The 57671-nt window shown below is 55.4% G+C and carries 49 protein-coding genes (1 of these 49 cut by a window edge); 22 read left to right on the top strand and 27 right to left on the bottom strand.

The genetic code is table 11. The features are described 5' to 3' along the window. Positions 1 to 1043 carry the 3' portion of an EAL domain-containing response regulator gene (locus BUA49_RS07815; protein WP_072796611.1) on the top strand. 1042 nt of this gene lie to the left of the window's left edge, so only the last 1043 of its 2085 coding nucleotides appear in the window; its start codon lies beyond the left edge, outside the window; it ends in the stop codon at positions 1041 to 1043. A gap of 17 nt (positions 1044 to 1060) precedes the next feature. Here the strand turns inward: BUA49_RS07815 and serB are convergent, their stop codons facing one another. Together serB and parC are read right to left on the bottom strand one after the other, a co-directional pair. After that, the gene (gene serB / locus BUA49_RS07810) at positions 1061 to 2293 is read right to left on the bottom strand and encodes a phosphoserine phosphatase SerB (RefSeq protein WP_072796610.1); all 1233 of its coding nucleotides are present in this window, start codon (positions 2291 to 2293) and stop codon (positions 1061 to 1063) included. Next, positions 2286 to 4580, bottom strand: a complete 2295-nt coding sequence (gene parC, locus BUA49_RS07805) for a DNA topoisomerase IV subunit A (protein ID WP_072796609.1) — start codon at positions 4578 to 4580, stop codon at positions 2286 to 2288. The genes serB and parC overlap by 8 nt, the downstream gene beginning before the upstream one ends. 277 nt (positions 4581 to 4857) lie before the next feature. Here parC and BUA49_RS07800 point away from each other — a divergent pair, with 277 nt between their 5' ends. After that, on the top strand, positions 4858 to 5106 hold the full coding sequence (locus BUA49_RS07800) for a hypothetical protein (RefSeq protein WP_072796608.1): 249 nt from the start codon (positions 4858 to 4860) through the stop codon (positions 5104 to 5106). 230 nt (positions 5107 to 5336) lie between these two features. On the opposite strand, the gene BUA49_RS07795 is transcribed toward BUA49_RS07800, so the two are convergent. Then, positions 5337 to 5918 (bottom strand): YceI family protein, encoded by a 582-nt coding sequence (locus BUA49_RS07795; RefSeq protein ID WP_072796607.1) that lies wholly within the window; start codon positions 5916 to 5918, stop codon positions 5337 to 5339. 56 nt (positions 5919 to 5974) lie between these two features. Beyond that, complete coding sequence (locus tag BUA49_RS07790) at positions 5975 to 6535, bottom strand: cytochrome b (protein WP_072796606.1); 561 nt, start codon at positions 6533 to 6535, stop codon at positions 5975 to 5977. A 540-nt stretch (positions 6536 to 7075) separates the two neighbouring features. Here BUA49_RS07790 and BUA49_RS07785 point away from each other — a divergent pair. After that, positions 7076 to 8371, top strand: a complete 1296-nt coding sequence (locus BUA49_RS07785; protein WP_072797759.1) for an EAL domain-containing protein — start codon at positions 7076 to 7078, stop codon at positions 8369 to 8371. Here BUA49_RS07785 and BUA49_RS07780 read toward each other — a convergent pair. The 5 genes from BUA49_RS07780 to BUA49_RS07760 form a co-directional block, all read right to left on the bottom strand. Then, positions 8358 to 10133: an SLC13 family permease gene (locus BUA49_RS07780; RefSeq protein WP_072796605.1), complete on the bottom strand. Its 1776-nt coding sequence runs from the start codon at positions 10131 to 10133 to the stop codon at positions 8358 to 8360. The two genes, BUA49_RS07785 and BUA49_RS07780, sit on opposite strands and share 14 nt — an antisense overlap. Positions 10134 to 10255: 122 nt before the next feature. Beyond that, entirely contained in the window at positions 10256 to 12151 is a 1896-nt protein-coding gene (gene parE / locus BUA49_RS07775) for a DNA topoisomerase IV subunit B (RefSeq protein WP_072796604.1), read from the bottom strand. Positions 12152 to 12265: 114 nt separating this feature from the next. Continuing rightward, on the bottom strand, positions 12266 to 12784 hold the full coding sequence (locus tag BUA49_RS07770; protein WP_072796603.1) for a protease complex subunit PrcB family protein: 519 nt from the start codon (positions 12782 to 12784) through the stop codon (positions 12266 to 12268). After that, a complete protein-coding gene (locus BUA49_RS07765; RefSeq protein WP_072797757.1) occupies positions 12781 to 15441 on the bottom strand; it encodes a S8 family serine peptidase in 2661 nt (886 codons plus the stop codon). Before BUA49_RS07765 ends, BUA49_RS07770 begins: the two co-directional genes overlap by 4 nt. A gap of 252 nt (positions 15442 to 15693) precedes the next feature. Further along, a complete protein-coding gene (locus tag BUA49_RS07760) occupies positions 15694 to 16359 on the bottom strand; it encodes a TetR/AcrR family transcriptional regulator (protein WP_072796602.1) in 666 nt (221 codons plus the stop codon). A 110-nt stretch (positions 16360 to 16469) separates the two neighbouring features. On the opposite strand from BUA49_RS07760, the gene BUA49_RS18310 reads away from it, so the two are divergent. The 7 genes from BUA49_RS18310 (at position 16470) to BUA49_RS07725 (ending at position 26794) form a co-directional block, all read left to right on the top strand. Next, positions 16470 to 18266: an acyclic terpene utilization AtuA family protein gene (locus BUA49_RS18310; protein ID WP_072796601.1), complete on the top strand. Its 1797-nt coding sequence runs from the start codon at positions 16470 to 16472 to the stop codon at positions 18264 to 18266. A gap of 23 nt (positions 18267 to 18289) precedes the next feature. Next, entirely contained in the window at positions 18290 to 19156 is an 867-nt protein-coding gene (locus BUA49_RS07750) for an SDR family oxidoreductase (RefSeq protein WP_072796600.1), read from the top strand. Between the two features lie 9 nt (positions 19157 to 19165). Then, positions 19166 to 20782, top strand: a complete 1617-nt coding sequence (locus BUA49_RS07745) for an acyl-CoA carboxylase subunit beta (RefSeq protein ID WP_072796599.1) — start codon at positions 19166 to 19168, stop codon at positions 20780 to 20782. A 96-nt stretch (positions 20783 to 20878) separates the two neighbouring features. Beyond that, complete coding sequence (locus BUA49_RS07740; RefSeq protein WP_072796598.1) at positions 20879 to 22039, top strand: acyl-CoA dehydrogenase family protein; 1161 nt, start codon at positions 20879 to 20881, stop codon at positions 22037 to 22039. 61 nt (positions 22040 to 22100) lie between these two features. Continuing rightward, a complete protein-coding gene (locus BUA49_RS07735) occupies positions 22101 to 22919 on the top strand; it encodes an enoyl-CoA hydratase/isomerase family protein (protein WP_072796597.1) in 819 nt (272 codons plus the stop codon). 41 nt (positions 22920 to 22960) lie between these two features. Beyond that, positions 22961 to 24910 carry an acetyl/propionyl/methylcrotonyl-CoA carboxylase subunit alpha gene (locus BUA49_RS07730; protein ID WP_072797755.1) on the top strand — a complete coding sequence of 650 codons (1950 nt, stop codon included), beginning with the start codon at positions 22961 to 22963 and terminating at the stop codon, positions 24908 to 24910. A gap of 60 nt (positions 24911 to 24970) precedes the next feature. Next, entirely contained in the window at positions 24971 to 26794 is a 1824-nt protein-coding gene (locus BUA49_RS07725; protein ID WP_072796596.1) for a long-chain-acyl-CoA synthetase, read from the top strand. A gap of 64 nt (positions 26795 to 26858) precedes the next feature. Here the strand turns inward: BUA49_RS07725 and BUA49_RS07720 are convergent, their stop codons facing one another. Continuing rightward, positions 26859 to 27839, bottom strand: coding sequence for an NADPH:quinone oxidoreductase family protein (locus tag BUA49_RS07720; RefSeq protein ID WP_072796595.1), 981 nt, complete (start codon positions 27837 to 27839; stop codon positions 26859 to 26861). Positions 27840 to 27992: 153 nt separating this feature from the next. Beyond that, the gene (locus BUA49_RS07715) at positions 27993 to 28559 is read right to left on the bottom strand and encodes a BLUF domain-containing protein (protein WP_072796594.1); all 567 of its coding nucleotides are present in this window, start codon (positions 28557 to 28559) and stop codon (positions 27993 to 27995) included. A gap of 198 nt (positions 28560 to 28757) precedes the next feature. On the opposite strand from BUA49_RS07715, the gene BUA49_RS07710 reads away from it, so the two are divergent. From BUA49_RS07710 to BUA49_RS07690, 5 genes are all read left to right on the top strand, one after another. After that, a complete protein-coding gene (locus BUA49_RS07710) occupies positions 28758 to 29369 on the top strand; it encodes a trimeric intracellular cation channel family protein (protein WP_072796593.1) in 612 nt (203 codons plus the stop codon). Between the two features lie 182 nt (positions 29370 to 29551). After that, positions 29552 to 30850 (top strand): NCS2 family permease, encoded by a 1299-nt coding sequence (locus tag BUA49_RS07705; RefSeq protein WP_072796592.1) that lies wholly within the window; start codon positions 29552 to 29554, stop codon positions 30848 to 30850. Positions 30851 to 30879: 29 nt separating this feature from the next. After that, a complete protein-coding gene (locus BUA49_RS07700) occupies positions 30880 to 31422 on the top strand; it encodes an adenine phosphoribosyltransferase (RefSeq protein WP_072796591.1) in 543 nt (180 codons plus the stop codon). A 42-nt stretch (positions 31423 to 31464) separates the two neighbouring features. Beyond that, positions 31465 to 32127: a fumarylacetoacetate hydrolase family protein gene (locus BUA49_RS07695; protein WP_072796590.1), complete on the top strand. Its 663-nt coding sequence runs from the start codon at positions 31465 to 31467 to the stop codon at positions 32125 to 32127. A gap of 47 nt (positions 32128 to 32174) precedes the next feature. Beyond that, complete coding sequence (locus BUA49_RS07690) at positions 32175 to 33485, top strand: ABC1 kinase family protein (protein WP_072796589.1); 1311 nt, start codon at positions 32175 to 32177, stop codon at positions 33483 to 33485. Between the two features lie 24 nt (positions 33486 to 33509). Here the strand turns inward: BUA49_RS07690 and BUA49_RS07685 are convergent, their stop codons facing one another. Together BUA49_RS07685 and BUA49_RS07680 are read right to left on the bottom strand one after the other, a co-directional pair. Continuing rightward, on the bottom strand, positions 33510 to 34193 hold the full coding sequence (locus BUA49_RS07685; RefSeq protein WP_072796588.1) for an SIR2 family NAD-dependent protein deacylase: 684 nt from the start codon (positions 34191 to 34193) through the stop codon (positions 33510 to 33512). After that, complete coding sequence (locus tag BUA49_RS07680; RefSeq protein WP_072796587.1) at positions 34193 to 35596, bottom strand: FAD-binding oxidoreductase; 1404 nt, start codon at positions 35594 to 35596, stop codon at positions 34193 to 34195. The genes BUA49_RS07685 and BUA49_RS07680 overlap by 1 nt, the downstream gene beginning before the upstream one ends. A gap of 192 nt (positions 35597 to 35788) precedes the next feature. On the opposite strand from BUA49_RS07680, the gene serA reads away from it, so the two are divergent. Further along, positions 35789 to 37018: a phosphoglycerate dehydrogenase gene (gene serA / locus BUA49_RS07675; protein WP_072796586.1), complete on the top strand. Its 1230-nt coding sequence runs from the start codon at positions 35789 to 35791 to the stop codon at positions 37016 to 37018. A gap of 83 nt (positions 37019 to 37101) precedes the next feature. Here the strand turns inward: serA and BUA49_RS07670 are convergent, their stop codons facing one another. Together BUA49_RS07670 and BUA49_RS07665 are read right to left on the bottom strand one after the other, a co-directional pair. Next, positions 37102 to 37758 carry an OmpA family protein gene (locus BUA49_RS07670; protein ID WP_072797753.1) on the bottom strand — a complete coding sequence of 219 codons (657 nt, stop codon included), beginning with the start codon at positions 37756 to 37758 and terminating at the stop codon, positions 37102 to 37104. Between the two features lie 78 nt (positions 37759 to 37836). Then, entirely contained in the window at positions 37837 to 38853 is a 1017-nt protein-coding gene (locus tag BUA49_RS07665) for an alpha/beta hydrolase (RefSeq protein ID WP_072796585.1), read from the bottom strand. 79 nt (positions 38854 to 38932) lie between these two features. Here BUA49_RS07665 and BUA49_RS07660 point away from each other — a divergent pair, with 79 nt between their 5' ends. Next, positions 38933 to 39826 (top strand): alpha/beta hydrolase, encoded by an 894-nt coding sequence (locus BUA49_RS07660; RefSeq protein WP_072796584.1) that lies wholly within the window; start codon positions 38933 to 38935, stop codon positions 39824 to 39826. Here BUA49_RS07660 and BUA49_RS07655 read toward each other — a convergent pair. From BUA49_RS07655 to BUA49_RS07635, 5 genes are all read right to left on the bottom strand, one after another. Then, the gene (locus tag BUA49_RS07655; RefSeq protein ID WP_072796583.1) at positions 39804 to 40082 is read right to left on the bottom strand and encodes a GIY-YIG nuclease family protein; all 279 of its coding nucleotides are present in this window, start codon (positions 40080 to 40082) and stop codon (positions 39804 to 39806) included. The genes BUA49_RS07660 and BUA49_RS07655 overlap by 23 nt on opposite strands. After that, positions 40075 to 40980, bottom strand: coding sequence for a DMT family transporter (locus tag BUA49_RS07650; protein WP_072796582.1), 906 nt, complete (start codon positions 40978 to 40980; stop codon positions 40075 to 40077). The genes BUA49_RS07655 and BUA49_RS07650 overlap by 8 nt, the downstream gene beginning before the upstream one ends. 79 nt (positions 40981 to 41059) lie before the next feature. Then, the gene (locus BUA49_RS07645; protein ID WP_228704427.1) at positions 41060 to 41863 is read right to left on the bottom strand and encodes a mechanosensitive ion channel family protein; all 804 of its coding nucleotides are present in this window, start codon (positions 41861 to 41863) and stop codon (positions 41060 to 41062) included. A gap of 8 nt (positions 41864 to 41871) precedes the next feature. Further along, positions 41872 to 43164, bottom strand: coding sequence for a hypothetical protein (locus tag BUA49_RS07640; RefSeq protein WP_072797749.1), 1293 nt, complete (start codon positions 43162 to 43164; stop codon positions 41872 to 41874). 76 nt (positions 43165 to 43240) lie between these two features. Continuing rightward, the gene (locus tag BUA49_RS07635; protein ID WP_072796581.1) at positions 43241 to 44080 is read right to left on the bottom strand and encodes a 23S rRNA (adenine(2030)-N(6))-methyltransferase RlmJ; all 840 of its coding nucleotides are present in this window, start codon (positions 44078 to 44080) and stop codon (positions 43241 to 43243) included. Positions 44081 to 44277: 197 nt separating this feature from the next. Between BUA49_RS07635 and BUA49_RS18145 the strand changes: the two genes are divergently transcribed. Both BUA49_RS18145 and BUA49_RS07625 read left to right on the top strand, forming a co-directional pair. Next, complete coding sequence (locus tag BUA49_RS18145; RefSeq protein WP_267283708.1) at positions 44278 to 44400, top strand: hypothetical protein; 123 nt, start codon at positions 44278 to 44280, stop codon at positions 44398 to 44400. A 174-nt stretch (positions 44401 to 44574) separates the two neighbouring features. After that, on the top strand, positions 44575 to 45846 hold the full coding sequence (locus BUA49_RS07625; RefSeq protein WP_072797747.1) for an MFS transporter: 1272 nt from the start codon (positions 44575 to 44577) through the stop codon (positions 45844 to 45846). 17 nt (positions 45847 to 45863) lie between these two features. On the opposite strand, the gene BUA49_RS07620 is transcribed toward BUA49_RS07625, so the two are convergent. From BUA49_RS07620 to BUA49_RS07595, 6 genes are all read right to left on the bottom strand, one after another. Beyond that, positions 45864 to 46235: a DUF4870 family protein gene (locus BUA49_RS07620; protein WP_072796579.1), complete on the bottom strand. Its 372-nt coding sequence runs from the start codon at positions 46233 to 46235 to the stop codon at positions 45864 to 45866. Positions 46236 to 46306: 71 nt separating this feature from the next. Then, positions 46307 to 47947, bottom strand: coding sequence for a methyl-accepting chemotaxis protein (locus BUA49_RS07615; protein ID WP_072796578.1), 1641 nt, complete (start codon positions 47945 to 47947; stop codon positions 46307 to 46309). A 224-nt stretch (positions 47948 to 48171) separates the two neighbouring features. Beyond that, a complete protein-coding gene (locus BUA49_RS07610) occupies positions 48172 to 49806 on the bottom strand; it encodes a hypothetical protein (protein ID WP_072796577.1) in 1635 nt (544 codons plus the stop codon). Positions 49807 to 49881: 75 nt separating this feature from the next. Further along, positions 49882 to 51624, bottom strand: coding sequence for an alkaline phosphatase PhoX (locus tag BUA49_RS07605; protein ID WP_072796576.1), 1743 nt, complete (start codon positions 51622 to 51624; stop codon positions 49882 to 49884). 234 nt (positions 51625 to 51858) lie between these two features. Then, entirely contained in the window at positions 51859 to 52152 is a 294-nt protein-coding gene (locus BUA49_RS07600; protein ID WP_072796575.1) for a hypothetical protein, read from the bottom strand. A 90-nt stretch (positions 52153 to 52242) separates the two neighbouring features. Then, complete coding sequence (locus BUA49_RS07595) at positions 52243 to 52500, bottom strand: hypothetical protein (RefSeq protein ID WP_072796574.1); 258 nt, start codon at positions 52498 to 52500, stop codon at positions 52243 to 52245. A 181-nt stretch (positions 52501 to 52681) separates the two neighbouring features. On the opposite strand from BUA49_RS07595, the gene BUA49_RS07590 reads away from it, so the two are divergent. Then, on the top strand, positions 52682 to 53977 hold the full coding sequence (locus tag BUA49_RS07590; protein WP_072796573.1) for an alkane 1-monooxygenase: 1296 nt from the start codon (positions 52682 to 52684) through the stop codon (positions 53975 to 53977). 342 nt (positions 53978 to 54319) lie between these two features. Here BUA49_RS07590 and BUA49_RS07585 read toward each other — a convergent pair whose 3' ends face one another. Beyond that, positions 54320 to 56122 (bottom strand): acyl-CoA dehydrogenase, encoded by a 1803-nt coding sequence (locus tag BUA49_RS07585; RefSeq protein ID WP_072796572.1) that lies wholly within the window; start codon positions 56120 to 56122, stop codon positions 54320 to 54322. Between the two features lie 134 nt (positions 56123 to 56256). On the opposite strand from BUA49_RS07585, the gene BUA49_RS07580 reads away from it, so the two are divergent. Continuing rightward, positions 56257 to 57255: a GlxA family transcriptional regulator gene (locus tag BUA49_RS07580; protein WP_072797745.1), complete on the top strand. Its 999-nt coding sequence runs from the start codon at positions 56257 to 56259 to the stop codon at positions 57253 to 57255. Between the two features lie 109 nt (positions 57256 to 57364). Beyond that, positions 57365 to 57529: a hypothetical protein gene (locus BUA49_RS17775; RefSeq protein WP_175547557.1), complete on the top strand. Its 165-nt coding sequence runs from the start codon at positions 57365 to 57367 to the stop codon at positions 57527 to 57529. Positions 57530 to 57671 lie beyond the last annotated feature (142 nt).

Here is a 57671-nt window from a genome sequence, read left to right as displayed (position 1 = left end):
GTGATGACGCATTCGGCTTACTGTGCCTCCCCTGCGATGAGAAATCCTTGACCAACCGGTGTGAACAAGTTCGCAAAGCAGTGGATGAACACCTGTTCGATATCAACGGTCGTTCGGTTCCATTGACCGTCAGTATCGGCATTGCCTCTATCACCGAAAACTCGCCAAAAGCCGAAGAGCTTATGGCCCGGGCCCATACTGCATCATCAGAAGTACGCAAGCAGGAAGGCCAGGATCAGGGCAATGGTATTCGCGCCTACAACCCGGCAGATTACGAAACGCTGGATGACAGCAACTCCATAGATGCCATACTGAAAGCACTGGATGAGAACCGTTTCCGGCTCCTGTTTCAGCCCATTATCAACCTTCGCGGTGAAGGGGAAGAGCACTACGAAGCCTTCGTGAGAATGCTCGATAAGGATGACAAAGAAGTATCACCTTACGATTTTCTCCCTCCCATGGGACCAAGCGACACCGCCATCAAGATCGACCGCTGGGTTATCCTGCAAACTATCAAACAGTTATCGAGCCACCGTTCCAGAGGCAGCGATACCCGCATGTTCCTCAACGTGACGGCGGAGACCCTGCAGGACAAAACCTTCACACCGTGGCTGAGCGTGGCCCTGAAAGCAGCGCGCCTGCCCGGGGACTCACTGATTTTCCAGATTCGCGAAGGCGATGCGAACAATTACATGAAGCAGGCCAAGGACTTCACCAAAGCGCTGCACCAGCTTCATTGCAAGGTGTCCATTGCCCAGTTTGGCTGCGCACTGAACCCCTTCAACACCCTGAAACACATTGATACGGATTATGTGAAAATTGACGGTTCCTTCACGGAAGAAATCCAGAAAAATGAGGAAGCCAGGGAGCAGGTAAAGGAAATGGTGAAGAGCCTGCAAAGCGCCGGCAAATTGACCATTATCCCACTGGTGGAAAACGCCGCTATTCTTGCAACACTCTGGCAGGCCGGCGTGAACTACATTCAGGGTTACTACCTGCAGGCACCGGTACCGGAGATGAATTACGACTTTGGCGATAACTGAGACTGAGAGGCGCCGGTTCAGAAACCGGCGTTCTTCAGCCCCTGATTCGCTTCACTTTCGCGAAAGCCGATGAGGTAGAGGATAGCGTCCAGGCCAAGTGTCGAGATAGCGTGGCGAGCAGACTCCTTCACCAGAGGCTTGGCCCGGAATGCAACGCCGAGGCCTGCCTGACTCAGCATCGGCAGATCGTTGGCTCCATCCCCCACAGCGATTACCTGTTCCCGGGAAATATGCTCTTTTTCGGCAATTTCCAGTAACAGCTCTGCCTTGCGCTTGCCATCCACGATCTGGCCGGAAACCTCACCGGTCACCTTGCCATTGCGGATCTCCAGCTCGTTAGCGTAAACGTAATCGATACCCAGCTTGTTCTGAAGGTGCTGGGCAAAGTAGGTGAAGCCACCGGAAAGAATCGCTGTGCGGTAACCCAACCCTTTCAGGCTTCGAATCAGGTGTTCCGCGCCCTCCGTCATCTTCAGGCGGCCGGCAACACGCTCCAATACGGATTCATCCAGGCCTTTGAGCAGCGACAGACGCTCGGCAAAGCTCTGGCTGAAGTCTAGCTCCCCCTGCATCGCACGCTCGGTAATCTCCGCGACCTGCTCGCCAACGCCAGCCTCCCGGGCAAGCTCATCAATTACTTCGGCTTCAATGAGCGTGGAGTCCATATCAAACACCACCAGACGACGGTTCCGCCGGAAGATGGAATCTTCCTGGAACGCGATATCCACATTCATCTCGCCGGCAATGTGCAGGAAGTCGGCTCTGAGCTGCTCAAGATCCGAGGGCGTGCCGCGTACTGAAAATTCTACGCAGGCAATCCCGTTGCCAGCCGTGTTGAGCGAAGGCCTTGCCGACAGTCTGGAAATATTGTCGATGTTCAGACCGTGGCGCGCCGTGATCGCAGAGACCCTCGCAATCTGCTCCGCCTTGATATCACGGGAAAGCAAAGTAACGATATAACAGGCCCGGTTACGACCTTCTGCCCAGGACAGGTATTCATCTACGGTAATCGGCGCAAACCTGACCTGAAGATCCAGCGCGTGCAGACGGAACAGCAGGTCACGGATCACCGGGGAGGATTTCGACTCATCCGGTATTTCAATGAGAATCCCCCAGGTCAGGTGATCGTGAATAACCGCCTGACCGATATCGAGAATCCGCACGTCGTACCGGCCCATGATGCCGGTAATCTCCGAGGTGAGCCCGGGCTTGTCGCGCCCGGATACGTTAATCAGAACCAGCTCACTCACTTTCAGAACTCTCCTCTTCCTTTGCCCGGGCGGCGGAGGGGATAACGTCAATAGCATCCACACGCTGCAGCCCTCTGGGCAGCTTGTGCCCGCGCCGGCCACGCTCGCCCAGATAGTGCTCAAGATCGCTGAATTGCAGGCCCATCTTGCGCTTACCCGCACGAATTTCCAGCTGGTCATCCTTGGCGAACACAGCTATTGCCACCACATACTCCTCACGGCTCTGCACCCGAGCTGAGGGAATACTGATGATCTTGTTGCCCTTACCCCTACTCAGTTCCGGCAATTCGCTGAGAGGGAAAATAAGCATTCTGCCTTCGTTGGATATCGCCCCCAGATACAAGGCCTTCTCAGTAATGGGAATAACCACCGGCGGCATGATCTTAGCTCCTTTCGGCACACTGACCACGGCCTTGCCGTTACGGTTTTTGCTGATCATGTCATTCAGCGAGGTCACAAACCCATAACCTCCATCAGTCACCAACAGCGTCTTGCGAGCAGGGTCGCCCATCAGCAAGCCCGAGAAGCTCGCTCCCGATGGAGGATTGATTCTTCCCGTCAGGGGGTCGCCCTGCCCTCTGGCTGAAGGCAGACTATGAGCCATCAGTGAATACGCCCTGCCAGTGGAGTCGAGAAAGATTGTCTGCTGGTTATTACGGCCTCGAGCTGCGAAAGCAAAACGATCGCCAGACTTGTAGCTCAGCCCGTCCGGATCGATATCATGGCCCTTGGCGGCGCGCACCCAACCTTTGTCAGACAAAACCACGGTAACAGGATCATTGGAAACCAGATCATTTTCACTGAACGCCCTGGCCTCTTCACGCTCAACAATCGGAGAGCGACGGTCGTCGCCGTAGGTTTCAGCATCTGCCTGCAGCTCGCTCTTGATCAACTCGCGCAAACGATCTTCAGAACCGAGAATAGTCTGAAGTTCGTCCCGCTCTGCGGCCAGCTCGTCCTGCTCACCGCGAATCTTCATTTCTTCAAGCTTGGCCAAATGCCGCAATTTCAGCTCAAGAATGGATTCGGCCTGATCCGCAGACAGCCCGAAACGCTCCATAAAGACCGCCTTGGGTTTATCTTCCGTGCGGATAATATGGATAACTTCATCAATATTCAGGTAGGCAATCAACAGACCTTCAAGAATGTGCAAGCGCGCCAGTACTTTATCGAGCCTGTGCTGCAAACGCCGGGTGACCGTGGTGCGTCGAAACGCCAGCCACTCTGTCAGCATCTGGCGCAGACCTTTCACGCCCGGACGGCCATCGTTACCAATTACGTTGATATTCACCCGGTAGGTTTTCTCAAGGTCCGTGCTGGCAAACAGGTGGGCCATCAGCCCGTCGAGTTCTACGCGATTGGAGCGCGGCACAATAACAAGCCGGGTAGGATTCTCATGATCGGACTCGTCACGGAGGTCCGCCACCATAGGCAGCTTTTTGGTTTGCATCTGGTGCGCAATCTGCTCAAGCACACGGTTACCGGAAACCTGGTGCGGCAGATCCGTCACCACAATCTCACCATTTTCCCGCACCCAGCGAGCCCGCATACGCAGCGAGCCCCGGCCAGTCTCATACATCTGGCGCAGATCCTTACGGGGCGTAATAATTTCCGCGTACGTTGGGAAATCCGGCCCTTTTACGTGTTCACACAGCTGGTCAACAGTTGCATCCGGATCGTCCAGCAACCGGATACAGGCTGCGGTTACTTCCCTTACGTTGTGGGGCGGGATGTCGGTCGCCATGCCCACGGCGATGCCGGTTGTGCCATTGAGCAGCACGTGAGGCAGCCTCGCCGGCAGCACCGAGGGCTCGTCCATGGTGCCGTCAAAGTTGGGCGTCCAGTCCACGGTGCCCTGACCGAGTTCCGTGAGCAGCACGTCAGCAAAGCGCGCAAGCCGTGATTCGGTATACCGCATGGCCGCAAATGATTTGGGGTCGTCGGGCGCACCCCAGTTACCCTGGCCGTCAACAAGCGGATAACGATAGGAAAATGGCTGAGCCATCAGCACCATGGCTTCATAACAGGCACTGTCCCCGTGCGGGTGAAACTTACCCAGCACGTCACCCACGGTACGGGCAGATTTTTTGTATTTCGACGTGGACTTCAGACCCAGCTCTGACATGGCGTAAATTATGCGTCGCTGGACCGGCTTCAGCCCGTCCCCGACATTGGGAAGTGCCCGATCAAGAATGACGTACATGGAGTAGTCGAGATAGGCTTTTTCCGTGTAGTCCCTGAGTGAAACCCGCTCAAAGCCCTCATCCGTCGTCTGAAACTCTGGCATGGATGCCTCTTTTGCCTGTATTGCCTGATTTTGAAGGAGTCCGTGATGCTACCTTGTGCGCCCGGAATAATCACGGGACCAGTGCAGTGGGACATTATATGGAGCACCGGGCTGATACACCAACAACCTGCGGACTTATTGGCCAAAATGGCTCATCGACGCCAAACATATCGATTCCAATAGCGGAATTCCCGCATGGAGAGTCTGTAAGGTGCACCGTATGCTCGCTGTCAGTGATTAATAGAAGACCGTTTTCCCTCCAAACAAGCGGAACACTATGAAACCTAATCTCAAAGCCTGCGGGCAAGCCATGGCTACGGCAATGGTGAATGCGGCACTGGCAGTCGTTCTGATGCTTCTTGTGGAGTTTGCAATCAGCGGCAGCTTCCAGGTTCCTGCAACCTATCTCTGGGCAGGCCTGCTGATATGGCTGGTTATTTTTGGCGCTCAGTTCTGGCGCCAACGGCATCTTTGCCGTGCTTGTGATGAACGCGCAACACATCGAAGCCTACACACTGACGCCTGAATATCATGGCCGGGTAACCGCCCCTCAATAAATTCCTCACAGCCCACTATGCGTCGCAAATATCGTTTCTGTAATGGAAACCGGGAGTCAGGACGCGGCGGAAAGCGCGACCAGATCAGAAGAAATTGACGGTACCAGCCAGTCTCTTGACGGGCATACACGAGAGCTGGAAAAACAGACAGGCAGATTCCGGGTTTAACCCCGGGATCTGTCATAGCGGGCGGCCAGATTTACTGACGAATACCTTCAACGGAGATCGTAATCTCTACGGTTTCGGACGCCTTCCCAAGGCTCATAGGAATGCCGAAGTCTTCAAGACGCAGCTCAGTCTCGGCCTCAAACCCCATACGATAGCCTCCCCAAGGGTCTTTACCGTGGCCCAACATTTCCACGTCCAGGGTAACTTCACGGGTCACACCGCGCAGCGTGAGGTCGCCGACAATGTCTGCCTCGCCGTCGCCATCAACCTCTACACGCTTACTCTTGAAGCTCGCTTCCGGATACTCACCCACATGCAGAAAATCTTCGCTGCGCAGGTGCTTGTCCCGCTCAGCGTGGTTCGAATCCACACTGGACGCATCAATGGTTACGTTTACCGAGCTGTTTTGCGGGTTCTCAGCATCGTAAACAAACTGACCATCAAAATCGTTGAATCGACCATAAAGCCAGCTATAGCCCAAGTGCGAAATTTTGAAGGTGATGAACTGGTGAGCACCTTCATTATCAAAATCATAGGTGCCGCTGTGTTCACTGGCATGAACGCTCCCTATAAGCGTCATGGAAACGGCCGATGCAAGCAGTAACTTTTCCATAATTTCTCCTTTTAAAAAAAACAGAAACACTCTTATCCAGAGTAGCTTTACGGGAATCAATCATCCCGACGCTCGGGAACAAGCATCCGGCGCAGGGTCTTATCCCGGTCAACAAAATGATGTTTCAGTGCTCCCGCTGCGTGAATCAGCGCAAGAGCAACCAAAGCCCAAGTGCTCCAGTAATGTACCAACCCTGCAGTATCTTCAAGCCGTTTAATCTGGCCTGTTACGGATGGCACTTCGAACCAGCCAAACACGCTCACGGATGAGCCATCAGCAGTTGAAATCAGAAACCCGCTCGCCATCGCGACAAAGACAAGAACGTACAGAAAACCGTGAGCTATTCGGGCACTGAGAACCTCCCAAAGCTTATGCCCGTCCAACGGATCAGGGGATGCTGTAAACAAGCGCCAAAGTAGCCGAAACACCATCAAGCAAAACAATAAAACGCCGACACTGCGATGGATGTCCGGAGCACGTTGATACCATTCGCTGTAGTACGTCAGGTCAACCATCCAGAATCCCAAAGCAAACATTCCAAACACGACCACAGCAGCAACCCAGTGAACAACAATTGCCACAAAGCCATAGCTGAACGATGTATTACTTAATTGCATGGTAACTGCGGCCTTTTATTCCTTGTCTGTAACTCACGATTTAAAGTATAGGTAGCCACACTCGCAAAGGAAATCGGAATGTTTTGCCCCCTATCATCAAAAATTCTGATCATGCGCCTGGGCCCTCGCGGGTGTTTGCCTTTGGTCTCATACGGGTTTTACGGATTGTTAAAAACCATAGACCCGATAGACTTTATCCATGCTGAATTGCCCCGTCGGGGGCCTCATTGAACGAGAGGACAGGACATGGAACTTGAATTTGACGAATCCGTTGTAATTCCAAGCAACAACTGATTTTGCGTGGCCCCTGTACGGGGCCGCCCTATTCTCTGCAACTCACACTTAAACTGCGAAATAATTGCAAACCACTTCCAGTTTCTTCATGAAACAGTGGTAATACTCTCCGCTTTTTGGCAATCTCTCTCCCAACTATCAGTTTACTCAGGCTTTTTCCGGTTTCAGCTGTGACTGATCAGTGATCATTCAGGCGCTTATCTTCAATAGCACCTGATGCATTCGTTCAATGACTCAGAACTCACTATGGTGCATTCCCTCCCGGCAAAGCTGACAGACCCAGAACTGGACGTGTTGTCGCCGCTGCTACACAGAAACGGCGATGTCTGGACGGCGGACTTTCGCGGATTGATTCTGAGCACGGCTCTGCAACCCATTTACAGCATTTCCCACAAACGAACCGTTGGCTATGAAGCCTTGATTCGGGCGCTGGACCCGGATAACGCCAGCGTCCTGCCGATACATCTTTTTGAGCTACCAACCTCAGATGCTGAGGCTCTCCTCCTGGACCGGCTGTGTCGGTATCTGCACATCCAGAATTACAGTGGCCTAAAGGATCAGCTCAACTGGCTGTTTCTGAACGTTTCCCCCCGGGTTGTAACCAGTGGCAGCCAGGCAGATTCATTTTTCGGCGAATTACTTGCACAAACCAAGCTGCCGCCACACCGGGTCGTTATCGAGATTGTCGAACAGCCAACCGATGATGCTGAACGCCTGCGTGACACCGTTGCCTACTATCGACAACTGGGATGCCTGACTGCCATCGATGACTTTGGTGCCGGGCACTCCAACTTTGAGCGAATCTGGAATCTGTCGCCGGACATCGTAAAGCTGGATCGAAAACTGCTGACGCGGGCGACGGAAGACCACAAGGCACGACAGATACTGAACGGTATCGTTTCACTGTTGCATCAGTCGGGGTGCCTGGTTTTACTGGAGGGTGTGGAAACCAGCGATCAGGCCATGATTGCCATTGATGCTGGTGTGGATTTTGTTCAGGGGTTTTACTTCTGCCGTCCCAGTACTGATCTGGCAAAGCTCTGCAATGCACAGCCAGACTTTGACCAGCTACTGCGAGAGTACAAAGCGTGTCACCAGATAACCCGGGACCCGACCCGCCAGCTGGTGGATTTTTTTCAGCGGGATTTTCATAAAGCTACCGAGCAACTGCAAACCGGCGCTGCCATGGCCCGGGCTTGTAGCACACTACTGAGTCACCACACGGTTTCACGCTGTTATCTGGCGGATGACAAAGGCGTTCAGATTGAGGACACACTGATATCGGACACCGGAACCCGAAACCTGGACCCGCGCTTCAAGCCGCTTGAGAGCACCAGCAAGGCGGACTGGTACCGGCAACAGTACCTTCGGCAGGCATTGGCTCAGCCCGGCAACCTCCACGTCACAGCGCCCTATCTCTGCGTAACCGGCGCCTACATGTGTGTCACTCTTTCACTGTGCTTTACTCATGAAAGCGAGCTGCGCGTGCTGTGCTGCGACATTCTCGCCAATCCGCCCCAACCTTCTGTCAACCCGGTCTGATTCCGTACACCACGGAAATGGCTACAACAGAGACCAGGCCAATAAAAAGATTCATTGGCAGGCCAACCCGCATGAAATCCCGGAACCGGTAACCACCTGGGCCAAATACCATCATATTGGTCTGGTAGCCCAAAGGCGTTGCAAAACTGGCCGATGCGGCCATCATCACCGCGATCACAAACGGTTCAGCCGCAACCCCCATGGTAGTGGTCATCGACAACACCACCGGGAGAACCAGAACAGCCGCCGCATTGTTCGTAATGACTTCCGTAAGCACAGACACCGAAAAATAGACCAGAAAAAGAGCCAGCAATACGTGCCCCTTACTGAGGCCAAGAATGGCGTCTGCGACATAGCTTGCTGCCCCGGTCTGCTGCAGGGCTGCACCCAGGGCAAAAGAGGCAGCAATGGTAAGAACCACGGGCGCATCAACGGATTTCTGTGCCTGCCCTACTGAGCAGCAGCCGCTCAGTATCATCAGGGCTGCACCCAGTAAAGCGGCATTCAGCATGCTGAGAACACCACAGGCAGCAAGCCCTACCAAAACAACCAGCACTGCCCAGGACAACCAGGCACGATCATGCCTTGGAGTCTCGGTTCCCAGGTCATTTATAAGCAGAAAATCCTTGTTGTAGCGCTGACGGCTCACAAACGCTGGCCGGGCTTCGAGCAAAAGCACATCGCCGGGCTTGAGACGAATGTTGCCGAGGTTTCCCGATACCCTCGCACCCCCCCGGGCGACCGCCAAAACGACCGCCCCATAACGCTCACGGAACCGCGCATCGCGAATGGTCTGGCCAAGCACGTCTGATTGAGGGGACAAAGCCGCTTCCATCAGGCAGCGCTCTGCACGGTCCTTGCTCAGGCTGGGCTCGTCCGCGTGTACAGAGGGCACAATGCCATTAATGCGCAGCAAGTCGGAAATCGCCTGGGTGTCACCGGCAAATACAAGTCTGTCTCCGCCGCGCAGGCGCTCCTCGGAAGAAACTGCTGTTACCACGCTGCCGTCGCGCTCAATCTCTACCAGGTAAAGCCGCTCCAGTTCCCGCAAACCGGCCTCACCTACAGCCTTGCCAACCAGCGGCCCATCAAACGCAACCGCAACCTCCAGAGTAAACTCCCTCATGGAACCGAATTTGTGCCGGTCCTCCCGGTTTGGCAGTGCTCTGGGCATAAACAGTAAAATTGCGGCAATGCCGAGAATCGCTACCGGCAGCCCAACGGCGGTGATGGAGAATATGGAAAGCCCGGCATCACCGGTCAGTTGCTGGTACTGACCATTAACGACCAGGTTGGTACTGGTGCCAATCATGGTCAGCGTGCCACCAAGAATGGCGGAGTAGCTGAGAGGAATCATCAGTTTGGAAGGCGCAATTCCGATCTTCCGGGACCAGGCATGAACCGCCGGAATCATTGTGGCCACTACCGGCGTATTATTGAGAAAGCCGCTCAACAGGGCAACCGGAAGCGTAATCCTCGCCTGGGCAGAGCGAACCGTCTTCGGGTTTCGAAGCAGGTGCCTCACCAGCAGGTCAACTCCGCCGGAATGATGAATACCCGCAGCCACCACAAACAGAGCAACAACAGTGATCAACCCGGTGTTACTGAAACCCGCCAACGCCTGATCGGCCGAAATAATGCCACTGGCACTCAGCACCACAAGCACACCCATCATGACTAAATGAGGCGCATAGCGTCCTGAACTCATAAGTAACAGCGCGGCGCCAGCGAGGCCCAGCGCAAACCAGCCTTGCCAGCCCATCTACGGTTCTTCCCGATCAGAAAACGGGCAGAATAACGAGCTTTATGGATAATTAAAAAGAATAACGAATTCTTTTTATAGACCTAAACGAAATAAATCGCGAGCAGAACGCCTCTGGACCATCAGCCAGCTACATCCGCCATATTGCCATAGGCCTCGAGCCAGGCTCTCCGGTCAGACGCGCGCTTCTTGCCAAGGAGCATATCCATCCGGCTGTCGGTATCATCACCTTCTTCGATGGTCAGCATGACCAGGCGGCGGGTATCCGGCGCCATAGTGGTCTCCCGGAGCTGAAGCGGGTTCATTTCACCCAACCCCTTAAAGCGGGTTACGGAAATCTTGCCCTTACGCTTTTCCGCCTCTATGCGATCGAGAATACCCTGCTTTTCATGCTCGTCGAGGGCATAGAAAGTTTCCTTGCCGAGATCCACCCGATACAACGGTGGCATGGCGACAAACACATGGCCGGCAGCAACAACCGGGCGGAAGTGTTTAAGAAACAAAGCACAGAGAAGCGTCGCAATGTGCAGGCCATCAGAGTCTGCGTCAGCGAGAATACAGACTTTGTTATAGCGCAAGCCATCGAGCCGATCCGAGTTGGGGTCGACACCTATAGCCACAGCGATATCGTGAATCTCCTGTGAAGCCAGAATCTCACTGGAATCTATCTCCCAGGTGTTCAGGATCTTTCCCCGCAATGGCATGACCGCCTGGAACTCACGATCACGCGCCTGCTTGGCTGAGCCGCCAGCGGAGTCACCTTCAACCAGAAACAGCTCAGAGCGGGCGGTATCGCCACCGGAGCAATCGGCAAGCTTGCCGGGCAGGGCCGGGCCGGATGTGACCCTTTTGCGAGCCACCTTCTTGTTTGCCTTTAACCGACGCTGGGCATTGCTGATGAATAGCTCCGCCAGCACCTCGGCCACGTCGGTATGGTGATTCAGCCATAAACTGAAGGCATCCTTGACCACACCGGAAATAAACCCTGCCGCTTCCCGTGAGGACAAGCGCTCTTTGGTCTGACCGGAAAACTGCGGTTCCTGCATCTTGAACGAAAGTACATAAGCCGCCCTATCCCAGATATCATCGGGAGAAAGCTTCACACCTCGTGGCAGCAAGTTACGAAACTCACAGAACTCACGCATGGCTTCCAGAAGGCCTGTCCGTAAACCGTTTACATGGGTGCCGCCCTGAACGGTGGGGATCAGGTTAACGTAGCTTTCCATCAGCGCCTCACCGCCTTCCGGGAGCCACTGAATCGCCCAGTCAACAGCGTCCTTGTTACCGGAAAAACTGCCGGTAAAGGGTTCCAGGGGAACGACTTCAATATCTATCAGCGCAGTGCGCAGATAGTCCCGGAGGCCTTCCTCATAGAACCACTCGTCTTTCTCGCCGGTTTTTTCCTGAACAAAGGTCACGGTCAGCCCGGGGCAAAGCACTGCTTTTGCGCGAAGGTTATGGCGCAGGCGGCTGACGGAAAAATTAGGACTGTCGAAGTATTTCGTATCCGGTGTGAACTTGATGCGGGTACCGGTGTTGCGCTTACCAACGGTATCGATCACTTCCAGTTCAGAGGCCTTTTCACCATTTGCAAACGTCATGCGGTGGAGCTCACCGTCGCGCTTGATGATGACCTCCAGGTGGGTCGAAAGCGCGTTCACGACAGAAACGCCGACGCCGTGCAGACCGCCTGAAAAGTTATAATTGGCCTGAGAGAACTTGCCGCCGGCGTGCAGCCGCGTCAGGATCAACTCAACACCGGGCAGCCCTTCTTCTTTATGGAGATCAACCGGCATACCCCGGCCATCGTCTTCAACGCTCAGCGATCCATCGGCATACAGCACCACATCAATACGGCGGGCGTGGCCGGCGAGAGCCTCATCCACACTGTTGTCGATCACTTCCTGGGCCAGATGGTTCGGGCGACTGGTGTCCGTGTACATACCGGGGCGCTTGCGTACCGGGTCCAGGCCACTCAGTACTTCAATCGCGTCGGCGTTATATTGTTGCTGGCTCATAGACAGGAAGAGACTCCGCAGGAAGAAAAATTCGTTCCCATAGCTTAGGGATTCGCGGCCAAAGATCAACGGCTGATTGCTGTTTGTATGAACAGCCTATGGACGGCGGGATAATTAAAACTTCACAACAAGATCCCTGTCACGGACACCGGATACCCGAATCTCTCGCCGGTCCCTTGCCAGAACGGCAATCACCACACAGGGTGAGGTGATTGCCTGTGTAACCATTGTCCCGGGCGCAGGCGCACGCACAGTCATGGAAAGTCGCAGAGTATTGTCGGTATTCTCTAACGAAGCCGAAGTCAGGCTGACACTGTAGCCACCCGTTGGCTTCTCTCCCAGCGTCACAAACAGCAGATGCTCCTTTCCAAGATCCACCTGCCGCAGTTGCTGAACGGCCATATTCTGGGCAGGTAATTCCAGCAGCTGTTGCAATCGCTCCGGGGTTTGGACGTAAGCCAGTCCCGGGCCGGTCAGCCCACAATGTGCAGACTGGATCACCTGGCGCGCCAAAGGCTCACTGGGCTTATCTTCCACCGTGTCGGAAGATGCACAGCCAGCGAGCAAAGCACTCCCAGCCAACAAAGAAACCGCAGGCAAGCCTGCCAACATTTTTCTGATTACTGCAATCAACGCTCTGCTCCGATTGTTTTGGGTGCAATCTCACTGGCCGGTTGTGGCGTTTTCAGTTTATAACCTGTGAATCCGGGGCGGGGCAGCACATCAGGCGTTGCTGCCGATATGGTGGGGCGAGAGTAGCTTGTGCTCATACTGATACCCGTCAGATCAGTGTTCTCGTCTATGGTAATCACCTCCCGCATGCCTGTCACCGGGTACTCCGCACAGGCCTCACCCGCCTGACAAATAATACCGTCGTTGTCCAGATCTGTGCCCGCTACAAGATAATAATCGCCTGGAGGTGCGTCAGAAAAACTTGAGATACGCCCGTCATCCAGGCGAAAACTGAACTGATAAGTTCCGTTAACGGCAACCATGGAGACCTGAGCGGCTGATTCAAGCTGGCCTTGGGCATTTGGTTCAGTATTAACCAGCAGCACAAAATGCCGGCCCGCATCCCGTACATTCTCATCCGTTACAAGCTCAGCCACCACCGGAATCTCAAGCTCTCTGGGAATGTCGCTGGTGTATTTCACCTGAAGTGTAGTGCGCACAGGACCGCCCGGCGGCAACTGATCGTTAAGATTAACGGTTAGTGAAAACGGCGGCGCTGCGGAAAGCGACACATCAAGCCAGTCCGGGCTCGCGATGAGCGGATCAACAGTCACAGTCTGGCTCTGGTCACCCAGAACCTGCAACTCGATATCCTGTGATTTTCTGGTCTCCGACGACAGACTGACGACAGCGGGCGATGCCGTCAGAATAGTGACTGAAGGAGAATCGATAGCAGTCAGAACCGCCTTGGCCGCATCAATCACCCCGAAACCCAGCGCATCTGAGCGGCCACCCGGGACAGGTGTAGTGAGTCGACCGTCCGCGAGCCAAGTCGCCAGCCTCACGGTATTCAGATCCGGCTTTATGCTTTTCATGAGTGCAAACACTCCAGCCACATGAGGCGCCGCCATCGACGTACCTTGCAGCCCGGCATAATCCGGCTCAAACCCCTCGACGCCAAGGCTTGCACTGGCGCTGATAACCAGATCCGCCAAGCCGTCAAGGTTTGCGTCCCTGCGAATGTCGCCGCCCGGGGCCGCAAGGTCAATCCAGGGGCCAAAGTTGGAATAGCTGGAAATATTGCCACCACCATCCACCGCACTGACAGCAAACACGCCTTGCGCTGCGGCCGGGTATGCGGACAGGGAGCTGGCCTGATTGCCTGCAGCAGCCACAACAATCACGCCGTTGGAAACGGCCTCGGTAATAGCATCCTGCAAAGCTGTTATCTCGGGCAGACCACCGAGGCTGAGGTTGATTATGTCAGCCTTAACCGGAATGCTGCCACCGACCCAGCGGATAGCATCAATCAGATCGGTGGACGACCCGGTACCACCCTCGCCCAGCACCCGGACAGGCAGCAGTTCGCTGCCAAATGCCACGCCCGTTCCACCAAGCAGAGTTGTCGCACTGGCCGCGACGGTGCCAGCAACATGGGTGCCGTGAAACACATTATCACCTGCTGCGTTTCCAGGATCTCGCGGATCGTTGTCCCGGCCTCCGGTGCCATCATTGTCGAATTCTGCTGAGACAAAGTCTGCTCCGTCAGGAATCGGACTTACAACATTGGGGGCCAGGTCCGGATGCCAGCCCGATGCGTCTCTGAACAGCCCGGTATCCATAACCGCTACTTTGACATCAGAACCTCCCCCAGCGGCCAGTTGCCAGGCAGCAGGTAAATTGATCAGATCGTAATGCCACTGCTTCGGATACAGCGGCTGATCGAGCGGTCCCTGGGCCGACATAATATAGTCAGGCACCGCACTCGTAACTCCGGGTTGCTGCCTCAGGTTATCGATCCAATCCAGAGTATCCTGTCCGCTGGCTGACGGCGTTGACATGCGGCTGGCCGGCATAGCCATTAACCAGTGCTGATGGCCCAGCGCGCGGATTGCCTGCCCCGCGAGCTGACTGGATGCAGCCATCTGTTGGCCGGCAGAGTCCGACATGGTAACGATGGCCCGCCCCGGAACAAAGGCGTGCTCCGGCCAGTCCAGATTCAGCGCTGCAGACTGCGCCCCCGCTGTTTTTTCCAGCACATAGCGGGCCGGCCGAGGATCCAACGGACCAGGGAAAACCGCCACAAGATAGTCACCCGGATTCTCAGTCGCAGGCAGGCTCACACTGGCCGAAAATAAATTATTGACCGGATCAGTGGTTTGCGAGCTCACCGCTGCCCCATCCAGGCGCTGCAACTCCAGCGTTACTGCCGGTCCGTCAGCATCATCGAGAAAGGTGCGGAGAGACACGAGCTCCCCCGGCACAAGCGGAACTCGAAAACTGTCTTCCGGATCTTTGGGAAAGTCATCAAAAGGGTCGCTGGTGCCGCGGGAATCTTCGTCAAGACTGACATATCCCGCAAGAATGAATGAGACTGGCAGTGGCTGGGGCTCGGTCAGCGGACTTCTGGTCAGGATGAGTCGGTCAGCCGTATCACCGTCAACCCGAGTATTGGCCTCAATACCGATAGAACCGGCAACAACAACCGGAGCCAGAGGCAGCGGGACATCGATTACCCCGTCCTCGTCATCACCAGAAGATGATGATCCGCCGCCGCAGCCGCCGACCACCAGCGAAAGTGCCAGCACACCAGCAATCTGGTTATTTGTATAATCCATGATACCTGCTCCGAGCCCGCCATCCATTGAACTACCTATACTTATATTATAGTTCGGATCCGGAACAAGTTCTCCTGGCTCTGTTTTTTTAACGGCGCGCTCTATTACCGGCCATGTTCTTACCACCCCTTAAAGGGCATAGAACATCATCGGCACAAAGGCGACCAGCAACAAACGTTCATAACGATGCCGTGCGCTCTGCCGCAAACACCTCGCTCTCGCCTACAACTTGTCGGGCAAACAGATGGCAGGTCAAGACTGGCTCAGGCCCAGCATCGCGACTACCTGATCGGTCAGGCCGTCCTGGGTCAGACCACCGCGCTCCGGCCGGTACCAGGTTACCGTCCAACTCAAGGCACCTGTCAGCATACGGCGCACCACAAATGGATCGGCTACCAGAGCGCCCTCATCTTTCAGAGCATTCAGCACATCCAGCCATAAGGCCTCATAGATATCCCGAAGCTTCAGCACTTCTGCCTGGGAGGCTTCAGAAAGACTGCGCCACTCGAACACCAGAACCGCCATAGCCTCTCCGGTCTGGCCGTTAATCGATTCCAGCTCTGCGCTTACCAGCGCCCTTAGCTTCTCCCGGTTGGAATCAGCGGCACTCATAGCCGCCTGCATTACGGCTGTATTCAATCTGATGGTTTCAACCATTACCGCTTTGAGGATTTCTTCTTTGGTGCGGAAGTGGTGAAAAAGGCTTCCCGACTGGATACCCACGGCAGCTGCCAGATCCCTCACAGTGGTGCGCTCGTAACCTTTATCACGGAACAGACGCGCCGCTTCCCGAAGCAGACGACCGCGAGCACTGTCCGGGTCGGAAACCAGATTTTCGGCAATAAGTGACTGAAGAATTTTGTCTTGATTCACAAGGGCATCCAGCGGCTCTAAAAGAATGGATATTCTACCTGACATTTACCTGTTTACAAACCAAGCGCTTGCTTGGTACTGTCTGATCATGAATCAATCTATGGCCTACACCCATGCACGAACGCCGGGCCAACACAGTAACAGGATGCATGCACATGGCTGACTCCCCCAAAACCGTTCGCATAGGTTGTTCCTCCGCATTCTGGGGCGACACCGAAACGGCAGCAGCGCAACTGGTTCATAAAGGCAACATTGATTACCTGGTTGCCGACTACCTGGCCGAAGTCACCATGTCGATCATGGCCGGCCAGAAGATGAAAGACCCCAGTAAAGGCTACGCCCGGGACTTTGTAGAAACCGTTATGGGCCCTTTGCTTGGCGACATCAAAGCAAAAGGCATTCGTGTTCTGGCTAACGCCGGAGGGGTTAACCCGGTGGCCTGCCGTGATGCCCTGCAAGCTTTATGCGAAAAGGCTGGTGTGAAATTGAACATCGCGCTGGTGCTCGGTGACGACTTGCTGCCGAAAAAGCAGGCCCTGAGCAAAGCCGGCACAACCGAAATGGCCACGGGTGCGCCCATGCCGGCAATGATGGTAAGCCTGAACGCCTACCTCGGCGCACCGGGCATGGTGGCAGCCCTGGAGCAGGGAGCCGACATTGTCCTTACCGGCCGGGTCGTAGACAGCGCACTGATTCTTGCACCTCTGGTTCACGAGTTTGGCTGGGACTGGAAAGACTACAACAAGCTGGCTCAGGGTAGCCTTGCCGGTCACCTTCTGGAATGCGGCGCACAAGCAACGGGCGGTAACTTTACAGACTGGGAAGACGTTGCCGAAGGCTTTGACGACATGGGATTCCCCATTGCCGAAGTCAGTGCAGATGGTGATTTCGTCATCACCAAACCGGAAGGCACTGGTGGCCTAGTGAGCCGTGGCACCGTAGCTGAACAACTGGTTTACGAAATAGGCGACCCCCGCGCTTATCTGCTGCCAGATGTTACCTGCGACTTTACCAATGTTGAGTTGGAAGAAAGCGGGGCAGACCGTGTAACCGTGCGCGGCGCCCGCGGCCTGCCACCAACGGACAGCTATAAAGTGTCCGGCACCTGGCCAGACGGTTTCAAGTGCACCGCAACCTTCCTGCTCGCAGGCATTGACGCCCCGAAGAAGGCCCAGGCGGTTGCCGAAGCGATTCTCACCAAAACGTCACGCCTGCTAAAGGAGCGTGGCCTGCCTGACTACACGGAAACCAGCATCGAACTGCTGGGCACTGAAACCACATATGGTAAGCAGGGTCGAGGCCAGGGCATCCGGGAAGTTGTCGTCAAAATCAGCACAGCTCATGCGAAGAAAGCGGCACTCGTGCTTTTTTCAAGGGAAATCGCACAGGCGGCGACCGGCATGGCACCTGGCCTTACCGGTATTGTGGGTGGCCGGCCAGCCGTGTGGCCTAAAATCCGACTTTACTCCTGCCTGGTGCCCAAGGGCGAAGTCGCTGTATCGGTTAATCTGGACGATGACGTGACATACGTAGACATAGATTCTACAGGCGGGTTCCAGCCCGAACAGATCAAAGATCAGCCCGCAGGTAAACCAGCGCCAGCTTCCGATACCACCGTGCGCCTGATCGATCTGGCCTGGGCCCGCAGCGGCGACAAAGGTGACCACAGCAACATTGGTGTTATTGCGCGCAACCCGGAATTCGTTCCGTTTATCGAAACTGCGCTGACCGAAGATGCGGTCGCAGAGTGGATGGCCCATACACTTAATCCGGAAACCGGCAAGGTGACACGCTGGGCCATGCCCGGGTTTCATGCGTTCAACTTCCTTCTCGAACACAGCCTCGGTGGCGGCGGCATTGCCAGCCTGCGAATTGATCCGCAAGGCAAGGCGTTTGCACAGCAGTTACTTGAATTTCCAGTGCCAGTACCTTCCGGGCTGGTACGCGCCTGAACTTTGAATAAGGTTTTAAAAATATGAGCTATCAATCCGTTTTTCACCCTGACTTATTCAAGGGCCAGACATTTATCGTGACCGGCGGCGGTTCCGGTATCGGCCGCTGCACCGCCCACGAACTCGCCTCCCTTGGGGCCCGTGTTGCACTGGTGGGTCGTAAAGTAGAAAAGGTTGAAGCAGTCAAAGCCGAAATTCTTGAGGACGGCGGCATTGCCTCGGCTCATGTCTGCGATATCCGTGAAGAAGAATCTGTAAAAACCACGGTGAAAGCGATCATTGAAGAGCATGGCGGCCTGAACGGTGTGGTTAACAATGCCGGCGGCCAATTCCCCTCGCCTCTGGCCGGCATCAATCAGAAAGGCTGGGAGACGGTGGTACGCACCAACCTTACCGGCGGCTTTCTGATGGCACGAGAAGCTTATACCCAGGCTCTGTCGAAGACCGGCGGTGCCATCGTGAACATTGTGGCGGACATGTGGGGCGGCATGCCCGGCATGGGGCACTCCGGTGCAGCAAGGGCCGGCATGGTGAACTTCACCCAGACTGCCGCTGTGGAATGGGGCACCTCAGGCGTTCGCGTGAATGCGGTTGCTCCCGGCTGGATCGCATCCAGCGGCATGGACAACTACCCCGAGCACATGAAGCAGTGGATTCGCAGCTTGGGCGACAACGTCCCCATCAAGCGCATGGGCACGGAATCGGAAATCAGCGCAGCAATCTGCTTCTTGCTGAGCCCGGGCGCATCATTTATCAGCGGTGATTGCCTGCGCATTGACGGCGCGGCCTCACAAGGCGGGCGGGTATGGCCGTTCCCCAAGGCCAAGAATAACGAGCCGTACAACGGTTTTCACCGGGCAGTCACACCGAAAGTGCTCAGCGAGGATTGAGGAATTTTTATGCAAACACTGGAAACCAGCATTAATCCGCAATCCGACGAGTTCCGGGGCAACACCGAGGCCATGAATGAACACATCCAGACCTTCCGGGATGTGGAGCAGAAAGTTCTCGACCTGGCGGAAGCTGCACGGGAAAAGTTCACCAAACGCGGAAAGCTCCTGCCCCGGGATCGCATTAACCGCTTGCTGGATCGAGGTACTCCGTTCCTGGAGCTGTGCTCGCTGGCCGGCTACAAGATGCACGACGACAAAGACGGCAGCATGGCTGGCGGCAATATCATCGCTGGCATCGGCACCGTCAGTGGCATCCGTTGCCTGGTTGTAGCCAGCAACAGTGCCATCAAAGGTGGAACCATAACGCCTGCCGGCCTGGATAAAACCTTGCGCCTGCAGCAGATCGCCAAAGAGAACAAACTGCCGGTTGTTTCCCTGTCGGAGAGCGGTGGTGCCAACCTGAACTACGCCACCGACATCTTCGTGCAAGGCGCGCGGGGCTTCGCCAACCAGGCCCGCATGTCTGCCGCCGGGCTCCCACAGGTCACCGTTGTGCACGGCAACGCCACCGCCGGCGGCGCCTATCAGCCGGGTTTGTCTGATTACGTAATCGCTATCCGCGGCCAAGCCAAAATGTTCCTGGCCGGCCCACCACTGCTGAAAGCAGCAACCGGCGAAATAGCCGATGACGAAGAACTCGGCGGCGCAGAAATGCACGCCCAGGTCGCTGGTACCGCCGAATATCTGGCCGAAGACGACGCCGACGGTATCCGCCAGGCCAGAAACATCCTCGAAGCCCTGCCCTGGAACGAACAGTTCCCACTGCAACGCGAACTGAAGTGGGACAAACCACTTCACCCTGCGGAAGAGCTGCTGGGTGTTATTCCCTCAGACGCCAAAAAGCCTTACGACGTTCGTGAAATCCTGGCACGCATCGCAGACGGCTCAAAGTTTATGGACTTCAAAAACGAGTTCGACGACCAGACCGTATGCGGCACCATCCGCATTGAAGGACATTCCGTCGGCATCATCGGCAACAACGGCCCGATCACACCGGCCGGAAGCGCGAAAGCTGCCCAGTTTATCCAGCTCTGCGACCAGGCCGGCACGCCGCTGCTGTTCCTGCACAACACCACCGGCTTCATGGTGGGTACGCATTCGGAGCAGAACGGCATCATCAAACACGGCTCGAAAATGATTCAAGCCGTTGCCAACTGCCGAGTGCCAAAAGTCGCAATCGTGATCGGCGGTTCCTATGGTGCAGGTAACTATGCCATGTGTGGCCGCGGCCTCGACCCGCGTTTCATCTTCGCCTGGCCCAACAGCCGAACTGCCGTAATGGGTCCGGCCCAGGCCGGTAAGGTGATGCGCATCGTGGCGGAAGACAAGCAGCGTCGCAGCGGCATAGAGCCTGATCCAAAAACGCTGGATTTTCTGGAGCAAGCCACAGCCAAGAAACTGGAAGATGGCTCCACAGCACTGTTCGGTACAGCCCGGCTCTGGGACGACGGCCTGATTGATCCAAGGGATACACGGCGCGTAGTGGCTCTGGTTCTCGACGTGTGCCGCGAAGCCGAAATTCGTCAGTTGCGACCTAACACGTTTGGCGTGGCCCGCCTCTAGGGGATTCCTGGAAGTCTGTCCCCACACCTGCCACCCAAGCTAGCGAACCTGCTCTAACAGTAACAGGCAAGAACTAACTATCAGGAGTACAAGAACGTGAAATTCACAGCCGAACACGAAGCCTTGAGAAAAACCGTCCGCGATTTCGTGCAAAAAGAAATTAACCCCCATTGCGACGAATGGGAGGAAGCCGGCGAGTTCCCCATTCACGAACTATTCAAGAAAATGGGCGACCTCGGCTTACTGGGCATTCAAAAGCCCGAAGAATACGGCGGCATGGGGCTGGACTACAGCTACAACCTTGTAGCGGCTGAAGAACTGGGCATGGCCAACTGTGGTGGCGTACCTCTGGCAGTTGGCGTGCAGACCGACATGTGCACACCGGCCATCGCCCGCTTTGGCTCCGACGAACTGAAGCGCACCTTCCTGGCACCGGCTATCGCCGGCGACATGGTGGGCTGTATTGGTGTGAGCGAAGTAGGCGCAGGTTCCGACGTGGCGGGTATGAAAACCAATGCCAAAAAAGACGGTGATGACTACATCATTAACGGCTCCAAAATGTGGATCACCAACAGCCCGAAAGCCGACTTTATCTGCCTGCTGGCCAACACCACTGACGACAAGCCGCACAAAAACAAGTCGCTGATTATCGTACCCATGAACTCACCGGGCATAACCATGAGCCCGCACCTGAAGAAACTGGGCATGCGCTCCTCCGAAACTGCCCAGATTTTCTTTGATGATGTGCGTGTACCCCAGCGTTATCGAATCGGCGCCGAAGGCACCGGCTTCATGATGCAGATGCTGCAGTTCCAGGAAGAGCGTTTGTGGGGTGCCGCCAACGTGATCAAGGCCCTGGAAAACTGCATTAACCAAACCATCGATTACTGCCGCGAGCGCAAGACATTCGGTACACCGCTGATTGACAACCAGGTCATTCACTTCCGCCTGGCCGAACTGCAGACCGAAGTAGAAGCCCTGCGCGCCCTCACCTATCAGGCTTGTGAGCTGCACATAGAAGGCAAGGACGTCACCAAACTCGCCTCCATGGCCAAATTGAAAGCCGGTCGCCTGGGCCGCGAAGTTACCGATAGCTGCCTGCAGTACTGGGGTGGTATGGGCTTCATGTGGGACAACCCTGCATCCCGGGCATTCCGTGATGTACGGCTGGTATCTATCGGCGGTGGCGCCGACGAAATCATGCTGGGGATAATCTGCAAGATGATGGGGACCTTACCTGGCAAGCGCAAAGACTAAACTTCGGTGCCAGACGGGCACCCCGGCACCAGCCCCAGACCACATTCTTGGAGTCGTTCTTATGGAAACCTTGCCTCATTGCGAAACACTGCTTCTGGAAAAACAGGGGCCAGCCCTGCACATCACTATCAACCGGCCAGACTCCCGGAATGCCATGAGCCTGCAGATGGTTGCCGAGCTGTCCGCAATATTTACCGAAGTGGAATCCGATTCCAGCATACGCGCCGTGATTATCCGCGGCTCGGGCGGACACTTCTGTGCCGGTGGCGACATCAAAGACATGGCCGGTGCCCGCAACCAGAAAGCGGGTGAAGGCGAAGCCGATCCGTTCTACCGCCTGAACCGCGCCTTCGGGCAAATGATCCAACAGGTCAACGAATCCTCAAAAGTGGTTGTCGCCGTAACCGAAGGCGCCGTGATGGGCGGCGGCTTTGGCCTGGTCTGCGTGTCAGACGTAGCGATTGCCGGGCCTACGGCCAAGTTCGGCATGCCGGAAACCTCCCTCGGCATCATCCCGGCCCAGATCGCTCCGTTTGTGGTTGAACGCATAGGCCTGACCCAGGCCCGCCGACTTTCGCTACTTGGATTAAGAATCGGAGCCGAAGAAGCCTGTGCGCTGGGCATTGTTCACCAGGCCGCCTCATCAGATACAGAGCTGGATGACATGCTGGCACATGCACTGGAACGCGTTCGCCACTGCGCTCCCAACGCCACCGCAGAAACCAAAGCCCTGCTCCACCGGGTCGGCCACGAATCCATGAGCGGGTTGCTCGACAGCGCAGCCGAAATGTTTACAGCGGCTGTCCGAGGCAGCGAAGGCACCGAGGGCACCATGGCGTTCATGCAGAAGCGCCCGCCGGCTTGGGCAGACACGAAATAAGTCGGAGGGAGTGAATGGCACATATCTACGAGACAAGCACAATGTTAAAAAAGTTACTAATAGCAAACCGAGGCGAAATCGCAGTCCGCGTTATTCGCACCGCCAAAGCCCTCGGCTACCGCACCGTCGCCGTATACTCCGAAGCAGACGCCCAGGCCATGCACACAGAGCTCGCCGATGAAGCCGTTTGCATAGGCCCGGCACAAGTTGCTGCGTCTTATCTGAACGCCGACGCCATACTCGATGCCGCACGCAAAACCGGCGCCGACTGCATCCACCCCGGTTACGGTTTCCTCTCCGAGAATGCCGGCTTTGCCAATGCCTGCAAAGACGCCGGCATCGTATTCGTAGGCCCGCCGGCCAGCGCCATCGAACTCATGGGCAGCAAGCGGCGCTCCAAAATCGCCATGCAAAAAGCCGGCGTCCCCGTAGTTCCCGGTTACGAAGGCGACAACGCTGGTGACGACGAACTCATTGCCGCAGCAGCCGACATCGGCTACCCGCTAATGATCAAAGCCTCCGCCGGTGGCGGTGGTCGCGGCATGCGCCTGGTAAATGATAAATCCGAACTGGCCGACAGCATCAAACGCGCCAGATCTGAATCCAAACAAGCCTTCGGTGACGACGAACTGATTCTCGAAAAAGCCGTTATCGAACCCCGCCACGTGGAAATACAGGTCTTCGCCGACCGCCACGGCAACGCCGTCTATCTTGGCGAACGGGACTGCTCGGTTCAGCGACGCCACCAGAAAGTTGTTGAAGAAGCACCCTCCCCCTTCGTGACACCAGAACTCCGGGCCGCCATGGGTGATGCCGCCGTAAAAGCCGCCCTCGCCTGCAACTACGAAGGCGCTGGCACCGTCGAATTCCTCGTCGACAAAGACCGTAACTTCTACTTCCTGGAAATGAACACACGCCTGCAGGTAGAACACCCGGTTACTGAACTGATTACCGGGCAGGATCTGGTGGCCTGGCAGCTGACGGTTGCCGAAGGACTGCCGCTGCCGCTGGCTCAGAATGACATTGAACTGAATGGCCACGCCATTGAAGTCCGGCTCTACGCCGAAGACCCATCCAACGGTTTCACACCGCAAACCGGCCCACTGCATATCTTTCAACCCGCAGAAGCCGAAGGCCTGCGCTTTGATACTGGTGTCCGCTCCGGTGATGAGGTCACGCCACACTATGACCCCATGCTCGCGAAGGTTATCGCCTGGGGAGAAAACCGGAATGAAGCACGTCGCCGCCTGATCCGCGCACTGGAAGACACCACAGTCTTTGGCGTAACAACTAACCGGTATTTCCTAAGCCGCATTATCGCGGACAGCTCCTTTGGTGCCGGCGAGGCAACCACCGCATTCCTGCAGCAGGCCTTCAGCGAAGACCCATCACTACAGCCTGCCAAACCGCAAATCCGCCAGCTCGCGCTAGCAGCCTGCGTACTGGCTCATGGCGCTAACGGCCAGGAAGCCTGGAGCAACGCACCGGCTACCAATACGCCAATGAAACTCGACATCGGTGATGAAATTGTTGAACTGCTGGTACAGAGCAGCGGCAACAGCCTTTCCTGCCGCCTGGGCGACGAGCAGCATGCAATGGTTATCAGCAGCATTCAGGATGGCATCTTATGCACTATCGACAACGGCATTCGTCAGCGTTGCCAATATCACCGCGACGGGGATTCCTTATATTTGCAGGCGTTCGGAGAATCGTGGTCGGTCACTGACCTTACTCACCAGCCGGCGGCAGGCGCCAACGGCGCAGGCAGTGGGCGCATTCAGGCCTCAATGGACGGTGCCATTATCGACGTTCTGGTAGAGGCCGGGCAGACGGTTCGCCAAGGGGAAACTCTTGTCATACTGGAAGCCATGAAAATGGAACACCCGGTAAAAGCCGACGGCGACGGCATCATTGCCCAGGTTCTTGCCAGCAAAGGGGATCAGGTAAAGCGTCAGCAGTTGCTAGTGGAAATATCCAGGACTACAGAGTGACAACCCCTGCTACAAGACGGGACACTAGCGTCAACTATAAAAACAAATGACGGAAAGACCATGAGCCAAGACAACGTTACCGCGATGGATATTGCACGCAGCCTGCCGGGGATACTCAAACGGTTTCCGGCTATTGCCAAAGGTTACTACTACTACTCGGTCAAGAATCCGCGCAAAACCCTTACCCTCGGAACCCTTGTCGAAAATAACGCTGAAAAGTATGGAAACAGACCTGCGATTCTTTTTGAGGATCGCAGCATCACCTGGGGCGATTTCAACGCCTGGACCAACCGCATTGCTGGTTATTTCCAGGCTCAAGGGCTGGGAAAAGGCGACTCCATTGCCGTCTTCCTGGAAAACCGCCCGGAAGTTCTGGCAGTGGTTGCGGGTGCGGCCAAGATCGGCGTTGCCTGCGCCATGCTGAACACATCACAGAAAGGCAAGGTACTGGAACACAGCGCCAACCTGGTGAAACCGAAAATGGTCGTGGTTGGTGAAGAGCTGGTACCCGCGTTTGACGATGTAAAAGCAAGCCTTCAGCTCGACCACCCCACGCCCTTTCTGTTCCTCGCCGACACCAACACACTCAACGCCTTCGGCGACGCGCCCCCCGGCTACGCCAACATGGCGCAGCAGGTCAGCACCTTTAACAGCAACAACCCCGTGCTGAGCGACCCGCCCAGAACCGGAGATACAGCGATTTACCTGTTCACCTCCGGCACAACCGGCTTGCCCAAGGCCGCCCCGGGATCACACAACAAATTCCTCAAGGCTTACGGCGGCTTTGGTCTGATGTCTCTGTCCATGGCACCAGAAGACGTCTTTTACTGCACCCTGCCGCTGTATCACGGTACCGGCCTTGTTGTTTGCTGGGGCTCGGTACTGGCCGGCGGCTCTGCCTTCGCCCTGCGCCGGAAATTCTCCGCCAGCGCCTTCTGGGACGACGTGCGCCGCTACGATGCAACGGTGTTTGGCTACATCGGCGAACTTTGCCGCTACTTGCTCAACCAGCCGCCAAGTGACCAGGACCGAAACCACCGCCTGACCAGAATGCTCGGCAACGGCCTGCGCCCTTCCATCTGGAAAGAGTTCAAAGACCGCTTCGGTATTGAAACTATCGCAGAACTCTATGCTTCCAGCGAAGGCAACATCGGCTTCAGCAACTTTTTCAACCAGAACAACACCGTCGGTCTGTCCACCGCGCCCTACAAACTGGTGAAGTTCCACGACGGCACCCGCGACCCGATTCGAAACAAAAAGGGCGTCATGCAGGAAGTGGCCAAGGGTGCGCCGGGGCTGCTCATCGGCGAAATTACGAAAAAGTGGTCTTTCGAAGGCTATACCCAGAAAGAAGCCACAGAGAAATCTATCCTGCGCGATGCCTTCAAAAAAGGCGACGCCTGGTTCAACACCGGTGATGTCCTGAAAGAAATCGGCTGTGGCCACCTGCAATTCGTGGATCGAATGGGGGACACTTTCCGCTGGAAAGGCGAGAACGTTTCAACCAACGAAGTAGAGAACATCATCGACGGCTCCGGGATGGTGGAGGAAGCCATTGTCTACGGCGTTGAGATCCCGAAAACCAACGGGAAGGCGGGCATGGTGACGCTGGTGCCGAACAGCAGTAAGTTCGATATCAACAAGCTGCTGGAATTCCTGCGGGACAACCTGCCGGCCTATGCTGTTCCGGTGTTTGTGCGTGTTACCCACGCCATCGAGAAAACGGGAACGTTCAAGTATCGCAAGGTGGATATTCAGAAAGCGGGTTACGCTCTGGAACGGCCCCATGAACAGGTTTTTGCGTGGTTGCCCAAAACCGGGGGTTACGTTCAACTGACCCCGGAGCTGGTTTCGGAAATTGATTCCGGGCAGTTTAATTTCTGAGTGTGCTTTAGAGGCCCGTCAGCCTTGACTTTGCGCCACAACTGACAGGCTACAACCAAAGAGCTCAGGAGCCGACCTTCAGCACCACTTTGCCGGTAGCACGACGCTCGCTCAAGGCACCCAGTGCCTTGGCGTAATCCTCAAACTCGAACACTTCGCTGATTTTCGGATCAATTTTGCCTTCGGCATAGAGCTTCATCAGCTCCATCATGTTCTGGGCACTCGCTTCCGGCTCGCGCTGGGTGAAGCTGCCCCAGAACACACCAACAACCGAACAGCCTTTCAGCAGCGTCAGGTTCGCCGGGATTTTGGGAATATCGCCAGCAGCAAAGCCGATAATCAGGTGGCGGCCGTTCCAGGCCATGGCACGCAGAGCCTGTTCGGTGAAATCGCCACCTACGGGGTCGTAAATCACATCCACGCCCTTGCTGTTGGTCAGGCGCTTTACAGCGTCTTTCAGAGGCTCGTCGGTGTAATTGATCAGCTCATCCGCGCCGGCGGCTTTGGCAACCTCCAGTTTCTCCGCTGAACTGGCGGCGGCGATAACGTGAGCGCCCATGGCCTTACCCAGTTCTACCGTTGCCAGCCCTACACCACCACTGGCACCCAGAACCAGCAGGCTTTCGCCCGGCTGTATGTTGGCGCGCTGTTTGAGAGCGTAATAGGAAGTGCCGTAAACCATGGTGAACGCGGCAGCTTTTTCGTCACTCATGCCTTCTGGAACCGGCAGCAGGTTGTGCTCGGGAACGATCACTTCTTCAGCAAAGGCTCCGTAACCGGTCAAGCCTGCAACCCGGTCGCCAACTTTGAAGCGGGTTACCTTGTCACCCACCGCAATGACTTCGCCGGACATTTCTCCGCCCGGGGAGAACGGCATTGTCGGCTTCAGCTGGTACTTACCTTCAATAATCAGTGTGTCAGGGAAGTTCAGGCCCGCTGCTCTTACGCGGACTTTAACGCCGCGACCTTTCGCTTCAGGGCTCGGTACATCTTCAATCACGAGCTTTTCAGCAGGGCCGAATTCTTTACAGAGGATGGCTTTCACGGAAACTCCTGTAACAATGTTGTTGTTTGATGCTGACAGGACAGAGATTCTGCCCGTTCTTGATTGCCATCAAGCTAAACAGAGTCGCCCCATGAAGCAAATAATTCTCTTTTATTCAAATGAATCAACACTATTTATAGGCTGTGTTATTACTCAGAGCATTGCGCCGGCAAAAACCAGCGCGCCCAGAATGCAGACAGCAGCACCAAGCAGCCCCATGCGCAGTCCCAGGGAATAAGCCTGTACCTTTTGTCTCGTTACCATCTCGCCATCGTGATTAACCAGTTTTTGGTTTTGACTGGAACTACGAACCAGTTCAATCATTTCCTCACATTGCCGAGAGGTGAATGATGCAGGGTCAAAGCTATCCAGGTTATGGCTTGCCAGAAACCGACGAACGTCCGCGGAGAGCGGCACATACTTCATGGACCAATTGCTGAACGTCCGCTTTTCAAGAGGCTCTTCGATCAGCGTGGTTATATTGCGATGCCTGCTATCTCCCTTGATGCGTTCATAGGTTTTCCGGACATCCTCTTCTGCTCCCTCCAGATACTGAAAAAACCGATTGTCCCCATAATAGAGGCCACCGACGAGATCGCATCTGCCGTTATTTCGACGCGAAGTCATGAGAATTCGTGCAACGTTGGGCTCAACACCCTGCTCTACCGGTTTGGGTTCGAAGGTGGCTTCACTGGCATAGGCCAGACGCATAAGGGACATATCAGAAACTCCGTAAAACTGATTGTTTGCGAGCAAAAGGTCAAATACGTCCAGGCATATCGTTATGGATCACAGACGGCGGAACAGGCAGGCCCATCGCATTGCTATCCGGGATGAATCGAACGCGGTTTTCCGCTATTCTTCGCCCTCCTGATCCGAGCCGCTCAGAAACCATCCGCCTTCCTTTCAAGGTTCATTATGCTCGATATTGTTTACTCGCTTGAAATGATTGGCATTGTTGCCTTCGCCATATCAGGCATGGTGGTTGCTCGCTCCAAGAATATGGACCCCGTCGGTGTTTTCACTATCGGTTTTATGACTGCCCTCGGTGGTGGAACACTGCGTGATCTCATCATGGCAAACCATCCGGTTTACTGGATCAAGCACGAAGAGCAGCCCATCCTGATTCTCGCCATGGCGATTGTATTCAGTTACTGGAAGCGCTCAGAGCGTATTCGCGAGTCCTGGATTGTGTTTCCGGACGCCATTGGGCTCGGCACTTTCTCGATACTTGGGGCACAGCTAGCTCTCGATTTGGGCCATTCATGGTTTATTGCCTCTCTCCTCGGCGTGATGACAGGTACATTTGGCGGAGCCCTGCGCGACACCCTCTGTAACGAAGTGCCTTTCATTTTCCGCAAGGATCAGATCTATGCGTCCATTGCATTTGCCGGATGCTGGCTCTATTTCCTGTGCCAGTGGGCCCTGCAAAGCGAAGCCCTGTCGCTGACGATCGGCCTGCTCTTTATTATTATTGTGCGGATGGCAGCGGTGCGTTTCGATATCCGCTTACAACGGGATCCGACGTAAAGCTGATGACCGGGAGACTTCAATCATCTCTTGGCCTTAGAACCCTCAGCCAGTAAGATTACCGTTTTTTCACGCAGCTCTTTTTCAAGTGACTTTCTAGCTTAGTTTTTTACTTGGCTTTTTAACTTAACTACAGACTCCCAAACCCCACATTCTGGCATCCTGAGAGGCAGACACCCGTCATGCTCGAACGACTGTTCCAACTCCAGGCCCACGACACCAACGTTCGTAAAGAACTGGTTGCGGGCATCACCACCTTCCTGACCATGGCGTACATTATCGTGGTCAACCCCAGCATCCTGTCTTCCACAGGCATGGACTTCGGGGCGGTATTTGTTGCCACCTGTCTGGCAGCGGCAATCGGCACCCTGATTATGGGCCTGTGGGCCAACTATCCGATTGCCCTGGCGCCGGGGATGGGTTTGAACGCCTTTTTCTCGTTCACGGTTGTGGGCAGCCTGGGGTACAGCTGGCAGGTAGCGCTTGGCGCGGTCTTCCTCTCGGGTCTGATTTTCTTCCTGCTGAGCATTTTCAAGATCCGCGAATGGATCATAAACAGTATTCCCATGTCTCTGCGCCTGGGGATTTCCGCCGGCATCGGCTTCTTCCTGGCGCTGATCGCCCTGAAAAATGCCGGCATCGTAGTGGACCACCCCGCCACGCTGGTGGGCCTGGGTGAACTGAAATCGGCAGAAAGCCTGCTCTTCTTTGGTGGCTTTGTACTAATCTGTGCGCTGTCATTCCGTCGCATTACCGGTGCGGTCATGATCGGTATTATTGCCGTAACGGCCATCGCAATGATGCTGGGCATGGTCGAATACAATGGCTTCGCCTCCGCGCCACCAAGCCTTGCGCCAACCTTTATGCAGCTGGATATCGCCGGGGCATTGAATGTCGGCATGATCAGCATTGTGTTCGCGTTCCTGTTTGTGGATCTGTTCGACACTTCGGGCACGCTGATTGGTGCCGCCCAGCGTGGTGGCCTTCTGGACAAAGACGGCAAGCTTCCACGCCTGGGCCGCGCACTGATGTCTGACTCGGTGGCCACCATGTCTGGTGCCGCCCTCGGTACCTCAACCACCACCAGCTACATTGAGTCCACCGCAGGCATTTCTGCCGGCGGGCGCACGGGCCTTACCGCCGTGGTTGTCGCTGTTCTGTTCCTTGCATGCCTGCTGCTGTCACCCATCGCCAGCATTATCCCGGCTTACGCCACTGCACCGGCACTGCTTTACGTGGCGGTATTGATGACCAGCGGGCTGAAACTGATCGACTGGGACGACATCACAGATGCCGCGCCGGCGGTGGTCACCGCGCTAATGATGCCGCTGACCTTCTCTATCGCAAACGGCATTGCACTGGGCTTCATCACTTACGCCGTCATCAAGGCTTTGAGTGGGCGCTGGTCAGACCTGAACGTAAGTGTTGTGATTATCGCCATTGTTTTCATCCTCAAATTCATCTTTCTGGACGTAGCCTGAGCTGCACCCGGACTGAGAGCCTGATTTTTATGGATTATTTTTCTCAAAGCATCAAGCAAGCAATCCGCACAGTGCCGGACTGGCCCAAGCCCGGCGTTGCCTTCCGTGATATCACCACGGTTCTGCAAGACAAGACAGCCTTTCGAAAGCTGATTGATGCCTTCGTTCACCGCTACCATGGCCACAAAATTGATGCGGTGGCTGCGGTTGATGCCCGTGGATTTATCATTGGCTCGGCCCTGGCCTATGAGCTCAACGCGTCGCTGGTGCTGGTGCGCAAGAAGGGCAAACTGCCGTTCAATACGCTGGTGGAAGACTACGAGCTGGAATACGGAACGGCATCGGTAGAACTGCACCGGGATGCCTTCAAACCTGGTGACCAAGTGGTGCTGGTGGATGATCTGATTGCCACTGGTGGCACGATGCTAGCTGCCAGTCGACTGATTCGCCGTATTGGCGCCGAAATTGTGGAAGTCGCTGCGATGATCGATCTTCCAGATCTTGGTGGGTCTGCCAAGCTGCAGGAAGAGGGCCTGAAGGTCTATACTGTATGCTCGTTTGAGGGCGAATAGAGACTTCACCCTGGATTACTTGGAGAGCGTTGGGAGGACATCATGGATCATTATCAACACCACTGGAAAGACGGCACGCCGGTGCATCTGCCACTGGGAAAGATTGTCTGCGTTGGCCGGAACTACGCCGAACACGCTAAAGAGCTCAACAACCCGATACCTGCAGAACCTTTGCTGTTCATCAAACCGGCTACCTCCGCAGTGCATGTGACACGACCTCTGGAGTTCCCGGCCAATCAGGGCCAGGTGCATTTCGAAACCGAGCTGGCGGTGCTGATCGGCAAACCCCTGACCAACGCGTCTGCCAGCGAAGCCCAGGCCGCTATACTCGGCTATGGCTTGGCGCTGGATCTGACCCTTCGGGATCTGCAAAGCCAGCTAAAGGAAAAGGGACACCCCTGGGAGCGGGCCAAAGCCTTTGATGGCGCCTGCCCCTTGTCTCCGTTTGTGGCCGCTGAGCATTTCCGTAACGACCACATTACCTTCAGCCTGGATATCAACGAGCAGCGCCAGCAAAGCGGTGATACCCGGGATATGCTTTTCCCTGTCATTCCGCTGCTGGCCCATATAAGCAGCCACTTTACGCTACTGCCCGGAGACGTGGTGCTCACTGGGACTCCCAGTGGCGTTGGGCCTCTGTCTTCAGGCCAAACGCTATCGCTGCAACTGGAAGATCAGTTGTCTGTTTCCACCAAAGTGGTTTAACTTGGGCTGACACAATCTTTCTTTCTGAAGAGCACGTATAGTCAAGCATGGCAAAAAAACCGGTTACCTCACGCAGTGGTCGTTTCTTCAAGCTTGCCGGCATGACTGCCTCGGTGGCGGGGCAGTACGCGGGCCAGAAAGCCCGGAGTCTGCTCAGTAGCGAAAACGACGACGGGGCCCGCAGCGAAAGTTATACCCGCATGGCCAACCGCATTACCGACACACTCGGTGAAATGAAAGGTGCGGCCATGAAAGTGGGCCAGATTGCGTCCCAGACCCAGGATTTTCTGCCCCGGGAGTTTTCTGATGCGCTTCAGAAGCTGCAGAGAGAAGCGCCGCCCATGCCCTTCGAGATTATTCTTGAACAGGTAGAGATCGAACTGGGCAAACCGGTAGGCGAGCTGTTTGAGTACCTGCAGGAAACACCCTACGCCGCGGCATCGATCGGCCAGGTACACCGCGCGCGCTTGCACGACGGCACGGACGTGATCGTAAAGGTGCAATACCCGGGCGTTGATGAGTCCTGCGATTCCGATCTGAAACAGCTGCGCCTGGCCCTGAAGCTTGGTGGCCTGCTGAAAATGCCCAAAGAGTCAGTCGACCAGTTGTTCACGGAGATCCGAGAACGCCTTCGGGAAGAGCTTGATTACGAGAATGAAGCTCGCAACATTGAGCTGTTTCGGGAATTTCACAAAAACGATCCGTGGGTGGTTATTCCCTCCGTCATTCAAAGCCACTCGACCCGCCATGTGCTTACGCTGGGACTGGAAGAAGGCGACCACGTCAGCGAGGTCACGCCGGAGCACTACGATCAGGCCACAATCAATCTGATCGGCCATCGCATGTTTACGACCATGGCAGACCAGTTATTCCGCTTTGAGTGTATCCATGGTGATCCTCATGCTGGAAACTTTGCGTACCGGCCGGATGGCAGCATTGTGATGTACGATTTCGGCTGTGTGAAAAAGCTGAAGCCGGAGATTGTCGAGGCCTACCGCAATGCAGTGACAGCGGCGCTGGCTCAGGACTACAAGGCTCTGGATGCCTATCTGATTGATCTGGGTGCCCGGGTGGGGAGTCAGCCGGCCATTGATGAGGCTTACTACGCGATGTGGCGGGATATTTTGATCGTGCCGTTTAATTCAGAACAGCCTTATGATTTTGGCGAGTCCAGTATCCACAAGCATGTGGCGGCAAAGACGAGCACGGTGTTCAAGTATCTGGATTCATTCAAGCCGCCGGTTGAGAGTATTTTTATTGACCGGATGATTGCAGGGCATTACTGGATGCTGAAGCGACTGGGGGTTCAGGCAGCTTTTGGCGAGGAGCTTCGTGGGTATCTTGCGGAGTCGCACTGACACCTACCCTGGCGCTGCCGATGCCTATCTGGCCAAGAATTTATTCACCCACTCTGCAACGCCCTCTCCTGCGCCTTTCCTGATAACTCTTGCACGGGAAACGCCCGCCGGTTCGCCTGGGTCTATCACCGTAATCGGTACGTCTCTCTCCACCTCATGAACCAGCCCGGCAGCAGGATAGACCTGTAGCGACGTTCCTACGATCAACAGGTCGTCTGCGGTGCGGACAATGTCGGCGGCGGCCTGGAGCATGGGGACTTCTTCTCCAAACCAGACGATGAAGGGGCGCAGTTGCTGGCCCATGGCGCAGTGGTCGCCCAGCTGTATGTCGCGGTAGCCCAGGTCGTAAACCAGTTCCGGGTTGACCGAGCTTCTGGCTTTGGTGAGTTCGCCGTGCAGGTGAATCACGCGGCTGGAGCCGCCACGTTCGTGCAGATCGTCAACGTTTTGGGTGATGATGGTTACACGGTGGCGCTGTTCCAGTTCAGCTAGCAGGCGGTGAGCGCTGTTTGGCTGGGCCGAGGCGAGCTGGCGCCGGCGTTCATTGTAGAAACGCAGCACCAGCTCCTGATTGCGGGCGAAGGCTTCCGGGGTAGCAACATCGTATACGCTGTGTTGCTCCCAGAGGCCGCCGTTATCCCGGAAGGTGGAGAGGCCGCTTTCGGCGCTGATGCCAGCGCCTGTGAGTACGACAACGTGCCTTTGCATCAGTCGAAGATCTTGCCTGGGTTTATGATTCCTTTGGGATCAAATACCTGCTTGATCCCTCTCAGGTAAGCGATTTCCGCTTCGCTGCGAGTGTATTGCAGATAGGGTTTTTTGGTCATGCCCACACCGTGTTCGGCGGAGACGCTGCCCTGATACTTCTCGACAATTTCGAAAACCCACTTGTTGACCTGCTGGCACTTTTCGAAGAAGTCTTCTTTCGCCATGTTTTCCGGCTTCAGGATGTTGAGGTGCAGGTTACCATCGCCAATGTGCCCGAACCAGATGATCTCAAAGTCGGGATAATGGTTCGTCACTACTTCATCGATTTCCTGCAGGAATCCCGGAACCTTGGAAACCACAACGGAAATATCGTTTTTATAGGGCGTTCGGGGCGCGATGGATTCCGAAATGCGCTCGCGCAGCTGCCACAGGTTCTGTGCCTGGGTTTCGCTCTGACTGATGACACCGTCCAGCACCCAGCCGTTTTCCATGCACTGCTCAAACAGGCTCATGGCGTCGTCCATCACCTGATCAGACGTCGCTTCAAACTCCAGCAGCGCGTAGTAAGGCGCCTCGGTTTCAAATGGCGCCTGTACTTGCCCGTGAGCGAGAACGTGCCCCATGGCCTGGTGCGAGAAGAACTCGTAGGCGGTCAGATCAAGGCCGCTCTGAAAGGTTTTGAGCACGTCCATGGTGTTGCCAAGGTCGTTCAGCCCGAGCACCAGCACTGTGAGGTTGTTTGGCTGGCGCGAGAGCTTCATGGTGGCTTCGGTAATAAAGCCCAGCGTGCCCTCGGCGCCGATGAACAGATGACGCAGGTCGTAGCCGGTGTTGTTCTTTGCCAGATCTTTGTTCAGATCAAGAATGTCGCCTTTACCGGTTACTACCTTGAGGCCGGCCACCCAGTCTCGGCTCATACCGTAGCGGATCACCTTGATCCCGCCTGCGTTGGTGGAGAGATTACCGCCAAGCTGGCTGGAGCCGGCGGAAGCAAAATCTACCGGGTAGTACAGATGATTCTCTTCGGCAAAATTCTGCAGCTGTTCAGTCACAACACCCGCCTGACAGCGAACAAGCCGATCGCTGGCGCTGAAATCCAGAATCTGGTTCATGTTGTCGAACGCAACAACCACTTCTCCGTTGGCGGCCACTGCGCCCGCGCTCAGACCGGTACGGCCACCGGAAGGAACCAGCGCCACGCGGTTTTCGTTGGCAAACTTCACCAATGCCTGAACCTGTTCGGTGGTTTTCGGTAGCACGATGGCCAATGGATTGGGGGCGTAGATTCGCGTCCAGTCCTTGCCGTAGCTTTCAAGATCAGCAGGATCAGTCAGTACCTTTCCGGGCGCCTCACCGGTGGCTACAAGCTCTTTGAGGGAAGCAATGATCTGTTCGGATTTCATGAATGCATCAATCTCGTCAGGGTTGGGACGGGGGCTCCGGATACAAAGTTCCAAGTTCAGTTGATCCAGGCAAACCGGCACGCTGTGAAAAGTTGCTTTTATGGTATCATACCGCCCCTGTTCTGTGAGCCAGCCCAGACGATCACTGGCTGCAGGTCATTTCATGCCACGAAAGGTTCGGAAGCAAAGCCCATGTCAACGAAGTCTCTCGAAAAGAGCAAAATCCGGATTCTGCTGCTGGAAGGCGTGCATCAATCCGCCCTGGATACACTGAATGCCGCAGGCTACACCAACATTGAGTCCCTCAGTCACTCGCTGGCCGAAGAAGACCTTATTGAGAAGATTGCCGACGCGCACTTTGTCGGCCTCCGCTCCCGCACTCAGTTAACCGCGAACGTATTCGAGGCTGCCAAAAAACTGGTCGCAGTGGGCTGTTTCTGTATCGGTACCAATCAGGTGGACCTGCAAGCGGCAACCCGTCGTGGTATTGCAGTATTCAATGCGCCCTTCTCCAACACCCGCAGTGTTGCTGAACTGGTTCTGGCTCAGGCTATCCTGCTGCTGCGTGGCGTTCCTGAGAAAAACGCCAAGGCGCACCGTGGCGAATGGCAGAAGTCGGCAAAAGACAGCTACGAGATTCGTGGTAAAAAGCTGGGCATTATCGGTTACGGCAACATCGGTACCCAGTTCAGCGTGCTGGCTGAAGGCTTGGGCATGGACGTGTATTTCTACGATGTGGTTTCCAAGCTGTCCATCGGCAATGCTACCCAGGTAGGGACGATGCAGGAACTGCTCAACATCGCCGACGTTGTGAGCCTGCATGTTCCGGAAACACCGGCCACCAAGTACATGTTCAAGGCCGAGCAACTGGCTCAGATGAAGCCTGGCTCTATCCTGATGAACGCATCAAGAGGCACGGTTGTTGATCTTGATGCACTCGCTGATTCCCTGAGAAGCGGCAAACTGCTGGGCGCTGCGATTGACGTGTTCCCGGTCGAGCCCAAATCCAACAATGAAGAGTTTGTTTCTCCGCTGCGGGAATTTGACAACGTCATTCTGACACCACACGTGGGAGGCTCCACCATTGAAGCCCAGGAAAACATCGGGCGTGAAGTGGCCGAGAAGCTGACTATGTACAGCGACAACGGGACCTCCGTGTCTTCTGTTAACTTCCCGGAAGTTGCGCTGCCTTCACACCCGAACCAGCACCGGTTGCTGCACATTCATGAGAACGTGCCGGGGGTGATGTCCGAAATCAACCAGGTTTTCTCCGAGAACGGTATTAACATTTGCGGTCAGTACCTGCAAACCAAAGAAGACATTGGTTACGTGGTGATTGATGTAGACAAAGCCTACGGTGAGCTTGCCCTGGAAAAACTGCTCCAGGTAAAAGGCACCATCCGCTGCCGCGTGCTGTTCTAAGCACCATCAGCCATAAAAAAACCGGAGCACTCTGCTCCGGTTTTTTTATGGCCGGCAACGCCGGAACTCAGGCTGTTAACTGATTACTGTATTGGAACCAGAGTCAGCTCTACGCGACGGTTCTGTTCACGCCCAGCAGAGGTGTCGTTGGAAGCCATCGGGTAGCGCTCACCGTAGCCCACAGCACGGGTACGTCTGGACTCAATACCTTGGTTGAGCAGGAAGTCCCGCACGGAGCCGGCACGGCGCTCGCTGAGCAACTGGTTGTAGCTGTCCGAACCCGAGCTGTCTGTATGGCCTTCGATCTGGATAATGGTCTTGTCGAACTCTTTCAGCACCAGGGCAACAGACTCCAGCGTGTTTGTGAAGCCACCCCGAATTGAGGTCTGGTTCAGATCAAAAGTGATATTACCGGGCATGATGAGCTCGATCTGATCACCGTTACGGACAACACGAACGCCGGAACCTTCCAGCTTCTGCCGCAACTGCGCTTCCTGCCGGTCCATATAATAGCCGATGCCGCCACCAATGGCTGCGCCGCTTGCTGCCCCGATCAGAGCGCCTTTACCACGGTCGCTTTTACTGGAGGTTGCCGCACCGACGGCTGCGCCACCGATAGCGCCGATAATGCTGCCTTTTGTGGCATCCGAGGTTGACTGCTCCCCGGTGTACGGGTCATAGGTCATACAGCCGGCGAGGCCCATGGTCGTCACTGCTAATGCGAGCATTGTCTTCTTCACAGTATTCTCCTGTGGCGGTTTTTTCAGGCGCCTTTCAAGCTTTAAGCCTTCAAACCCTCTGGCCTCTTTATCAAGCACTCAGGAGTTTTCAGGGGCGTCTGCTGTTGAATGATTAAAGGTATCAATAATCTTATTGAATACGGTTGCCTGTAAATCCTTGGCTTCGTTCACCAGATGATGACGGCCGTTGGCAATTCTCACTTCCTCTACCGATGCAAACTTGTTGCGGATAATTCTCAGGTTGTGCTGCCAATCTACTGTCAGATCTTTTTCGCCCTGAACGACCGTGACCGGGAAGTTAACCGGGCGGGCAGACTCAATGTGCGGTATCCATGTGCGCAGCGCACTTACCCAGTCGACGTGCACCGCTCTCGCCTGCAGCGGATCGTGATCCCGCAGAAAGCGCAAAAACCGCGTATTACCGCTATTTGCTGAAAATACACGCTGCCAGCGGGTAATAAAAGGTTTTGCCATAGTGTGCAGAACTCTGGCACCAAGCCAGCCTGCCGGTCGGATCAGGGGCGCAAGTAAAACCACTTTACGAAACTCTGATGTCTCTGGGGAGTGGTGGTTCGACAGCAGATAATCAATCAATATAGCGCTCCCCGTACTCTGGCCCACAGCGAACCAAGGCCCACGAACTTTGTCACGAACATGGGCCATAACTTCCGACAATACCCCCTGATATTCCAGGAAGCTACCAATTGCCGCAGGTGTCCCACTGGAAAGTCCATGACCCGGCTGGTCATAGGCCAGGACATCGAAACCGGCTCCGAGGCAACGGTCAATCAACTGGCTGTACAAACCTACATGATCAAAATAGCCGTGCAGAATGAACACGGTGCCACGCTCTGCACGAGGTTCCGGTAGCCGGAAGTAATGCACCATGACCTCATGCCTGCCTGCTGCTACGTAGCCCTGATGATAGGCAATATCCGGGTGTTCAACCCAGAGATCAAGGCCATAAAAACGGCAGTATGCAACCATTTCCTCGCTAAGCTCTTCCCGTCCCTCCGGGTCAAAAAGCTCAAGCCTCTCCAGCAGGGATCCACGATCCCAATCCGGTATTTCTATGGTATCTGTTTTCCAGTACACGTAGAGTTAAGCGCCTGTCATGAATAGATAATACGAATTACGATGCACAATCCTAACCCATAGCGGGGACATAACACAGATGTTGCAACATCTTCTTGAATCCGGACTGCGCCAGACCATGAATCGCCTGGTCAGGCCGGCGCTTCACCCGGCCATTCCGGTTTCGGTTCAACGTACATTGATAAGCCAGGCTTACCGGAGCTCAGTTCCGCCCCGTGGCTGCCGTTTCCAGGCAAATACACTGGCAGACAGGCCGGTTATCAGGAGCTCTTTCGGCCAGGCAACACGCGGCGCCGTGCTGTATTTGCACGGCGGCGGCTATATCATCGGTTCGGCCGCCACCCACAAAGGCCTTACCGGGCATCTGGCCAAAGCCAGCGGCTGCATGGTGGTTACACCGGACTACCGCCTTGCTCCGGAGCATCCTTTCCCGGCCGCACTGGACGATGCAGAGGCCGCCTGGCTGGCGCTGATTAATGAAGGATTCGCACCGGGGCAAATTGCCATTGCCGGTGACTCTGCCGGCGGCGGACTGACTATCGCGCTGGCCATGCGGTTGCGTGACAACAATCAGCCCCTGCCCGCCTCCCTTACAGTTTTTTCACCCTGGGTGGATCTGACTCAGGAAGCGCTGTATTCACCCGAATGCGAGCCCGTGCTGCAAGCGCGCTGGACAGCCAAGGCAGCGAAACTTTACGCCGGCCAGGAATCTCTGCACACCCCCCTGATTTCACCCGTTTTCGGCAGTTTCAGGGATTTGCCGCCGTTACTGATCCAGGTCGGAAGCCAGGAAATCCTGCTCAACGATGCTGAACGGCTCGCAGATGCGGCCAGAAAAGCCGGGGTGAAAACCCAGCTTGAGGTATTTAACAGCCTTTGGCACGTATTTCAGGTCCACAGCGGCCAACTGGATAGAGCCACCGCCGCTGTGCAAACGGCAGGCGGGCACATCAGAGAGCATCTGGCAGGCTGAGCTCACCGAGTACAAGCGCCTCTTTGCGTTGCCTCGGCCATTGTTTGATGTGCCACTCAAGCTTTGATGCCCGGCTGCGGTCACCCGCCGGTGAGCAGAACACCAGCTCCAGCGGGCCCTTGCCCCTCAGGCTTCGTGCGCCCTTGGGGGCGCCGGCCTGATGTTCGGAAAATCGTCGCGAGACATCCGTGCTAATGCCGGTATAGAGCGCGCCACCGGCAGTGCGAACCATGTAAACAAACCAGCCACTAGCCATCTGCAAGTTCCTGCTCTCGCTCCTTCACTTTTTTTTGCTGCAACCAAAGCCCCATCATGATCAGCACCAGGCCGATGTAAGTTGAAGGCAGAATCTGCTCGCCAAGGATAAAGTAGATAAACACAAGAGACAGGAACGGCGAAATAAAGATCAGGTTGCTCACTCGGGAAGTATTTTCCGCCTTTTTCATGGCGTAAGACCAGAGCACAAAAGCAATGCCCATCTCAAACACGCCTACGTATACGGCCGCCACCAGGGAGCCTGTTACCGGCAGAGCCAACCCCTCTGTCCACCAGCAGATCAGCGCAATCACCGGCAGGCCGAACAGAAAGTTCAGGAACAGCCCCACCACGGGATCGCGGGTGTCGCGGGTAGCTATTATCCAGTACGAGGCCCAAACGAGCGTACTGCCTATTGCCAAAGAGACGCCCAGCGGGTCTGAAAAGCTCATAGTGGTAACGGCACCACGAGTGGCGATCACCACCACTCCCGCATAACATACCAGCCCGGCAATAATGTCCAGCTTGCGCAGGCGCTGCCCCAGAAAGGGCACCGACAAATATGCCAGAACCAGTGCCCAGGTGTAATTTAACGGCTGGGCCTCCTGGGCTGGCAGCCGGTCAAAGGCGCCAAAGAGAAAAAAGTAATACAGGCATGGATTGATCAGCCCCATGCCAAACGACTGGGCGTACTGCTTTTTGCGCAGTGAGAACACCAGGTACCAGCGCTTCTGCAACAGCAGAATGACAGCCATAACCAGAACAGACGAGGCGCAGGCGACCAGCAACATCTGTACCGGCGCCAGATCCGCAAGCGCCAGTTTGAAGGCCGTAGCAACCGTAGACCAAAGCAGAACTGTACCCAGCCCATACAACATGGCTGTTTTCTGATCCTTCATTAAAGCTCTCCCCGTGTCTCGCCCAAACTGCTTTTTTCAAGACTCTGCACATCGCAGCTTTCGCTGACTGATTCGCAGATCAGTTCGCAGTAACCGGCGCAGAAACAAACTTCACGCCCTGGCGGGCCAATTCCGCCGAACCGCGCGCTGTGAGTTCGGAGATAAACTGAAACTGTTCTTTGGGATCAAATGGGTAAGCTTTCAGTCGATAGTGCATACCCCAAGGCTTGTTGAAAACGATCACCAATACCGGCTGCCAGGTTTTTGTTCGGGGGCTGGTAAAAGCCACGTCCCGAAGCAGCTCCCGTACCCGACTGACATCATGATTCGCCTCCAGGTGAAAGTCTGCCACACACATCAGGTTGTCGGTGCCATCGTTGCCGTTGGCAATCAAGGAGTTCCAAAGTTTGTTGTGAGGGATGATCACAACAGTATCGTCGGGTGTGACAATCTCGGCAGCACGCGCACCTATGGCTCGTACTTCACCGTACTGACCATCCACTTCAATCCAGTCGCCGGGCCGGTAGGGCATTTCGAAAAGGGTAACGATGCCAGCGATCAGGCTGCTGGCGTAATCCTTGAAAGCGAAACCAAATGCCAGGGCCAGAGCGCCGAAGATTGCCATCATATTTTCGAACGACGGCTCCACCAGAATCGGAACCACCACTACAATCGTGGCTAGGATCATCAACAGCCGAAACAAAGGTACAGAGGCCAGGAGGTAAAGACGCGGCTTGCCACCAAGCTTCCCCGCAACTCGGGGAACCACTTTCTGGACCGCAACCGTAATCAGCGAAACGATAACAATAACGAGCAACGCCTTCCACAGCGCCTGCCCGGTTATGGAGGCAAAAGCACCCTTTATTCCGAGATCATCTATCATAGCGACTCCTAGAATTGATCAACCGGGAACCCCCAGCTCTGCAGGTGGCGCCTGACAGTGGGGTAGCCGATAGCTGTTACTTGCCAGTGCCCACGGGACGGTTCATATACCACCAGTTCAGCACGGTTCAGACGGGACAGCAGCAGGCTCAGTTCGTGAGCAGAAACGCCGGTAACAGATTCCAGTGAGGCCGCATCAAGGCCGTTGTGCTGCAGCAGCCCGTGAAGCACAAAACCGGTGAAGCTCTTTTTGCTCTGCGGCATCGTCGGCAAGCTCAACCGGTCCAGTGGCACAACCCAGCAATCGGCTGTCCGACTCTGCCTATCTGACGTCTCATCTGCCTCCTCCACCTTGGCGTCATCATCTGGGCGGCCCCGTATAGATCTCTGCCAGATAGCCAGGGCCACGCCGGGATTCCCGCGAGACAGGGCGGCCAGGTCTCGCAAAAATGTGCTGTATTTGCGCTTTTTACTGCTTTTGTTTTTTTCAGTTTCGTCTGTTTCGGCTATGGGTAAAACATACAGACCATCACCAGCCGTTCGCGCGCTCACCGAGGATTTACCGCTACCCGACGCCAATTGTGTCAACCATAGACCCAGCCGCTCGGAATCCATGGGCGCTGGTGTCCAGGGCGACATCTGTGCATTCTCAAGATAATGCCCCCAATATTGCCAGCACCAACTTGAGCATCCGACAATACCTGCGCCTGCATCACCATTCGCGATCCGCCGAAAAAGTTCCTTTACCAGTGCCAAGCCTGAAAGGCGTCGGAGCCAGAAATCTGCAAGCTCAGGAATGATCCAGGGGCGAGAAAGATCCTGTTTATCCCACCATTCACCGGCCTCCTGATCATCAAACAGAAGCGTATCCGGCGGTAAAATAATGGTCCAGCCTTCTTCATTCCCTCCATCCCGGGCAGGCCGAATACCCTCTGAAAAGCTGGAAAGCGCCTGCTGAACACCGGAAAACGGCGGAGCTATCAGGCAGACAACCTCACGTCTGAGCGCACCCTCGGAGCGGGCATCCTCCAGGCAGCGGTCGATAGCCATCGCCTGATCTGAAAAATCCGGCTCAGGGGCCAGCCGTCTCTGCTCGGTGGCAGATAACTCTGGCAGATCATCCATGCTTTCAAACGGCTCTTCCACCTGAGACACACCAGCGCGCAATTGTTTGAGCGCGTGTCCAAGAGCATCCTTCAGTGATCGTCGCACTGATGTCTGCGGCAATACCCACTGCTCGGCGGGTATCAGGCCGCCAGGAAGGCAAGGGTCATCTTTATTCTCGTTAGGTTTGTCCTTCAAAAAAACGGCTCCTGCATGGCCAAACGATTGGCCGGTATTCTTGTATTTACCAGATTCCGACCGACTCATGCCCGATTTACTCAGGTACCAGCCAGCCATGTTCGTGTGAAAGGCCTAGCGCCTGTTGTCCGGAAATCTGCTCAATCATGTCAGTAAGACGATCATCAAATCCCCACGGCGGATTGACCACCAGCATGCCCGAACCGGTCATACCACGCTCCGGAGGCGTTTTCAGATGGACTTCACTGCACCACACTTTGCGAACGGAGCTGTCTATAACAGCCTGTTTTAATGTCGCCTGCAAGCCGCTGGTAAGTACCGGATACCACACAAGATAAACCCCGTGGCGGCATTTCTGCCAAGCTTTTTGCAAGGTCTTTGCAACATCAAGGTACTCGGATTTGATCTCGTAGGAAGGATCAATCAGCACCATCAGCCTGGGTTGCGCGGGCGGAAGCTGCCTCAACAGCCCCTTCAAGCCGTCTTCGTGCATAACTCGCACCCTCTGCTCTGCGGCCCAACCGGCAAGCTGGCTACTTTCAGTGGGATGTAATTCAAACGCCGTCAACGAATCGCCCGGGCGCAAGAACTGGCGAAACCAGGCTGGAGAGCCGGGGTAAACCGTCAGCCGGCCCTCACCGGCGTTGAACCGTGACAACACCTCCATAACCGGCTGCCAGTCTTCGGAGTGTAAACCGCTCCGGCACGCCCAAAGCTTTTGCACGCCTGCATCCGCTTCCGCCGTTTTCCGGGCCCGTTCGCTCTCAAGATCGTAGATGGCACTGCCCGCGTGGGTGTCAAAGCAGGCAATGGCCGACGGCTTCGCCTGCATCATGGAAAGAGCAAGCGTTAACGCCGTGTGCTTCTGAACATCCGCAAAGTTCCCGGCGTGAAAGGCATGAAGGTAACTCAGCATAAATAGCTCCCTGTTAACAGGAGCTATTAAGCCCGAGCGCGTGCCGTCAGTGCAAGGGAACCTCTGAGCGACTCATTATTTTTTCTCTCCGGATCAAGAACGTGAAAGCCCTCTTGCGTTATGGCGTTCTAGTTAACATTATTACGAATGATAATACATATAATTCATATAAGTATTCATGGAGCCCGAAGCTGTCAATGAAAGTCATGTTTCAACCCGCCTCTCTGGCGCTGACTATCGCAGCCGCAATGAGCGCAGGCTGCGCTAATATCATTGTCACAGTGGCTGTAACCGCCCGGGAACAAACAATGAAGCGCTGATCTGCATTCCGGGGTTCAGGGGTGCCGGCCCGGCTGGTATCCTTGGCTATCCATTTCCCGGAGGACGGCAGTTTGCCCCAGCAACAGACACCTTTACAGAACGATAACTCTTCACAAGAGGACGCTCAGGCGACAACCGGCGCACTCGAACAGTCTGTTGACCGGCTCTACAGCCTGATTGCCAACGAGGAAGACGCCCGGGTCTGCAAGGACATACCAGCGGAAGCCTGCCAAGTAGTACCGCGCAACTTTTTCCTGATCCTTGCAGCCAACGTGCTGACCAAGCTGGGCGACCTTCTGATCAGCCCGAAAACGGTACTGGCATGGCTGATGAGTGCCATAGGCGCGCCTGCGCTGGTAGCCTGGCTCGTTCCCATCCGGGAATCCGGCTCCATGGTGCCCCAGATGATGATCGCGGCCTGGGTTCGTCGCAAACCTGTGCGTAAATGGTTCTGGACTCTCGGCAGCTTTGGTCAGGCGGCGAGCGTTGTGGCCATGGCCGCATGCGTCTGGTTTCTTGAAGGCTATACCGCCGGTGGCGGCATCATAGGTGCGCTGATCCTGTTTTCCCTGTCACGGGGCTTTTGCTCCGTGGCCATGAAAGACGTACAGGGCAAATGCGTTCCGAAAACCCGCCGAGGCAGGCTCTCAGGCCTTGCAACCACCATAGGTGGCACCGCCACCGTTATCCTGACGGCTTTGCTGTTCTGGGAGCGAGGCGACCCCACTCTTGCATTTTACAGCCTCCTGCTTCTGCTGGCAGCGGCACTCTGGGTTATTGCCGGGTTCCTGTTTGCGGGCGTGAAGGAACACGAAGGTGAAACCGGCGGGGGCGGCAACGCCATCACGGAAGCCTTCAAAAGCCTGTCGTTGCTGCGCGATGACGGGCCTTTTCGTAACTTCGTTATTACCCGCGCACTTCTGTTGTGCTCGGCTCTGGCCTCACCCTACTTTGTCGTACTGGCGCAGAAAGAGTCGGATACGGCCTTGATGCTTGGCGTGTTTCTTCTGGCGAGTAGTCTGGCCAGTTCCCTATCCGCCAGCTTCTGGGGCTGGATGGCCGATTCGTCCAGCCGCCGGGTAATGATTCGCGGCGCCGCCATCGCGAGCGCTGTGTGCCTGGCTGTTGGTCTTACTGCAATGTTTGCCGGTACGGGTGTGGGCAATGGCTGGTTTTATCCGCTGGCTTTCTTTGTTTTGAGCATTGCCCACGCGGGGGTAAGGCTGGGTCGGAAGACCTATCTGGTGGACATGGCGGGAGGCAACAAACGTACGGACTACACCGCCGTCAGCAACACGGTGATTGGCTTTTTACTGCTTGCCACGGGTGGTTTCACGGCGCTGATATCCCTGATATCAGACGCCGCTGTCATTCTGGTGCTCGGATTAATGGGGCTGGCCGGGACGTTCAGTGCGCTTCGGCTAAAAGAAGTAACCGACGACTGATTGGAAGGGTCTCAGCTTCAGACAGGTGCCCTGCCATCATTCAGTGCCAGGGCACCTTTCACAATGCGGTAGATGAGCCAGATCGAGATCCCCAGAAGAATGAACCATCCGACAATCAGAAAGGTGGTCACAGCGCCGATAACCGTCCATAAAAGCCCTACCCAGAAGGTGCGAATCTGCCAGCGGAAATGCGACTCCACCCAGGTATCGCGAACATCATCCAGTTTGACATAATTGATGATCACACCGACTAACCCGGTGATGCCTCCCAGAAAGAACGACAATCCCTGAAGGATATAGACCACCACGGCCAGGTTACGGGCGGGGTCAGAACGGCGTGACAACTCATTCGTCTCCGCGTCGGCAGGAATGAATTCCGAGTCAGCCAAGGCATATCTCCTTTCACAATATAATATGCCAGTTTAACACAGCCTCTGAAGCCATCCTCACTCATAAGGAGTCAGTGATTATCCGGACGGTATCCAAGCCGGAAGCCGCCCCAGTGCCGGCCATTCACGTAAATCGGAACAGACAGATCATGCATGACTTCGCCTGTGTCGCGACGGTAGGTTTGCAGAAGCATGCTCTCTTTGTGGCTACCACAACGAATACCCGTGCGATCATTAAACAGGCGTTTGCTTCGGCTACGTAAAAGATCGACCTCAGGGTCGCCGGTAGGTGCATGGGCGAAATCACGGTTATGGGTTGGTATATATCCGTCCGGCGCCGCAACAATCGCAAACACCAGAGCCGGGTGGGAGCCCTTAACCTGTTCCTGAACAACAGGCAGGCTTTTATCGGTAAAAGAATCGAAACTGCTTGAATACTTGGCAGGCTGAGTGCCTTGGATTGGCGTTCTCGTTTTGTCAAATAACTTACTTTCAGTCAGCTTACCATCGCGGATAGCCTGCTCAAACACCTGGCCGATCTGCTCTGCGCCAGCCCGCGCCTGGTCGTAGAAGAACCTGTGGTAACTGGAACCACTGTTCAGTGCAAACGCCGCGTTGGCGATTTCTGCGAGCTCCATAAGCGTGGCTGCCTGCTCCGCCAGTGAAGCAACACTGCTATCACTCTCGGAGATCTGATCCCTTACAGTTTCAATAGCCGAGAACACGTGAGTCAGGCTAACCTCGTTGTTCTGATCAATCTCCGCTATGCGCGCCACCTGTTGATGAACCCGATCCGACTGATCGCGTATCTGGTCGAGCCGCTCACCGACAGTCTCGACCGATGCAAGCCCACCCTCGACACTGCGGGCAAGGTCTTCAATTCGGGTCACGATCAACGCAGTATCTGAACGGATCTCCTGCAACGTTTCAGCGACCTCACCGGTGGCCTGAGCGGTGCGGCCTGCCAGCTGCCGGACTTCATCCGCAACCACCGCAAAGCCACGCCCCTGATCTCCTGCCCGGGCGGCTTCAATGGCGGCATTGAGCGCCAGCAGATTAGTCTGTTCCGCAATACCCTGAATGGTGCTGGTTACGCCCTGAATCTTGTTGGACTTTTCGTTAAGTTCCTGGATCAGGCGAAGATTTTCACCGGATTGCTGATGCACGACCCGGATGCTGTCGATTGCCGAGGTGAGGGCTTTTCGCCCTTCAGTGCTGGCCTGACTATTCTGCAGGGCCATGGTGGCCGCATCAGTAGCCTGCTGTGAAGATTCCCTTACGGTTTCGGTAATCTGCCCGGCATAGTCTGCCATCTGAGCAGTTTCCTGAACCTGGAGGTCAAGGCGCAACTTGAGCTGATCTGCAGCATAAGAAACCTCTGCAGCGGATATAGCACTCTTGTCGGCACTTCCGGAAAGCGTTTCCACCAGAGCGCGCCCTGCATTGGCATCGGCAAGTAACTGGCGGCACTGGGCCTGCAGCGGATGACCGTCGGCCAAGGTGCCATCATTCAGCGCCTTGAGACCCCGTTCAGTCGGCTCAAGCACGCGAACAACCAGAAAACCGCCTGCGGCCAAGAGGCCTGCCACGAGCCCAATCGATATCGACGCGATTTCAAGACCTAACAATGGCGCCACCACTGCACACACAACCGCAAGAATAACGGCAAGCGCCACCCCCCAAAGAACTGAAGCCCGATCCAATAACCCCATATCCACCTCGTATTTATCGTTGCTTCTGCAATCATTTTGTTATCAAAGGCCATTTCGGAGACTAAAGAGTTAATGTGAGTTAATAACTCATACTTTAGTGTATTTTTAATTCTTATCGGCGGGTAACGGCGTTTCTGAAATAAAAAACCGCAAACCCGACCCACTCTATTACCAAGTGGCCAGGTTTGCGGTCGCCTCATATCAATTGGAGAACTCCCTGCCTCTTACCAGTCCAGGCGAATATCCCAATGGTTTACCCTGCTCGCAGCCTCAAGCGGGGCAGCCTTTTCAGGATCCAACTCCCGGAATACGTTTTTGGCCGGGACAACGGTTGCGTCACGACCGTAAACGTAACTCTGCTCATCGACGATGATTTTATAAGCCTTGTTCAACGCCAGGGCTCTTTCTCGGCTCGGCGTAATCAGCGCGTAGACATCGGCGTTAAGAACCGCGGATTCCCTGACAGATCCATCCTCATTGAACCATCGCGCTTTCATCTCGGGATTCTCCCTGAATTCGTTGCCGCCGCCCACGCGTCCGAGATATTGCAGGATCTCGCCCTTTTTCTCGTCCATGTTCGGCGCGTCAGCCATGCCTTTCAGGTCAATGTAGCCCCACCCATTGGCGCCGGTCACCTTTCTTGGAAACGCAAAGGTCTGATCGATGGTGGTTCCGATTGTGCCATGGCAGCCCATGCAGAACATTTGTTCCTGGTAGGTTTGCTTCCTCAACTCCCCTTCACCATCTTCAATAAAACCAAGAACTTCCCATCCCATCCCGTTATTCAGACCCTTATCGCCGTGGTCTGAATAAACCGGCAGGTTGCCATCGATTTTCTCCTGGCGCTCATTGCCATAGAGGGACGCGAGTTCCGCCACAGAATAATGCTTTACCTTTTTCATATACCGAACTTCCTTCATCCGTTTTGAAGGAACAATTTCGTCACCATCAAAACCAACGTAACGAACGGTATGAATGAACTGGGTACCCTCCGGATAGGCCATTCGCTCCACTTTTTGACCAGACGCTGCACCAACATAGGAGGGCCTCGCTCCAATACTGACGACTTCAGAGAGGATGCCATCGTTGTTCAGATCCGCACATACTTTGTTCTCTTCTATCAGTGGTGTGGATATCTCCGGAAGATCTTTCATCGCCATTTCCAGTATGGCGAGATTGGTGAAATAAACGTCCTGTGAGAACCGACTGACATCATCACCACAGGATGCAGTCCGGAACCTTTCAGGAAGCCGGATGATTACATCATCAGTGGAACCATTGGTTGGCCAGAAGGTACTGGGAAGAGGCTTATAGTTGAATGCCACCCAGCCGCTGCCATCTTTTGCCAGGCCATAGTCGTCAAAGGCCGCAGCGCCATCCGCCAGATCCTCAATGGCAGGAACGGGGCCCGACCAGTTCTCATCGTCCTGCAGCCTTTCGATGAAATCACTGTAATTGTCGGTGCTGACGTAATCCTCAATCTCTCCGTCACTGATTCCAGCGACATCGTCGCGTCGATCAACGAACAGGTTGGACCAATGATTGTGAACACCAAGATCCGAGAAATTGTAGTCCCCCTGAAGAAAACCGTCCTCCATGCTGTTAGGACGCTTCGGATCCGAATACGTCTGATGGCAGGTGTAACAGGGATTGTTCACACCCTCGGTTTTGGTGTAGCACTGCGGTGGAATAACCGCTTCCCGGTTGTAGAGAGTATCCGCTGCAATTTCCGGGCGAGCAGGCTCATCGGTGTTCGATCCGTAGTCCTCGGGATCCACAACGGCGGGCATATCCTCCTCGCCGCAGCCGGTCATGAGGCCAGCCAACATGATTATGAGTGGATAGAAAACACGTTTCATGAGTTGCCCCATATCTAGACGCAAAAGAGGGAGGCCTTTCGGCCTCCCCTTAATTTCTCAATAACTGGTAACCGATCAGGCTTCCGGATCAAACAGCCAGAGCATATTGTTCTCATGCTCGCCGGAATCCTCGCCAATCAATACGCGACCGTCCCGGAGAACGAGCAGGTTGTCTGGTTCGGAAATGTTGTCGGCACTGCAGTTATTCAGCGTTGCGCTTGCGTCGTATGGGCCGCCCACGATCGCTGGCACCATTCGTGCGATATCGAAGGTGGAAGAAAGCGACATCTGATAAACCACGCCACAGTCACCGTTGGTGGCATCCAGCTGGATATTGCCCTGATCGTCGCCCATCGTGGCGTTGAAGTTGGACATCGCCATGTAAGCAAAGGGAACAGAGCCGTCACGGGCGCCTTCCAGGTTAATATTCACACCTTCCATCTTGCGGAACTCGGCCGTGGCTCCCAGAGCTGCAGCCGCTTTACGGGACTCCAGGAATGCGACCCGATCATCGCCGAAGGGGTTAACCCCAATCCCATTCTGTCCGTCCAGGTCCTGGTTCAGTTTTTCTTCCGCCCAGTTGTTAATCTCGGCGTCAGAGATGTAACTGGTGCTACCAGCGACATAATCAGTCTGGTCAATACCGTCGTACTCGGTCACCCAGGCATCGATGGTGGTGTTGTCGCCAGAGGCGAGTTCGACCCACTCAATATCGAACCCGGCGATAGCTGGGTCGCTGGAGGCGTCCTGAGTGACTTTGGCGGCAAACAGAGTGCCGGCGGTGAGATCACCCGCAGTATCAGCAACAAACTTGAAGAAAACTGTGCCAGTTCCGTCATCGCTCAGGTAAACGGTTTTCTCATCCGGCATAACGACGGCGTTCTCATGAGAAAAACGACCCAGTGCACGCATTTTCACCGGGACCGGGGTCGCCGATGTCGGATCTGTGATTTCAACGATATAGCCGTAGTCATAAGGGTTCGGATAAGTGCCTCCGAGGTAGTCCTGAAGAAGCTCATTGTCACTGATGTACGAATAGTTCGAGTTGTTCCAGTCGGCCGTGTTATCGAAATAGAGCTCTTCGGAGGTTAGCGGCGTGCCCCAGGGCGAGAGCGTTCCGAAACAGTTGACCCAGGTTCCGGATACCGGACTGAAATCAACCATCATTACGTCGTTGTCCACGACGTTCCAGTTGCCTGTGTCGTTTTTACGTATCTTCATTCGGCTCATACCACCTGGGCGGTCTTCCCAGTTGGTAAACAGATAGCCCTCTCCTGCACCTGTGCTAACAAAGGCGTTAAAGTCCGGATCATTAGACACTTTGAGAGTGCTCGATCCATCCATTGTGTTGATAGCACCCATGCCGCCAGTCGGCGCGCCAGCCCAGGCATCACCGTTCTGCGCCAGCACATCGTAGGAACCAACGGCTGTGCGGACCAGTTCCTTTTCGTCGCCATCGGCAGGCATGGCCAGCTCATTGAACCCCATATCCGAAGCCGAAAAATCAGCATCGCGAACCACGCCCACGGCCGCAGCAGAGAAAACTTTGCCGTCGACATCCTGGGCGGTGTTGCTGTCAGACGGATGCTGCACGTTGAAGAACAGATCGCCTTCCTCAGACAGGAAAAGGCCTGTCACCTCGGAACCAAGTGGCACGGTCGCCAACCGGGTCAACGCCTGAGTATCCGAATCGAATGTGCTTGCCTGAGTGGGCGAGCTATCATCGTTATCCGAGCAGCCAGCCACAAAAGCGGTGCCTGCAACAGCCAGCGCCAGCGCAGAAATCTTGAACAGATATTTTCCGTTTTTCTGATACATAGTCGTTACCCTACTTGGTCTCTGTCAGGTGTTATTGCTCTGAGACTCAGAGAGTGGACGAGTTATGTTTCACATAGATTAACCTACCGTTACCAGCCTGTGACGATTCCAAGACAGCCCGTCACTCAGACATACTCAAGGTTTGCACGCCGACCGAGTTAGTCGGCTCATCACCTCGGGAACTCAGTTTTAGGGTAGAGGCCGCTCCCTCCACCCTTCAGCACGGTCGAAAGACTACTTGGTCACTTCGTCGTAACCTTCCTCTACGGCATCGCCTGCGTCGTCCGCGGCTTCGCCCATTTTTTCTCCGGCGTTTTCGACGCCTTCTTTCATTTCGCCTATTACGCCTTCGTCCTGGCCGGTGGCTTCTTCATAGGTCTCTTCCACGGAATTGCCTGCGTCGTCCACGATTTCTTTAGCGTTGTCCGCGGCCTTATCAAAATCAGCCCCCTCATTATCTTCGGAGCTGCAAGCAGCAAGGCCCAAAGTCAAAAACATAAGAAGTGCGCTTAAAGTAAACTTGTTCATAACATATCCCTCTGTTGGTAAGCGTTTGTAACCGTGCACAGGGTAAAACCATGTCCGACACCAGGCAATTACCTCCCGATTACCCTTTATTTAACCTACCGTGCCAGATATCTGCTGACCGTCGAGCATAAGTACTCGATCGAATGGCAGCATGGTTCCTCGGCCGAGAAAAATAAAATCCTGCCCCGCCCGGCTGAAAATATCCCGCACTACATCATGAACCATGCAGACCTGCCCAGCGCTGTCGCGGTATACAACCTCAACGAGTTGCGCGCTGGACACGCATTCGCGAAGCCTGTTCAGGACCTCGCCGGGCGCTGCTGAAGGCGAAGTATTAGAAGTTGTCATTACCTGTCCCTCCCTGTGTTTATCATTTTTGTGTTGAAAGTCTGGTCCAGGTTTGTCCGCTCTGCCACTTAATCACTTTTTGTCATTTCGAGCCAAGCTCTGCAGCCAACAGCGAGAAATTGTTGCATTGATAGATTGTCCGACATAAATTGAGTTACGTGCACTGCAATGGAGAGACGCCATGAATGCCAAAACCCATGACAATCTGGATTCACAAACGGCAAAGAAGCCGTTTAAAAGCCCTGCAACATCTGCCAGCCTTATTGAAAATTGGAAAGACCCGAAGCGTTATCTCTGGCTTTTGGGGCCCGCTCTACCAGGCATTGGTCTGGCAGCGCTAACCGGTTATGCGGTGGCACCGAAAAAGTTCAAAGCTCTGGCATGGACAGGCCCGGCGCTGGTTCATGGCATTATTCCGGCGCTGGATCGAGCCATCGGAGAAGATAAAAGTAACCCACCGGAGTCCGCGGTTGGTCCACTGGAGCAAGACAAGTATTACAGCCGCATAGTAAAGGCGTTTATCCCCACCCAATATGCGATGACGTTTATGGGCGCATGGCTGGCTAGCCGCAAGAACACGCCGATTGAGGACAAGATCGGCCTGACGCTAACCGTCGGTGCCATTAATGGTGTTGGCATCAACACTGCGCACGAGCTGGGGCATAAGTCGAACAAGTTTAATAAGCTGATGGCTATGGCAGCTCTGGCGCCCACGGGTTACACCCATTTTGTTGTCGAACATAATTTTGGCCACCATAAGCGCGTAGCGACTCCGGAAGACCCCGCAAGCAGCCGCATGGGTGAGAGCTTCTGGAAATTTCTACCGCGCACGGTATTTGGTGGTATGAAATCTTCGGTAGAAATAGAGAAGGCGCGCCTTGCCCGCAAAGGCAAAAGCTTCTGGAGTCTGGAGAACGAGCTGTTGCAGGGCTGGGCAATGAGTGCGGGCTTCTTTGGCGCGACGACATTGGTCTGTGGGCCGCGGGCATTGCCGTTCCTGGCGGCCCAGGCGGTTTATGGCGCCAGCATGCTGGAGAGTGTGAATTACATTGAGCACTACGGTCTGCTGCGCCAGAAAGACAACAATGGAAAATACCAACGCACACAGCCGGAGCACAGCTGGAACAGTAATCACATTGTGACAAATCTGTTCTTGTATCAGCTGCAGCGTCATTCAGACCATCACGCCAATCCGCAGCGCAGTTACCAGGCTTTACGTCACTTCGAGAAGGCGCCGCAGCTGCCCGGCGGCTATGCGTCGATGCTGTTGCCTGCGTATGTGCCGCAGTGGTGGTATGAAACGATGGATAAACGGGTAATTGATCACTACAAAGGCGATCTGAGCAAGATCAACTGGGATCCAGATCGGAAGGCGGAGTTAATGGCGAAGTATGCAGATTATGCTGCCGAGGTGGCTGCCAAGGCGGGGGCTCGCCGGGAGGAGACTTCTGGCTCGGCTTCAGAGGAGGCCGCCTGACAAACTCTAATCCCTGAAAGATCGGAGTTCACGACCAACTGGGAGCACCGCCCAGGCTTCGGAGGGGGCTGGTTACTTCCCTTTAAAAACCGCGCTCCGTCTCTCAAGAAATGACTGGATGCCTTCCTTGACGTCTTCGCTGGCCATTACTGGCTGCAGATCCGGGAACAACCGCAGCTTCGCAGCTTCCTGACCTTCACTGACTGCGATTTTGGAAGACTTCAAGCTACCAGGCGGCAGCAATCTCGTGGTACATGGCCCGGTTCATGGCGTTCATTTTTTCCGGGCGGTTTAACCCGATCAGCAGGATGTGGCTTTTCTTTTCAACGTTAACCAAAGCCATCAGAACCACTCCGCCTTCATGTTCAGGCAAGTGTCGTCCATATTCCGCAACAGCACCAAGTCCTGAGCAACCGTCGGCAGCTCCCAGTGGAAGAAGTACTGGGCGGCCTGGAGCTTGCCGTGGTAGAAGTTGCGCTCGTCGTCGGTGTTGGCTGACGCCAGCGCATTGGCGGCAGCATTGGCCTGGCGCAGCCACATCCAGGCGACGATAATATGGCCAAACAGGTGCAGGTAGCAGGAGGCATTGGCAAGGGTTTTGTCTACTTCGCCGCTCATCAGGGATTTCCCCAGGCTCTGGGTAACTTTGACGGCCTGCTGAAGTGTTTCACTCAGGGACAACGCCCATTGCTGGCAGCGGTCGGTGGTCGCGGCCTCCAAATCCACCTGCATTTCCTGCATGAGCAGCTGCAAACCATGGCTCTGATCCTGCCAGATCTTACGTCCAAGCAAATCCAGCCCCTGAATGCCGGTGGTGCCTTCGTGGATAGGATTCAGGCGGTTATCGCGCCAGCACTGTTCCACCGGGTACTCTCGGGTGTAGCCGGCACCGCCGTATACCTGAATCGCCAAGTCGTTGGCTTTTGGACCATATTCGGAAGGCCAGGTCTTGATGATCGGCGTGAGCAGGTCGAGCAGTTTGCCAGCTTCGGTGCGCTTGTGTTCATCCGGATGGGTGTGCTGATCGTCCATCAAGCGGGTGCCATACAGGCAAAGGGCCAGCCCACCTTCGCTGTAGGCTTTCTGGGCCAGCAGCATCCGGCGTACATCGGCATGGTCGATGATTGGTACCTGGGGGCTTTCCGGGTTCTTTTCGGAAGCCTTGCGGCCCTGCAAACGGTCTTTGGCATATTCCAGGCTGTGCATGTAGCCGCGATAGCCAATCACCGCCGCGCCAAAACCCACTCCTACCCGGGCCTCGTTCATCATCTGGAACATGTACTTCAGGCCCTGATGAGGCTCGCCCACCAGATAACCGTGACAGGGCGCATCGTCGCCAAAACTGAGCGCCGTGGAGGTGGTGCCGCGGTAACCGAGCTTGTGGATCAAACCGGCGAGGCTGACGCCGTTGTGATCCAGCGGATTGCCGTCGCTGTCTATGCGGAATTTGGGAACAATGAACAGGGAGATGCCTTTTACCCCTGCCGGAGCGCCTTTGATTTTAGCGAGCACCATGTGAACGATATTTTCAGTGATGCTCTGCTCGCCACCAGAGATGTAGATCTTCGCGCCTTTAATCAGGTAGTGGCTATCATCCGTCGGTGTGGCAGAGGTACGAATATCCGCAAGCGACGACCCGGCATGGGGCTCGGTAAGTGCCATGGTTCCGGTATAACGGCCGCTGAGCATGTTGGGCAGGAAGCTGGTTTTCTGCGATTCATTGCCGAAAACGCGAATAAGGTTCGCCGCTGCGGTAGTGAGGAACGGGTAGCCAGCGGTGCCCGGGTTAGCGGCAGTGAAGAAGCCGTTGCAAGCGGCCATAACGGATTCAGGAAGCTGCATGCCACCCAGCTCGTAATCATAGCGGCCTGCAATAAACCCGGCTTCGGCGTAGGCATCAAATGCCTCCTTCACTTCGGGCAGCATTTCCACCTGGCCGTTGACGAATCTCGGCTCGTCTTTATCAGCGGCGCTGTTGTGGTTGGCAAACTTCTCCCGGGCCATTTTGTCGGCGGTTTCGATCACGGCATCGAAGGTATCGCGGTTGTGCTCACTGAAACGGTCGCGGCTGATCAGGCTTTCGGTATCAAGAACTTCGTAGAGTTGGAACGCCAGATCGCGGCGGTCTATCAGAGTATCGGTCATTTATGCAGCTTCCTGATAATTTAACGGAGCGTCAATTGGTTGCTACAGGCTCTCACAACCGGGTTTTCCTGAGAACCGGCGTTTATGACATAATTATGGTTGATTCCGCCACTACCCTTCAAACCGGAGCTCTCATGCAGACAGTTTCTGTCATTGGTTTTGATGGTGCGCTGGCGAGCGCTATTACAGGCGTGATCGATTTGTTTCGTCTGGCCGGTGTGACCTGGGCACGCATTCATGACGAACAGCCAGTGCCCCGCTTCAACACGCGCCTGCTAACGCGTAACGGTGATCCCTGCCGATGCATCAACGGCATAACCCTGCTATCTGATGGGAGCTGGGAGGAGCTGGACACGAATAGCGCAGATCTGGTGATCGTGCCGACCATCGGCGCGCCGATTGATCGGGTGCTGGCATCAAACCCGGATCTGATTGCCTGGCTGAGCCAGTTCCACAACCTGAACGGTAGCTCTGCCGGACAGGTTAGGGTGGCCAGTAACTGCACAGGGGCGTTCCTTCTGGCAGAGGCTGGTTTGCTGGATGGCAGAGAAGCCACAACCCACTGGGGCTTCAGCAACCTTTTTCGCCAGCGCTACCCGCTAGTAAACCTGAATCCGGAAAAACTGGTAACGGTAGACGGGCACATCGCCTGTGCCGGTGGCGGCATGGCCTGGTGGGATCTGGGTGTGCAGCTGATAGAACGCCACGCAGGTGCCCAGGTTGCCCGGGAGTTGGCGAAGGCGTTTGTTATCGATGCCGGGCGCAATAGCCAGGCGCCATACAGCGCTCTTCAGACCAAGAGGTATCATTCAGATCCGGTGATTCTGAAGCTGCAGGACTGGCTGGAGGAGCACTATGTTGAAGCCGTGAACCTACACTCTCTTGCCGCTTTAAGCGGCCTGACCACGCGCTCGCTGATGCGGCGATTCAAACTGGCAACCGGTGATACACCCACGGGCTACCTTCAGGCCATTCGGATAGAGGCCGCGCGCCAGCATTTAGAGAACTCCCGTTTGCCCGTAGAGGACGTTACCCGACTGGTGGGCTACGAGGATGTCAGTTCTTTCAGCCGTTTATTTCGCAAACAGACCGGGCTCGCCCCGGGGGCCTACCGTTCGCGGTTTGGCCGTTAACCACGACAGCGATCATTTGGCCCGGGTTATGCATTCGATAACCCTAACGGCCACTGGCTGGATGTTTTCGTAAAGTATACTGACAGGCGTCATGTGGAGGAAAAGTGCCATGAACGCACCAGTTCAACAAACCCGGGTTGAGGTTCTCAGCAGGCTGTACAGCATGAAGCTTGAACAGATTGAGCAGGCCAACCGGCAGGGTGGCAGTCTGCGCAATCAGGTGCTGGAAGCCGAAGCCGAAGCGATTTTCAACGCCCTCAAGTCGGCCAAGTGACGGAAAGGGGTCGAACTATGCCCCTCCACGTCACTTTTAAATACAACTTCTGCACCTGATCCATCACAAGTTGACTTGACCTGCGAGCCCGGGCACGTATCATCGGTTTCCAGGTTTTACTAACGGAGCAACCATGACCGCA

The sequence above is a fragment of the Marinobacter antarcticus genome (genome assembly GCF_900142385.1).
In the GTDB taxonomy this organism is placed as follows: Bacteria; Pseudomonadota; Gammaproteobacteria; order Pseudomonadales; family Oleiphilaceae; genus Marinobacter; species Marinobacter antarcticus.
Note: the sequence above shows the minus strand (reverse complement) of the source record. Positions and strands in the feature narration are given on the sequence as shown.

Excerpts from the sequence above, each read along its gene's own strand:
- parC (WP_072796609.1), bottom strand. The coding sequence starts at position 4,580 with ATGCCAGAGTTTCAGACGACGGATGAGGGCTTTGAGCGGGTTTCACTC.
- BUA49_RS07800 (WP_072796608.1), top strand. The coding sequence starts at position 4,858 with ATGAAACCTAATCTCAAAGCCTGCGGGCAAGCCATGGCTACGGCAATG.
- BUA49_RS07795 (WP_072796607.1), bottom strand. The coding sequence starts at position 5,918 with ATGGAAAAGTTACTGCTTGCATCGGCCGTTTCCATGACGCTTATAGGG.
- BUA49_RS07790 (WP_072796606.1), bottom strand. The coding sequence starts at position 6,535 with ATGCAATTAAGTAATACATCGTTCAGCTATGGCTTTGTGGCAATTGTT.
- BUA49_RS07785 (WP_072797759.1), top strand. The coding sequence starts at position 7,076 with ATGGTGCATTCCCTCCCGGCAAAGCTGACAGACCCAGAACTGGACGTG.
- BUA49_RS07780 (WP_072796605.1), bottom strand. The coding sequence starts at position 10,133 with ATGGGCTGGCAAGGCTGGTTTGCGCTGGGCCTCGCTGGCGCCGCGCTG.
- parE (WP_072796604.1), bottom strand. The coding sequence starts at position 12,151 with ATGAGCCAGCAACAATATAACGCCGACGCGATTGAAGTACTGAGTGGC.
- BUA49_RS07765 (WP_072797757.1), bottom strand. The coding sequence starts at position 15,441 with ATGGATTATACAAATAACCAGATTGCTGGTGTGCTGGCACTTTCGCTG.
- BUA49_RS07760 (WP_072796602.1), bottom strand. The coding sequence starts at position 16,359 with ATGTCAGGTAGAATATCCATTCTTTTAGAGCCGCTGGATGCCCTTGTG.
- BUA49_RS18310 (WP_072796601.1), top strand. The coding sequence starts at position 16,470 with ATGGCTGACTCCCCCAAAACCGTTCGCATAGGTTGTTCCTCCGCATTC.
- BUA49_RS07750 (WP_072796600.1), top strand. The coding sequence starts at position 18,290 with ATGAGCTATCAATCCGTTTTTCACCCTGACTTATTCAAGGGCCAGACA.
- BUA49_RS07745 (WP_072796599.1), top strand. The coding sequence starts at position 19,166 with ATGCAAACACTGGAAACCAGCATTAATCCGCAATCCGACGAGTTCCGG.
- BUA49_RS07735 (WP_072796597.1), top strand. The coding sequence starts at position 22,101 with ATGGAAACCTTGCCTCATTGCGAAACACTGCTTCTGGAAAAACAGGGG.
- BUA49_RS07730 (WP_072797755.1), top strand. The coding sequence starts at position 22,961 with ATGTTAAAAAAGTTACTAATAGCAAACCGAGGCGAAATCGCAGTCCGC.
- BUA49_RS07725 (WP_072796596.1), top strand. The coding sequence starts at position 24,971 with ATGAGCCAAGACAACGTTACCGCGATGGATATTGCACGCAGCCTGCCG.
- BUA49_RS07715 (WP_072796594.1), bottom strand. The coding sequence starts at position 28,559 with ATGTCCCTTATGCGTCTGGCCTATGCCAGTGAAGCCACCTTCGAACCC.
- BUA49_RS07710 (WP_072796593.1), top strand. The coding sequence starts at position 28,758 with ATGCTCGATATTGTTTACTCGCTTGAAATGATTGGCATTGTTGCCTTC.
- BUA49_RS07705 (WP_072796592.1), top strand. The coding sequence starts at position 29,552 with ATGCTCGAACGACTGTTCCAACTCCAGGCCCACGACACCAACGTTCGT.
- BUA49_RS07700 (WP_072796591.1), top strand. The coding sequence starts at position 30,880 with ATGGATTATTTTTCTCAAAGCATCAAGCAAGCAATCCGCACAGTGCCG.
- BUA49_RS07695 (WP_072796590.1), top strand. The coding sequence starts at position 31,465 with ATGGATCATTATCAACACCACTGGAAAGACGGCACGCCGGTGCATCTG.
- BUA49_RS07690 (WP_072796589.1), top strand. The coding sequence starts at position 32,175 with ATGGCAAAAAAACCGGTTACCTCACGCAGTGGTCGTTTCTTCAAGCTT.
- BUA49_RS07685 (WP_072796588.1), bottom strand. The coding sequence starts at position 34,193 with ATGCAAAGGCACGTTGTCGTACTCACAGGCGCTGGCATCAGCGCCGAA.
- BUA49_RS07680 (WP_072796587.1), bottom strand. The coding sequence starts at position 35,596 with ATGAAATCCGAACAGATCATTGCTTCCCTCAAAGAGCTTGTAGCCACC.
- serA (WP_072796586.1), top strand. The coding sequence starts at position 35,789 with ATGTCAACGAAGTCTCTCGAAAAGAGCAAAATCCGGATTCTGCTGCTG.
- BUA49_RS07660 (WP_072796584.1), top strand. The coding sequence starts at position 38,933 with ATGTTGCAACATCTTCTTGAATCCGGACTGCGCCAGACCATGAATCGC.
- BUA49_RS07655 (WP_072796583.1), bottom strand. The coding sequence starts at position 40,082 with ATGGCTAGTGGCTGGTTTGTTTACATGGTTCGCACTGCCGGTGGCGCG.
- BUA49_RS07650 (WP_072796582.1), bottom strand. The coding sequence starts at position 40,980 with ATGAAGGATCAGAAAACAGCCATGTTGTATGGGCTGGGTACAGTTCTG.
- BUA49_RS07645 (WP_228704427.1), bottom strand. The coding sequence starts at position 41,863 with ATGATAGATGATCTCGGAATAAAGGGTGCTTTTGCCTCCATAACCGGG.
- BUA49_RS07635 (WP_072796581.1), bottom strand. The coding sequence starts at position 44,080 with ATGCTGAGTTACCTTCATGCCTTTCACGCCGGGAACTTTGCGGATGTT.
- BUA49_RS18145 (WP_267283708.1), top strand. The coding sequence starts at position 44,278 with ATGAAAGTCATGTTTCAACCCGCCTCTCTGGCGCTGACTATCGCAGCC.
- BUA49_RS07615 (WP_072796578.1), bottom strand. The coding sequence starts at position 47,947 with ATGGGGTTATTGGATCGGGCTTCAGTTCTTTGGGGGGTGGCGCTTGCC.
- BUA49_RS07610 (WP_072796577.1), bottom strand. The coding sequence starts at position 49,806 with ATGAAACGTGTTTTCTATCCACTCATAATCATGTTGGCTGGCCTCATG.
- BUA49_RS07605 (WP_072796576.1), bottom strand. The coding sequence starts at position 51,624 with ATGTATCAGAAAAACGGAAAATATCTGTTCAAGATTTCTGCGCTGGCG.
- BUA49_RS07600 (WP_072796575.1), bottom strand. The coding sequence starts at position 52,152 with ATGAACAAGTTTACTTTAAGCGCACTTCTTATGTTTTTGACTTTGGGC.
- BUA49_RS07595 (WP_072796574.1), bottom strand. The coding sequence starts at position 52,500 with ATGACAACTTCTAATACTTCGCCTTCAGCAGCGCCCGGCGAGGTCCTG.
- BUA49_RS07590 (WP_072796573.1), top strand. The coding sequence starts at position 52,682 with ATGAATGCCAAAACCCATGACAATCTGGATTCACAAACGGCAAAGAAG.
- BUA49_RS07585 (WP_072796572.1), bottom strand. The coding sequence starts at position 56,122 with ATGACCGATACTCTGATAGACCGCCGCGATCTGGCGTTCCAACTCTAC.
- BUA49_RS07580 (WP_072797745.1), top strand. The coding sequence starts at position 56,257 with ATGCAGACAGTTTCTGTCATTGGTTTTGATGGTGCGCTGGCGAGCGCT.
- BUA49_RS17775 (WP_175547557.1), top strand. The coding sequence starts at position 57,365 with ATGAACGCACCAGTTCAACAAACCCGGGTTGAGGTTCTCAGCAGGCTG.